At 73.9% G+C, this 54,086-nt stretch carries 55 protein-coding genes and 3 pseudogenes; 36 read left to right on the plus strand and 22 right to left on the minus strand.

What is annotated here, in order from left to right; all coding sequences use genetic code 11:
• Positions 1 to 445 precede the first annotated feature (445 nt).
• The gene (locus ACFVYK_RS12485) at positions 446 to 1,192 is read left to right on the plus strand and encodes a CPBP family intramembrane glutamic endopeptidase (RefSeq protein WP_389772331.1); all 747 of its coding nucleotides are present in this window, start codon (positions 446 to 448) and stop codon (positions 1,190 to 1,192) included.
• Positions 1,193 to 1,213: 21 nt separating this feature from the next.
• Here ACFVYK_RS12485 and ACFVYK_RS12490 read toward each other — a convergent pair whose 3' ends face one another.
• Positions 1,214 to 2,026: a PhzF family phenazine biosynthesis protein gene (locus ACFVYK_RS12490; protein WP_389772154.1), complete on the minus strand. Its 813-nt coding sequence runs from the start codon at positions 2,024 to 2,026 to the stop codon at positions 1,214 to 1,216.
• Between the two features lie 207 nt (positions 2,027 to 2,233).
• Here ACFVYK_RS12490 and ACFVYK_RS12495 point away from each other — a divergent pair, with 207 nt between their 5' ends.
• The 7 genes from ACFVYK_RS12495 to ACFVYK_RS12525 all read left to right on the plus strand — a co-directional run bounded on the left by ACFVYK_RS12495 (position 2,234) and on the right by ACFVYK_RS12525 (position 8,938).
• Positions 2,234 to 5,002 (plus strand): LuxR C-terminal-related transcriptional regulator, encoded by a 2,769-nt coding sequence (locus tag ACFVYK_RS12495; protein ID WP_389772156.1) that lies wholly within the window; start codon positions 2,234 to 2,236, stop codon positions 5,000 to 5,002.
• Between the two features lie 263 nt (positions 5,003 to 5,265).
• Positions 5,266 to 5,787: a hypothetical protein gene (locus tag ACFVYK_RS12500; RefSeq protein WP_389772159.1), complete on the plus strand. Its 522-nt coding sequence runs from the start codon at positions 5,266 to 5,268 to the stop codon at positions 5,785 to 5,787.
• A 170-nt stretch (positions 5,788 to 5,957) separates the two neighbouring features.
• Entirely contained in the window at positions 5,958 to 6,155 is a 198-nt protein-coding gene (locus ACFVYK_RS12505) for a hypothetical protein (RefSeq protein WP_389772161.1), read from the plus strand.
• A 62-nt stretch (positions 6,156 to 6,217) separates the two neighbouring features.
• Positions 6,218 to 6,949 (plus strand): HdeD family acid-resistance protein, encoded by a 732-nt coding sequence (locus tag ACFVYK_RS12510; RefSeq protein ID WP_389772163.1) that lies wholly within the window; start codon positions 6,218 to 6,220, stop codon positions 6,947 to 6,949.
• A 160-nt stretch (positions 6,950 to 7,109) separates the two neighbouring features.
• Positions 7,110 to 7,541, plus strand: coding sequence for an SHOCT domain-containing protein (locus ACFVYK_RS12515; protein ID WP_389772165.1), 432 nt, complete (start codon positions 7,110 to 7,112; stop codon positions 7,539 to 7,541).
• Between the two features lie 72 nt (positions 7,542 to 7,613).
• Entirely contained in the window at positions 7,614 to 8,048 is a 435-nt protein-coding gene (locus ACFVYK_RS12520) for a hypothetical protein (RefSeq protein ID WP_389772168.1), read from the plus strand.
• 50 nt (positions 8,049 to 8,098) lie between these two features.
• Positions 8,099 to 8,938: a class II glutamine amidotransferase gene (locus ACFVYK_RS12525; protein WP_389772171.1), complete on the plus strand. Its 840-nt coding sequence runs from the start codon at positions 8,099 to 8,101 to the stop codon at positions 8,936 to 8,938.
• Between the two features lie 147 nt (positions 8,939 to 9,085).
• On the opposite strand, the gene ACFVYK_RS12530 is transcribed toward ACFVYK_RS12525, so the two are convergent.
• Positions 9,086 to 9,901: an SDR family NAD(P)-dependent oxidoreductase gene (locus ACFVYK_RS12530; RefSeq protein ID WP_389772173.1), complete on the minus strand. Its 816-nt coding sequence runs from the start codon at positions 9,899 to 9,901 to the stop codon at positions 9,086 to 9,088.
• Positions 9,902 to 10,000: 99 nt separating this feature from the next.
• Here ACFVYK_RS12530 and ACFVYK_RS12535 point away from each other — a divergent pair, with 99 nt between their 5' ends.
• Positions 10,001 to 10,615 (plus strand): PadR family transcriptional regulator, encoded by a 615-nt coding sequence (locus tag ACFVYK_RS12535; protein ID WP_389772175.1) that lies wholly within the window; start codon positions 10,001 to 10,003, stop codon positions 10,613 to 10,615.
• Between the two features lie 169 nt (positions 10,616 to 10,784).
• Here ACFVYK_RS12535 and ACFVYK_RS12540 read toward each other — a convergent pair whose 3' ends face one another.
• Positions 10,785 to 11,213: an SRPBCC family protein gene (locus ACFVYK_RS12540; RefSeq protein WP_389772177.1), complete on the minus strand. Its 429-nt coding sequence runs from the start codon at positions 11,211 to 11,213 to the stop codon at positions 10,785 to 10,787.
• Positions 11,214 to 11,543: 330 nt separating this feature from the next.
• Here ACFVYK_RS12540 and ACFVYK_RS12545 point away from each other — a divergent pair, with 330 nt between their 5' ends.
• Together ACFVYK_RS12545 and ACFVYK_RS12550 are read left to right on the plus strand one after the other, a co-directional pair.
• The gene (locus tag ACFVYK_RS12545) at positions 11,544 to 12,248 is read left to right on the plus strand and encodes a Clp protease N-terminal domain-containing protein (RefSeq protein WP_389772180.1); all 705 of its coding nucleotides are present in this window, start codon (positions 11,544 to 11,546) and stop codon (positions 12,246 to 12,248) included.
• Between the two features lie 80 nt (positions 12,249 to 12,328).
• The gene (locus ACFVYK_RS12550; RefSeq protein WP_389772182.1) at positions 12,329 to 13,333 is read left to right on the plus strand and encodes a DMT family transporter; all 1,005 of its coding nucleotides are present in this window, start codon (positions 12,329 to 12,331) and stop codon (positions 13,331 to 13,333) included.
• A 551-nt stretch (positions 13,334 to 13,884) separates the two neighbouring features.
• Here the strand turns inward: ACFVYK_RS12550 and ACFVYK_RS12555 are convergent.
• Positions 13,885 to 14,568 carry a pyridoxamine 5'-phosphate oxidase family protein gene (locus ACFVYK_RS12555; protein ID WP_389772334.1) on the minus strand — a complete coding sequence of 228 codons (684 nt, stop codon included), beginning with the start codon at positions 14,566 to 14,568 and terminating at the stop codon, positions 13,885 to 13,887.
• A 35-nt stretch (positions 14,569 to 14,603) separates the two neighbouring features.
• On the opposite strand from ACFVYK_RS12555, the gene ACFVYK_RS12560 reads away from it, so the two are divergent.
• Positions 14,604 to 15,935 carry an aminotransferase class I/II-fold pyridoxal phosphate-dependent enzyme gene (locus tag ACFVYK_RS12560; protein ID WP_389772184.1) on the plus strand — a complete coding sequence of 444 codons (1,332 nt, stop codon included), beginning with the start codon at positions 14,604 to 14,606 and terminating at the stop codon, positions 15,933 to 15,935.
• A 66-nt stretch (positions 15,936 to 16,001) separates the two neighbouring features.
• Here ACFVYK_RS12560 and ACFVYK_RS12565 read toward each other — a convergent pair whose 3' ends face one another.
• The gene (locus ACFVYK_RS12565; RefSeq protein WP_389772187.1) at positions 16,002 to 16,940 is read right to left on the minus strand and encodes a DMT family transporter; all 939 of its coding nucleotides are present in this window, start codon (positions 16,938 to 16,940) and stop codon (positions 16,002 to 16,004) included.
• Positions 16,941 to 17,014: 74 nt separating this feature from the next.
• On the opposite strand from ACFVYK_RS12565, the gene ACFVYK_RS12570 reads away from it, so the two are divergent.
• Positions 17,015 to 17,941, plus strand: coding sequence for a LysR family transcriptional regulator (locus ACFVYK_RS12570; protein WP_389772190.1), 927 nt, complete (start codon positions 17,015 to 17,017; stop codon positions 17,939 to 17,941).
• Between the two features lie 50 nt (positions 17,942 to 17,991).
• On the opposite strand, the gene ACFVYK_RS12575 is transcribed toward ACFVYK_RS12570, so the two are convergent.
• Complete coding sequence (locus ACFVYK_RS12575) at positions 17,992 to 18,459, minus strand: pyridoxamine 5'-phosphate oxidase family protein (protein WP_389772192.1); 468 nt, start codon at positions 18,457 to 18,459, stop codon at positions 17,992 to 17,994.
• A gap of 135 nt (positions 18,460 to 18,594) precedes the next feature.
• Between ACFVYK_RS12575 and ACFVYK_RS12580 the strand changes: the two genes are divergently transcribed.
• Positions 18,595 to 19,257, plus strand: coding sequence for a cysteine hydrolase (locus tag ACFVYK_RS12580; RefSeq protein WP_389772194.1), 663 nt, complete (start codon positions 18,595 to 18,597; stop codon positions 19,255 to 19,257).
• Here the strand turns inward: ACFVYK_RS12580 and ACFVYK_RS12585 are convergent.
• Positions 19,244 to 19,756 carry a Rieske (2Fe-2S) protein gene (locus tag ACFVYK_RS12585; RefSeq protein WP_389772196.1) on the minus strand — a complete coding sequence of 171 codons (513 nt, stop codon included), beginning with the start codon at positions 19,754 to 19,756 and terminating at the stop codon, positions 19,244 to 19,246. The genes ACFVYK_RS12580 and ACFVYK_RS12585 overlap by 14 nt on opposite strands.
• 192 nt (positions 19,757 to 19,948) lie before the next feature.
• Here ACFVYK_RS12585 and ACFVYK_RS12590 point away from each other — a divergent pair, with 192 nt between their 5' ends.
• The 7 genes from ACFVYK_RS12590 to ACFVYK_RS12620 all read left to right on the plus strand — a co-directional run bounded on the left by ACFVYK_RS12590 (position 19,949) and on the right by ACFVYK_RS12620 (position 26,120).
• Complete coding sequence (locus tag ACFVYK_RS12590) at positions 19,949 to 20,704, plus strand: HipA family kinase (protein ID WP_389772198.1); 756 nt, start codon at positions 19,949 to 19,951, stop codon at positions 20,702 to 20,704.
• A complete protein-coding gene (locus tag ACFVYK_RS12595) occupies positions 20,701 to 21,117 on the plus strand; it encodes a DUF3037 domain-containing protein (protein WP_389772200.1) in 417 nt (138 codons plus the stop codon). The genes ACFVYK_RS12590 and ACFVYK_RS12595 overlap by 4 nt, the downstream gene beginning before the upstream one ends.
• Positions 21,118 to 21,285: 168 nt before the next feature.
• Positions 21,286 to 22,047, plus strand: coding sequence for a 3-oxoacyl-ACP reductase FabG (gene fabG, locus ACFVYK_RS12600; protein ID WP_389772202.1), 762 nt, complete (start codon positions 21,286 to 21,288; stop codon positions 22,045 to 22,047).
• Between the two features lie 30 nt (positions 22,048 to 22,077).
• Positions 22,078 to 22,839, plus strand: coding sequence for an SDR family oxidoreductase (locus ACFVYK_RS12605; protein WP_389772204.1), 762 nt, complete (start codon positions 22,078 to 22,080; stop codon positions 22,837 to 22,839).
• Between the two features lie 244 nt (positions 22,840 to 23,083).
• The gene (locus tag ACFVYK_RS12610; protein ID WP_389772206.1) at positions 23,084 to 24,667 is read left to right on the plus strand and encodes an ABC transporter substrate-binding protein; all 1,584 of its coding nucleotides are present in this window, start codon (positions 23,084 to 23,086) and stop codon (positions 24,665 to 24,667) included.
• A gap of 90 nt (positions 24,668 to 24,757) precedes the next feature.
• A complete protein-coding gene (ung, locus tag ACFVYK_RS12615; protein ID WP_389772208.1) occupies positions 24,758 to 25,441 on the plus strand; it encodes a uracil-DNA glycosylase in 684 nt (227 codons plus the stop codon).
• A 169-nt stretch (positions 25,442 to 25,610) separates the two neighbouring features.
• The gene (locus tag ACFVYK_RS12620; protein WP_389772209.1) at positions 25,611 to 26,120 is read left to right on the plus strand and encodes a hypothetical protein; all 510 of its coding nucleotides are present in this window, start codon (positions 25,611 to 25,613) and stop codon (positions 26,118 to 26,120) included.
• Positions 26,121 to 26,171: 51 nt separating this feature from the next.
• On the opposite strand, the gene ACFVYK_RS12625 is transcribed toward ACFVYK_RS12620, so the two are convergent.
• On the minus strand, positions 26,172 to 26,642 hold the full coding sequence (locus ACFVYK_RS12625; protein WP_389772212.1) for a hypothetical protein: 471 nt from the start codon (positions 26,640 to 26,642) through the stop codon (positions 26,172 to 26,174).
• A 210-nt stretch (positions 26,643 to 26,852) separates the two neighbouring features.
• Positions 26,853 to 27,365 carry a DinB family protein gene (locus ACFVYK_RS12630; protein WP_389772214.1) on the minus strand — a complete coding sequence of 171 codons (513 nt, stop codon included), beginning with the start codon at positions 27,363 to 27,365 and terminating at the stop codon, positions 26,853 to 26,855.
• A gap of 168 nt (positions 27,366 to 27,533) precedes the next feature.
• On the opposite strand from ACFVYK_RS12630, the gene ACFVYK_RS12635 reads away from it, so the two are divergent.
• Positions 27,534 to 28,445 carry a Gfo/Idh/MocA family protein gene (locus ACFVYK_RS12635; RefSeq protein ID WP_389772216.1) on the plus strand — a complete coding sequence of 304 codons (912 nt, stop codon included), beginning with the start codon at positions 27,534 to 27,536 and terminating at the stop codon, positions 28,443 to 28,445.
• Here ACFVYK_RS12635 and lnt read toward each other — a convergent pair.
• From lnt to ACFVYK_RS12660, 5 genes are all read right to left on the minus strand, one after another.
• The gene (gene lnt / locus ACFVYK_RS12640; RefSeq protein ID WP_389772219.1) at positions 28,363 to 29,934 is read right to left on the minus strand and encodes an apolipoprotein N-acyltransferase; all 1,572 of its coding nucleotides are present in this window, start codon (positions 29,932 to 29,934) and stop codon (positions 28,363 to 28,365) included. The two genes, ACFVYK_RS12635 and lnt, sit on opposite strands and share 83 nt — an antisense overlap.
• A 96-nt stretch (positions 29,935 to 30,030) precedes the next feature.
• Positions 30,031 to 30,498, minus strand: coding sequence for a nuclear transport factor 2 family protein (locus tag ACFVYK_RS12645; protein WP_389772222.1), 468 nt, complete (start codon positions 30,496 to 30,498; stop codon positions 30,031 to 30,033).
• 218 nt (positions 30,499 to 30,716) lie between these two features.
• Positions 30,717 to 31,250, minus strand: a complete 534-nt coding sequence (gene cpt / locus ACFVYK_RS12650; RefSeq protein WP_389772225.1) for a chloramphenicol phosphotransferase CPT — start codon at positions 31,248 to 31,250, stop codon at positions 30,717 to 30,719.
• Positions 31,251 to 31,312: 62 nt separating this feature from the next.
• Positions 31,313 to 31,492: a hypothetical protein gene (locus ACFVYK_RS12655; RefSeq protein WP_389772227.1), complete on the minus strand. Its 180-nt coding sequence runs from the start codon at positions 31,490 to 31,492 to the stop codon at positions 31,313 to 31,315.
• Positions 31,493 to 31,802: 310 nt separating this feature from the next.
• Positions 31,803 to 32,678, minus strand: coding sequence for an undecaprenyl-diphosphate phosphatase (locus tag ACFVYK_RS12660; protein WP_389772230.1), 876 nt, complete (start codon positions 32,676 to 32,678; stop codon positions 31,803 to 31,805).
• Between the two features lie 336 nt (positions 32,679 to 33,014).
• Here ACFVYK_RS12660 and ACFVYK_RS12665 point away from each other — a divergent pair, with 336 nt between their 5' ends.
• The 4 genes and pseudogenes from ACFVYK_RS12665 to ACFVYK_RS12680 form a co-directional block, all read left to right on the plus strand.
• Positions 33,015 to 34,175 (plus strand): Gfo/Idh/MocA family protein, encoded by a 1,161-nt coding sequence (locus tag ACFVYK_RS12665; protein ID WP_389772232.1) that lies wholly within the window; start codon positions 33,015 to 33,017, stop codon positions 34,173 to 34,175.
• A complete protein-coding gene (locus ACFVYK_RS12670) occupies positions 34,172 to 35,101 on the plus strand; it encodes a PmoA family protein (RefSeq protein ID WP_389772235.1) in 930 nt (309 codons plus the stop codon). Before ACFVYK_RS12665 ends, ACFVYK_RS12670 begins: the two co-directional genes overlap by 4 nt.
• Positions 35,095 to 35,805 carry a cupin domain-containing protein gene (locus tag ACFVYK_RS12675; RefSeq protein ID WP_389772237.1) on the plus strand — a complete coding sequence of 237 codons (711 nt, stop codon included), beginning with the start codon at positions 35,095 to 35,097 and terminating at the stop codon, positions 35,803 to 35,805. The genes ACFVYK_RS12670 and ACFVYK_RS12675 overlap by 7 nt, the downstream gene beginning before the upstream one ends.
• Before the next feature lie 285 nt (positions 35,806 to 36,090).
• Positions 36,091 to 36,285, plus strand: a pseudogene (locus ACFVYK_RS12680) (steroid 3-ketoacyl-CoA thiolase); the annotation flags it as partial.
• A gap of 141 nt (positions 36,286 to 36,426) precedes the next feature.
• Here the strand turns inward: ACFVYK_RS12680 and ACFVYK_RS12685 are convergent.
• Complete coding sequence (locus ACFVYK_RS12685) at positions 36,427 to 37,278, minus strand: TVP38/TMEM64 family protein (protein WP_389772240.1); 852 nt, start codon at positions 37,276 to 37,278, stop codon at positions 36,427 to 36,429.
• Positions 37,279 to 37,327: 49 nt separating this feature from the next.
• Here ACFVYK_RS12685 and ACFVYK_RS12690 point away from each other — a divergent pair, with 49 nt between their 5' ends.
• From ACFVYK_RS12690 to ACFVYK_RS12700, 3 genes are all read left to right on the plus strand, one after another.
• Positions 37,328 to 38,065, plus strand: coding sequence for a DNA alkylation repair protein (locus ACFVYK_RS12690; RefSeq protein WP_389772243.1), 738 nt, complete (start codon positions 37,328 to 37,330; stop codon positions 38,063 to 38,065).
• 277 nt (positions 38,066 to 38,342) lie between these two features.
• On the plus strand, positions 38,343 to 39,512 hold the full coding sequence (gene tuf, locus ACFVYK_RS12695; RefSeq protein WP_389772246.1) for an elongation factor Tu: 1,170 nt from the start codon (positions 38,343 to 38,345) through the stop codon (positions 39,510 to 39,512).
• A 426-nt stretch (positions 39,513 to 39,938) separates the two neighbouring features.
• Complete coding sequence (locus ACFVYK_RS12700; RefSeq protein WP_389772336.1) at positions 39,939 to 40,730, plus strand: spermidine synthase; 792 nt, start codon at positions 39,939 to 39,941, stop codon at positions 40,728 to 40,730.
• A gap of 71 nt (positions 40,731 to 40,801) precedes the next feature.
• On the opposite strand, the gene ACFVYK_RS12705 is transcribed toward ACFVYK_RS12700, so the two are convergent.
• Together ACFVYK_RS12705 and ACFVYK_RS12710 are read right to left on the minus strand one after the other, a co-directional pair.
• Positions 40,802 to 42,145, minus strand: a complete 1,344-nt coding sequence (locus ACFVYK_RS12705) for an MFS transporter (protein WP_389772249.1) — start codon at positions 42,143 to 42,145, stop codon at positions 40,802 to 40,804.
• A 69-nt stretch (positions 42,146 to 42,214) separates the two neighbouring features.
• Positions 42,215 to 43,237: a hypothetical protein gene (locus ACFVYK_RS12710; RefSeq protein ID WP_389772252.1), complete on the minus strand. Its 1,023-nt coding sequence runs from the start codon at positions 43,235 to 43,237 to the stop codon at positions 42,215 to 42,217.
• Between the two features lie 254 nt (positions 43,238 to 43,491).
• Between ACFVYK_RS12710 and ACFVYK_RS12715 the strand changes: the two genes are divergently transcribed.
• Positions 43,492 to 43,929 carry a DUF4442 domain-containing protein gene (locus ACFVYK_RS12715; RefSeq protein ID WP_389772339.1) on the plus strand — a complete coding sequence of 146 codons (438 nt, stop codon included), beginning with the start codon at positions 43,492 to 43,494 and terminating at the stop codon, positions 43,927 to 43,929.
• Between the two features lie 277 nt (positions 43,930 to 44,206).
• On the opposite strand, the gene galU is transcribed toward ACFVYK_RS12715, so the two are convergent.
• Positions 44,207 to 45,172, minus strand: coding sequence for a UTP--glucose-1-phosphate uridylyltransferase GalU (gene galU / locus ACFVYK_RS12720; RefSeq protein ID WP_389772254.1), 966 nt, complete (start codon positions 45,170 to 45,172; stop codon positions 44,207 to 44,209).
• A 407-nt stretch (positions 45,173 to 45,579) separates the two neighbouring features.
• On the opposite strand from galU, the gene ACFVYK_RS12725 reads away from it, so the two are divergent.
• Positions 45,580 to 47,520: a ricin-type beta-trefoil lectin domain protein gene (locus tag ACFVYK_RS12725; protein WP_389772257.1), complete on the plus strand. Its 1,941-nt coding sequence runs from the start codon at positions 45,580 to 45,582 to the stop codon at positions 47,518 to 47,520.
• Between the two features lie 378 nt (positions 47,521 to 47,898).
• Positions 47,899 to 48,564, plus strand: coding sequence for a DedA family protein (locus ACFVYK_RS12730; RefSeq protein ID WP_389772259.1), 666 nt, complete (start codon positions 47,899 to 47,901; stop codon positions 48,562 to 48,564).
• A gap of 232 nt (positions 48,565 to 48,796) precedes the next feature.
• On the opposite strand, the gene ACFVYK_RS12735 is transcribed toward ACFVYK_RS12730, so the two are convergent.
• A complete protein-coding gene (locus tag ACFVYK_RS12735) occupies positions 48,797 to 49,324 on the minus strand; it encodes a gamma carbonic anhydrase family protein (RefSeq protein ID WP_389772262.1) in 528 nt (175 codons plus the stop codon).
• 108 nt (positions 49,325 to 49,432) lie between these two features.
• Here ACFVYK_RS12735 and ACFVYK_RS12740 point away from each other — a divergent pair, with 108 nt between their 5' ends.
• On the plus strand, positions 49,433 to 50,197 hold the full coding sequence (locus tag ACFVYK_RS12740; RefSeq protein WP_389772265.1) for an acyltransferase: 765 nt from the start codon (positions 49,433 to 49,435) through the stop codon (positions 50,195 to 50,197).
• A gap of 23 nt (positions 50,198 to 50,220) precedes the next feature.
• Here ACFVYK_RS12740 and ACFVYK_RS12745 read toward each other — a convergent pair.
• Positions 50,221 to 50,919, minus strand: a pseudogene (locus tag ACFVYK_RS12745) (EamA family transporter).
• 135 nt (positions 50,920 to 51,054) lie between these two features.
• Here ACFVYK_RS12745 and ACFVYK_RS12750 point away from each other — a divergent pair.
• Entirely contained in the window at positions 51,055 to 51,636 is a 582-nt protein-coding gene (locus tag ACFVYK_RS12750; protein WP_389772267.1) for a helix-turn-helix domain-containing protein, read from the plus strand.
• 37 nt (positions 51,637 to 51,673) lie between these two features.
• On the opposite strand, the pseudogene ACFVYK_RS12755 reads toward ACFVYK_RS12750, so the two are convergent.
• Positions 51,674 to 52,198: pseudogene (locus ACFVYK_RS12755) on the minus strand (cation diffusion facilitator family transporter); the annotation flags it as partial.
• Between the two features lie 52 nt (positions 52,199 to 52,250).
• A complete protein-coding gene (locus tag ACFVYK_RS12760; RefSeq protein ID WP_389772270.1) occupies positions 52,251 to 52,658 on the minus strand; it encodes a CoA-binding protein in 408 nt (135 codons plus the stop codon).
• A gap of 131 nt (positions 52,659 to 52,789) precedes the next feature.
• On the opposite strand from ACFVYK_RS12760, the gene ACFVYK_RS12765 reads away from it, so the two are divergent.
• Positions 52,790 to 53,539 (plus strand): hypothetical protein, encoded by a 750-nt coding sequence (locus ACFVYK_RS12765; RefSeq protein ID WP_389772272.1) that lies wholly within the window; start codon positions 52,790 to 52,792, stop codon positions 53,537 to 53,539.
• Entirely contained in the window at positions 53,536 to 54,069 is a 534-nt protein-coding gene (locus tag ACFVYK_RS12770) for a SixA phosphatase family protein (protein WP_389772274.1), read from the plus strand. Before ACFVYK_RS12765 ends, ACFVYK_RS12770 begins: the two co-directional genes overlap by 4 nt.
• Positions 54,070 to 54,086 lie beyond the last annotated feature (17 nt).

The raw sequence follows: 54,086 nt of genomic DNA on the forward strand, positions 1-54,086 counted from the left end.
CCGCGTTCGCCGCCGCCGCGTTCCGTCTCCGGGGACACCGCCGCGTTCGCCGCCGCCGCGTTCCGTCTCCGGGGACACCGCCGCGTTCGCCGCCGTCTCAGACCGTCGCCGCCCCCCGATGCGTGGGGACCACGCCGCCCACGGGCGAGGGGGTGGGGGTCGCCGCCGTCCGTGCCGCAGTGATCGGGCAAGCTGTGACGTCCCATGACGGTGGTGACCGTCCCTGTCGGCGTCCGCGGTGGATTCTCCACCACGGCGCGCGAAAGGGAGGCCGCCCCGCAGGGCGCCCGTTCCCCGGCGGCCTGTCGCGCACACATGTCGCTGCTCCCTCCGCGACCGCGGCCAGGCGGCGGGGGTGCGGTGCGTTACGCGACCGGAGGCAAGTGTGCAGGTGGAGGCGTGACAGGTGGCTGATTCCTTTCCGCGGGACGGGCTTTCGCGGCGGATGCTCCGGGACGAGACGCTGCTCGTCCTGGCGCTCTCGCTCGGCGCGAGCGGTGTGTCCGCGCTGATCAGTTTCGTCGGCTCCGTCACCAAGCCGGGAGGCCTGAAGGACCAGGCCGCGACGCTCAACGCCTCGGCCGCGCCGGGCCGGCCCTGGCTCGACCTCGCCTGGCAGCTCTTCGGGATCGCCACCGCGCTCGTGCCCGTCGCCCTCGTCGCGCACTTCCTGCTGCGCGAGCGTGAGGGGCGCGGACTGCGGACCCTGGGCTTCGACCGCACCCGGCCCTGGTCGGACCTCGGCCGCGGCGCGGCGATCGCGGCGGTGATCGGCAGCACCGGCATCGCCTTCTACCTGGCGGCGCGCGGCCTCGGGTTCAACCTCACGGTGGTGCCGGAGGCCCTGCCGGACGTGTGGTGGAAGTACCCGGTGCTGGTGATGTCCGCGTTGCAGAACGCGATCCTCGAAGAGGTCATCGTCGTCGGTTATCTGCTGCGCCGGCTCGGCCGGTTGGGCTGGACGCCGGGGACCGCGCTGGTGGCCAGCGCCGTGCTGCGCGGCTCGTACCACCTCTACCAGGGCGTCGGCGGTTTCATCGGCAACCTGGTGATGGGCGTCGTCTTCGTGTGGCTCTACCGCCGCTGGGGCCGGGTCGGGCCGCTCGTGGTGGCGCACTCCCTGCTCGACATCGGGGCGTTCGTGGGGTACGCGCTGCTCGCGGGAAGGGTGGGGTGGCTGCCGACGGCGTGAGCCACCCCCGGGCCGTCAGCGTCACCAGGCGAGCAGTTCCCCCTCGATGACGGTGACCGCCCGGCCGGTCAGCAGCGTGCGCTCGCCGCGCAGTTCGGTGCGGACGCGGCCCGAGCGGGGGGATGCCTGCAGCCCCGTGAGATGGGGGCGGCCGAGCCGCTCGGACCAGAAGGGGGCCAGCGCGGTGTGGGCGCTGCCCGTCACCGGGTCCTCGTCGATGCCGACGTTGGGGAAGAAGCAGCGGGAGACGAAGTCGTATCCCAGGTCCGGGTTCTCGGCGCGGGCGGTGACGATGACGCCGCGGCTGGAGTAGGCGGCCAAGGCCTTGTGGTGCGGGCGCAGCGCGTGGACGGTCTTCTCGTCGGCGACCTCGATCAGCAGATCGCCGACCTGCGGGCCGGTGTCGAAGCAGGCCAGTGGCTCGGCGCCCAGGGCCTCGGCGACACCGGCCGGGATCTCGGCCCCCGTCAGCCGGGCGGTCGGGAAGTCCAGGGTGATCGAGCCGTCCTCGGCGGGCGTGGCGACCAGGACGCCGCTGCGGGTGGCGAAGCGCACCGGCCCGTGGTGCGCGCCGGTCGTGCGCAGGACGTGGGCCGCGGCGAGCGTGGCGTGGCCGCACAGGGCGACCTCGGCGACCGGCGTGAACCAGCGCAGGGCCCAGTCGGCCTCGCCGCCCGCGGGAAGCGGGTGGGCGAACGCCGTCTCGGCGTGGTTGACCTCCAGGGCCACGTTCTGGAGTCGGCCGTCGTCCGGGAAGGCGTCCAGGAGCAGCACCCCGGCCGGGTTTCCGGCGAAGGGACGGTCGGTGAAGGCGTCGACGATGTGAATGCGCATGCCGTCGACGCTAGGGGGCGGCGAAGCCCTCGGCCAAGGCCAATCCGCGAGTCCTGGCCCGGTTTCCGCCGCCGCGACCACGTCCGCCCGACCTGGCCTCTGCTGGTCCCGCCGGGCCCGCGGGTCGCTCGCAGCGCGGGGCCGGGGGAAGGCTGGGATGCTGGGGAAGCGCTACCCATGACCTGACGACCAGGGGCGGTGGGCGCCATGAGCGGCCCTGAGGAGAGCGGCGCCGAACCGACGGCGCCGGACGCGGATCCCCAGGGGGATCCCTTTCTGCGCACGCGGTTCGTCGTACCGGCCCGGCCGGTGGCGTTCCTGCGGCGCGAACGTCTGGTCAGTCATCTCGACCAGGCCCTGCGCACCCCGTTGACCATGGTCAACGGGCCCGCGGGGGCGGGCAAGACGCTGCTGACGGCCGACTGGGCCGCGGCGCGCGGGACGCCCGTGGCCTGGCTCACCACCGACGCGGCCGGCCAGAAGCCGGGCATGTTCTGGGCGTACCTGCTCCAGGCCCTGCGCGGATCCGGCACGCCGCTGCCCGCGGGGATCGGCTGCCCGGCGGACGCGGGCCAGGCGCCCCCGAAGCTCCTCGCACGGCTGGCCGCGGAACTGAGCGCCCTGGACCGGCCGGTCGTCGTGGTCCTCGACGAGTACGACCGGGTGACCGCCCCGGAGATCGCCGAGCAGCTGCAGTTCGTGCTGCACCACGCCGGCGACGGGCTGCGCCTGATCCTCGTCACCCGTACCGAACCGCTGCTGCCGCTGCACCGCTACCGGGCGGCCGGCGAGCTGACGGAGATCCGCGGCGCGGAACTCGCGTTCACCGTCGAGGAGGCGGCCGAACTGCTGGACCTGCACGGACTGCGGCTTCCGCAGGACGCCACGCGGCGGCTCGTGGAACGCACCCGGGGCTGGGCCGCCGGTGTGCGGCTGTGCGCGCTCGCCGCGCGCGAGAGCCCGGATCCGCAGACGTATCTCAAGGAGTTCGAGGCCGACCGCACCTCGGTCGCCGACTTCCTGCTGGCGGAGGTGCTCGGACAGCAGCCCGCCGCGACCCAGGACCTGCTGCTGCGGGTCAGCGTCCTCGACCGCTTCCGTCCCGACCTGGTGAACGCGCTGACCGGCCGGACCGACGCCGAGCCCATTCTGGCGGGCCTGTGCCGCGCGAACGCCTTCGTCGAGCACCTGGAGCGGGACTGGTACCGCCTGCATCCGCTGTTCGGCGAGATACTCCGGGCGCATCTGCGGGTGCGCTCGCCGGGACTGGAGGCCGAACTGCACCGGCGGGCCGCGCGGTGGCTGCGGGGCTCAGGCTCGCTCACGGAGACGCTGGAGCACGGCGCCGCCGCGGGCGACTGGCAGTTCACCGCGGGCGCGCTGGTCGACGACCTCGCCATCGGCTGGCTCTTCACCGGACTGCGTTCGCACGAACTCGGCGAGCTGTTCTCGCGGATGGCGCCGCAGGCCGCGGGCCCCGCCGCGGAGCTGGTCCGCGCGGCCCGTGAGCTGTCCCGCCACGAGGTCGACCGCGGTCTGAGCCACCTGCGTCGCGCTCGGCAAGGCCTGGCCGCCGAACTCGGCCGGACGGCCGCCGGAGCCGGCCCCACCGCGCCGCCGGGAGACCTCCTGCCGGACGGAGAAGCGTCGACGACCGAGTGGGATGCGGCCGATCCGGCCGAGTGGGGTCGGCCCGGCGCGCCGCCCGCACTGGCGGAGGCCCGGCTGAGCTGTGCGCTGCTGGAAGCGCTCGCGGCCCGGATGACCGGCGCGCCGGCCCGGGCGGAGCTGGCCGCGACGGCGGCGGAGACGCTGCGCTTCGAGGTCCCCGCCCACCTGCTGGAGCGGCACCCCGAACTCCTCGCCCTCCTTCTCACCCACCTGGGTTCCACACGCCTGTGGGCCGGACGGTTCGAGGAGGCGTACACCGCCCTGACGGGCGCGGCCGGGTCCGTCGCGGGGGCTTCGACGGCCCTCGCCCGCGAGGACTCGCTGGGCCGGCTGGCGTTGATCGACTACCTGAACGGCCGGCTCGCCGGGGCGGAACGCACCGCGCGGGCCGCGCTGACCGAGATGGAGCGCTACGGCCTGCCCCAGCCGTCCGCCTCCGGCATGGGGCGGCTGGTGCTGGCCGCCGTCGCCGTGGAGCGCGACGACCTGGGCGGGGCACAGACCCTCCTGGACGAGGCCGTCGAGCCCCACCCCGCGGTGCGCGACCCGGTCATGGAGGCCGGCCGGACCATCGCCACCGCCCGGCTGCACCTGGCCCGCGGCGACATCCGGGCCGCGCTCGCGACGGCCGAGCGGACCGTCCCGGCCGCGGTGGCCTCGCCCTGGGCGGAAGGCCAGACGGCGCTCGTCGTCTCCGCCGCCCATCTGGCCGACGGCCGGCCCGAGACGGCCGTCAGGGTGCTCCGGGCGCTGTCCGACGAGACCCCCGCGTGCACGGTCGCCTCGGCCCGCGCCGAACTCGCCGCCGGCCGGCCCCTGATCGCGCTCGACCTGCTGGAACGGCTGCGCGCCGACGACCGCTGCGGGCCCGCCGTGACGGTGCGCGCCCTGCTGGTGCGGGCGCAGGCGGCCGACGGGGCGGGCGACACGGCCGTCGCGCGCCGACTCGTCGCGCTGGCGCTGCGCGAGGCCCGGCGCGAGGGTCTGCGGCGCCCCTTCGCCGAAGCCGGACCGTGGATCCGTCCCTTCCTGGACACGGCCGCCCCGCGCGGACCGGCGAGGGACGCGCCCGCCGCCGGCGCCCGGAGCACCGGCGGTGCGCCGCCGGTCGTCGAGGAGCTGACCGGGCGCGAACGCGACGTGCTGCGCAGGCTGGCCCTGACCATGTCGACGGAGGAGATCGCCGCCGATCTGTACCTGTCCGTGAACACGGTCAAGACCCATCTCAAGAGCGCCTACCGCAAGCTCTCCGTCAACCGCCGCGGCGAGGCGGTGCGCCGCGCCCGTGATCTGGGGCTGCTGTGAACAGCCGGCCTCGCCCGTGGCGGGTGAGGCGGGAACGCCGTCTCCCGGGTGGGATGGGGAGACGAGGCCTGCCGAGAGGCTGGCGCTTCCGGGTGACGTCCCGGGCCCGACCGGGAGGCGGAGGCCGGCCGGGGCCGGGACACGGTTGACGCGTCGTGCCGCCTCGACCGGTCCGCTCGGCCGACGGTTCCGAACTCGTCAGACGCCTGTCTCGTTGCCTCGCCCGCCTCGCCCGCCTCGTTCGCTCGTCGACGGAGGTCACGATGTCCAGGACCGACCGCGGCGCGGAGCGCCGGGCGCACGCCGCCGAGCACCGGGCCACAGCCGACTCCACCGGCGCCGTCTACGGGTCCATGCTCGCGGCCTCCGTGGTGGTCGGCGCGGGCGCCCTGGGCTCGCGTCCGCGGGTGGAGCTCGTACTGCTGCTGTTGCTCACGGGCGTCGTGTTCTGGGCGGGCCATGTGCACGCGCAGCTGTTCGGGGCGCGGCTGGCGCAGCGGCGCCCGGACCGGCGGGTCGTGGCGCATGCGTGCCGCGAGGAGTGGCCGATCGTCAAGGCGGCGGTTCCGCCGGCCGTGGCCGTGGCCGTCAGCCCCGTGCTCGGCCTGGACCTGGAGGGCACCCTCTGGTTCGCGCTAGCGGTCGCCGTCGCGGGCCAGGTGGGCTGGTCGGCGGCGGCGGCACGTCGCGCCGGCGCCTCCTGGCGTCTGGTCACCGTCAGCGCCTCGGTGAACCTCGTGCTCGGTCTGCTGATCATCGTCTTCAAGCTCGTCGTCACCCACTGACGGCCTCACTCCCGGACGCTTCGGCGTCCTGCCGCCGTGACGTCCTGACGTGCGCCGATCCATCGGCGGGCGGCTATCACCTCCAGAGGGTGAGGACGGACGGCGCCGGGGGACGGAGGATCGCGGTGAGGGCGCAGTCCGCCTGTCCCAGGCCGTCCCGGGAGCAGCTCATGCGCTACGAGATCCGCGTCGAAGGACAGCTTTCGGAGGCGCTGAGCGAGGCCTTCCCGGAGCTGGACCATGTGGTCATGTCCGGCCAGACCGTGCTGTTCGGACAAGTCGTCGACGAGGCGCACCTGTACGGGCTGCTGGCCCGCTGCCAGTCCCTGGGGCTGCGGGTCCTGGAGATGCGCCAACTGCCGGAGTGACGTTCCGGGAAGCTTCCGTGAACCGTCGTCTCCGGCCGGGCGCGAGGACACGAGGAGGAGTCATGAGCGTGTCACCTGGTCCGGCACCGCACACCGGCCCCGAACCCGCACCGCCCCCCGGCCCCGGCCCCCGACGACCGCAGGCCGAGCCCGGCGCCCGACCGCCCGGCGGGCCGGGCCCCGCGCCGACGGCCGGCGATCCGGCCGCCGCGCTGGCGGTGGTCGGGCGGTCCTGGACCTGGATCCTCGGTTCGGCGGTCGTGACGTTCGTGCCGGGCATCCTGATCCTGGTCTGGCCGGACGAGACCCTGCACGTGCTCGCCGTCCTCATCGGCCTGTACCTGCTGGCGACCGGGCTGTTCCGGTTCGTGGCGTCCTTCGCCGGCGAGGACGGCGGCTCCCGGGTGACCGGGCTGCTGCTGGCGGTGCTGTACGTGGTGGCCGGGGTGCTGTGCCTGCGGCACCCCCTGCAGACCATCGCCGCGCTGTCGCTGATCGTCGGCACGCTGTGGCTGGTGTCCGGCGTCGTCACGCTCTTCACGGCCCTCGCCGCCAAGGAGCTGCCCCACCGGGGCGTCGTCATCGGCGCGGCGCTGCTGGCGATCGTCGCGGGGATCGTGGTGCTCGCCCTGCCCACCGAGTCGGCCCGGGCGCTGACCCGGCTGCTCGGCCTGTGGCTGGTCCTGCTCGCCCTGGTCGAGGCGGCCGTCGCCTTCGCCTGGCGGGCCGCGCTCCGCAGGACCGGCACGGCCCGGGACCGGGACCTGGACGCCGACCGCGCCGGGACCCTCTGATGCGCTCGCGCGCCGCCGGGGCCGTCGTGACCCGCCCGGCCCGCCCGATCCTGGCTCACCCGTCCCGGGTGAGGCCGGCGGGCTCGGGCCGACGCAGTCTGGGAACGGCATGCGACGCCATGCCGGGTTGTCGGGCGAGAGCCCGGAACGGAGGAGAGAGATGAGTGGGGACACGTACCTCGCGTACGACTATCCGCTGCTGAGCGCCTTCTGGACCATGCTGGTGTTCTTCCTGTGGATCATGTGGTTCGTCCTGCTGTTCCGGGTCGTCGTCGACGTCCTGCGCGACGACCGTCTCAGCGGCTGGGCCAAGGCCGGCTGGCTGGTCTTCTGCGTGCTCCTGCCCTTCCTCGGCGTGTTCGTCTACGTGATCGCGCGCGGCAAGGACATGGGGCACCGGGAGGCCAGGCAGGCACGGGATCAGCAGAAGGCCTTCGACAGCTACATCCGCGATGCCGCCAAGGGCCCGGGCGGCCCCTCCAGCAGCGTCGACGAGCTCGCCCGGCTCTCCGAGATCCGTGCCCGCGGCGACATCACGGACGAGGAGTTCGCCAAGGCGAAGCAGATGGTCCTGAGCGGTTCCGGCCGCTGAGCCGTGGACTCCGGGCGGCTGCCGCCGCCCGGGTCCCGGGCCCGCCGAACGACACCGAATCGAGGCATCCACATGACCGAGACACGCGCCGGCGACTCCGCCACCAGCGAGCGGCACTCGGCCAAGCAGACCTGGGCCCAGGGCCTGATGGCCTTCGCGGCCGTCACGCTCCTGCTCGCCGGAGTGCTCGACGTCTTCCGGGGCATCATGGGCATCGCCGAGGACGACATCTTCGTATCCACCCGCAGCTACGTCTTCCGCTTCGACCTCACCGGCTGGGGCTGGATCCATCTCGCCCTGGGCGCGGTGGCCGTGATCGTCAGCCTGGGCCTGTTCCAGGCGGCGCTGTGGGCGCGGGTGGCGGGCGTGGCCGTGGCGGCACTCATCGTCATCGCCAACTTCCTCTCCCTGCCGTACTACCCGGTGTGGTCCGTCGTGATGATCGCGTTCTCCGCCTTCGTCATCTGGGCGCTGTGCGTGGTGAAGCCGGACAGGTCCGCGTACTGAACGCGGCCGCCGACCGGCCGTCCCAGCACCTTCAGGAAAGGCGGTAGACGATGTGCCGATGGCTCGCCTACTCGGGCACCCCGGTCCTGCTCGAAACGATTCTCTACCGGCCGGCGCACTCGCTGATCGACCAGAGCCTGCACTCCAGGATGGGGGTGGAGACGACGAACGGCGACGGCTTCGGCGTCGGCTGGTACGCGTCCGACGGGGCGGCCGGGACCCCCGCGGTGGTGCGGGAGATCGGCCCGGCCTGGAGCAACCGCAATCTGCGGGAGATCGCCGGGCACGTCCGCTCCCCGCTGTTCTTCGCACACATCCGGGCGTCGACCGGCACGGCGGTGCAGCAGACCAACTCCCATCCGTTCCGGCACGGCCGCTGGATGTGGATGCACAACGGCGCGATCGCCGACTTCCACCGCATCCGGCGCGACCTCGCCCTCGCCGTCGATCCGGCGCTCTTCCCGGACATCGAGGGCTCCACCGACTCCGAGATGATGTTCTTCCTGGCCCTCACCCTCGGCCTGGAGGAGGATCCGCCGGGCGCGGTCGCCCGGATGGTGGGCCTGGTGGAGCGCGTCGGGCACGCGCACGGCGTGGAGTTCCCGCTGCAGATGACGGTCGCCGTGACCGAGGGACTGCGGCTGTGGGCGTTCCGCTACTCCAGCCAGGGCGCCTCGCGCTCGCTCTTCTACAGCACCCGGGTGGAGACGCTGCGGGCGCTCCATCCCGACATGGAGTTCCTGCGGGAGGTCTCCGACGAGACCCGCCTCATCGTCTCCGAGCCGCTGGGCGATCTGCCGGGCGCCTGGAACAAGGTCCCCGAGAGCACCTACGGCGTGGTCCAGCCGGGCGGGGACGAGATCCTGCAGTTCACCCCGCAGGCCGCGTAGCCCCGCAGGCCGCGTAGCCCCACGGGCCGCGTAGCCCCACCCACGGGCCCCGGGTAGCGCAGCGGCGCCCGCACGCCGTCCAGCGGCGCCCACGAGTCGTCCACGCGTCGTCTCGTAAAGCGCCGGGGGCGCGCCGCCGGGGCCGGCTCAGTGGACGGAGAACCCTCCGTCCACGAAGATCGCCTGTCCGGTGACATAGCCGGAGGCGCGGCTCGCCAGGAACACCGCCGCGCCGGCGAAGTCCTCGGCGAGGCCGTTGCGGCCGATCATCGTGCGCGCGGCCAGTGCCGCCACCTTCTCGGGGTCGGACGACAGCCGCGTGTTCAGCGGCGTCATGACGAAGCCGGGCACCAGGGTGTTGCAGGTGACGCCGTGGGGCGACCACGCCTCGGCCTGGGAACGGGCCAGCGATTCCAGCGCGCCCTTGGAGACGCCGTAGGCGCCACTGCGGACGAACGCGCGGTGCGCCTGCTGCGAGGTGATGTGGATGATCCGCCCGAAGCCCCGCTCGGCCATGCCCGGCCCGAACCGCCGGCCCAGCAGATAGGGCGCCTCCAGGTTGACGCTCATGGTGGCGTCCCACACCGTCTCGTCCAGCTCGTCCATCGGCGGGCGCAGGTTGATCCCGGCGCAGTTGACCAGGATGTCGGGCTCACCGTGGACCTCGGCCGCCCGCTCCGCCGCGGCGCGCACCCCGTCGCGGGTGCTCAGGTCGCCACTCACCCAGGCGGCCCGGCAGCCGTCCGCCGTCAGCTCGTCGACCGTCGCGGCCAGCTCCGCCTCCCGGCGCGCCACGATCACGACGCTCGCCCCGGCCCGCGCGAGGGCGCCCGCGATGCTCCGGCCGATGCCGGAACTGCCGCCGGTCACCAGGGCGACCCGCCCGTCGAGCGAGAACAGCTCGGAGAGGTAGGAGGCCGAAGGACTGTGACCTGGGACGGCCGAGGCGTTCTGGGATGTCATGTCCGCACTCTAAGCGGCGAGGCCTTGCCAAGCGAAGTTCATCGATATATCGTTGACGCATCGCGACAGATCAACGATGGAATGAAGGAGTGGTTGACGATGCGTACCCACGGATTCGAGCGTGGACATGGACAGGACGGCCCCCGCCGCGGCCGCGGCGGCTTCGACGGCCGGCGTGCGGCCTTCGGGCCCTTCGGCCCGGGCGGCCCCGGCTTCGGTCCGGGCTTCGGTCCCGGCCCCTGGGGTGGACGAGGGCGTGGCGGACCCAGGGGGAGGGCGCGGCGCGGTGACGTACGGCTTTCGATCCTGGCTCTGCTCAAGGTCCGGCCCATGCACGGCTACGAGATGATCCAGGAGATCGCCGAGCGCAGCGGCGGGGCGTGGAAGCCCAGCCCGGGCTCGGTCTACCCGACGCTCCAGCTTCTGGAGGACGAGGGCCTGATCAGCAGCGAGAGCGACGGCGGCAAGAAGCTGTTCTCGCTCACCGAGGAGGGCCGCGCGGCCGCCGAGGAGGGTCCGGAAGCCCCCTGGGAGGAGGCCGCGCGCGGGGTCGACTGGGAGGCTCTCGGCGAGATCCGCCAGGCCGGCGTCGGTCTCATGGAGGCCTTCGGGCAGGTCTGGAAGACCGGCAGCAAGGAGCAGCGCGAGAAGGCCCTGGCGGTGATCAACGAGTCGCGCAAGAAGCTGTACCTCATCCTCGCCGACGAGGACTGAGCCGGCGGGCTGGAGACACAACGGCACGACGGGGAAGGCGCTCCGCGGAACCGACCGCGGGTCGCCTTCTGGTGTCCGGCCCCCGCGGTCCGTCGTCATGTCCGTCGTCGGCCCCGGCCCGGGCTTTGGCTCGGTCGGGGTCACGCTCGGGCTCCGCTCCTGGATCCTCTCAGCTCACCAAGGCGCCCAGCTTGCGCAGCGACTCGTTCAGCGCGGCCGTCCCCGAGTCCTTCAGCCTGCCCGCCATCAGGGACACGGCCGCGCCCGTGAACTCGCCGTCGATGCGGACCGTGGTGGCGTCCCCGTCGGGGGTCAGGGTGTAGCGGGTGGCCACGGACACGGCCATCGGCCCCTTGCCGCGGATCGCGAGCACCCGGGCCGGCTCCAGTTCCGCCACCGTCCACCGGACCTCGGCCGGGAAGCCCATCAGCTTCATGTTCTCCTGGAAGGTCGCGCCCAGTTCGAGGCTCTCGGGACCGCCCTCGGGGAAGTTGGTGTGGGTCGCGTTCCATGCCCCGTACGCCGGCCAGTCGGTGAGCTGGGCCCACACCTTCTCGGCCGGCGCCTTGATGCGTGCCTCCGCGCTGACTTCGGCCATGCGACCACCTCTTCGTGTCGGGCAGCTCCGGCTGCGGTGCCGCGGAACGTAACCCCAGGGGCGCGAACATTCAATACTGACGAACCGTCAGGAAGTGCGGGCGAGGGAACGTGGACACCGCCGCTCTCCATGGCATCGGCGGACGTACGGGTCCGGCCCGCCGCTCGCCCGGGAGGCGTGCGGCAAGGCGGCGCGCGTGCCGTCCGTGGAAACGGCCTGATCTCATCCGTGAGGAGGAGACTCCGGCGGCCTCGCTCCACTCTGCGTGGGACGTGAAGATGCTTCCTGCCGGGGACGACCGCACCCGGCCCGCACTGATGGGATGGGTGGGTGCAACCCCGTATTCCCCGGCAGTCGCCCCGCCGCCCGGCGGCGCACGGCACGGACGACATCCCCGGGCTCGCCGCCGAGGCCGCGACGGCGCTCGCCGCCGCGCGCCGACGGGCGGTGCTGGACGGCGACCGGCAGGTCGACACCGCTCATCTGCTGCACTCGCTCCTGGAACACGACCCTCGGGTCCGCGCCGCCTTCGGCGGCGGCCCTCAGCTCGCCCGGCTGCTGGGCTATCTCGTCCAGCGCAGCATCGGCTACGGGCTGCGCTGGCAGAGCGGCGTCGAGGACTCCGTCGCCCTGCCCGCCGTGACGACCGTCGAGGACCTGGGTCCGCAGCCCCGCGTGACGGCCGTCGAGTCCCCGGGCCGGACCTCCGGGACGGCGGGCGCCGCGGACGGGAGCCTCCCGGACGCGGGCGTCACGGGCGTCGGCGCGACGCCGGTCGTGACGTCCGTCGAGGGTGTTTCCCCGCTGGCCGCGGCCTTGTTGGAGCAGGTGTGCGGGCGGGCCGCCCGGCGCGCCGGCGCGGCGGCCCGGGGCCTCGACCTGCTCGCGGCGATCGTCGCGGAGCCGAGCGCCCGGGCGGTCGAGGTGCTCGCCCACGCCGGCGTCGACGTGCACGAGCTGCGGGCCCGGATCGAGGACCCCTCCGAGAAGGGGGAGGGCGAGGTGTGCCTGGGCGGCGGCGGGCCCGTCCGCTGACGGCCGCGCTCGCGCCCGGGTGTCCAGCCGCTGAGACAGGTGTCAACGGGGGTGACGCTCATGTCATCCCCTGGCATCATGTGGCGGTGCGTACCTCTGTGAGCAGTCAGGGCAACCGCGGGAAGGGCATCGGGCTCTCTCTCGCGGTCGGGTCGGCGATCGCCTTCGGCGGATCCGGGGTGGCGGCCAAGCCGTTGATCGAGGCGGGCCTCGACCCGCTGCACGTGGTGTGGTTGCGGGTGACCGGGGCGGCGCTGGTGATGCTGCCGCTCGCCGTGCGCCACCGTGCGCTGGTGCGCAGCCGGCCCGCGCTGCTCGCCGGGTTCGGTCTGCTGGGCGTGGCCGGCGTGCAGGCCTTCTATTTCGGCGCGATCTCCCGGATCCCCGTGGGCGTGGCCCTGCTCGTGGAGTACCTCGCGCCCGCGCTGGTGCTGGGCTGGGTGCGCTTCGTGCAGCGGCGGCCGGTGGCCCGGGCCGCGGCACTCGGCGTGGTCCTGGCGGTGGGCGGGCTGGCCTGTGTCGTCGAGATCTGGGCGGGACTGGGCTTCGACGCCCTCGGTCTGCTGCTCGCGCTGGCGGCCGCCTGCTGCCAGGTCGGCTACTTCGTCCTGTCCGACCAGGGCAGCGACTCGGGCGACGACGTCCCCGATCCGCTCGGCGTCATCGCCTACGGCCTCCTCGTGGGCGCCGTCGTGCTGACCGTCGTCGCCCGCCCCTGGCGGATGGACTGGTCCGTGCTCGCGCACACCGCCGGCATGAACGGCGCGCAGGTCCCCGCCTGGCTGCTGCTCGCCTGGATCGTGCTGCTCGCGACGGTCGTCGCCTACGTCACCGGCGTGGTCTCCGTGCGCCGGCTCTCCCCGCAGGTCGCCGGAGTGGTGGCCTGTCTGGAGGCGGTCATCGCGACCGTGCTCGCCTGGGTGCTGCTCGGCGAGCACCTCTCGGCGCCGCAGATCGTCGGCGGGGCGGTGGTGCTCCTCGGCGCGTTCATCGCTCAGTCGTCCACGCACGCCAAGGGCTCCGCCGGGCCGGTGGCGGCCGGCAGCCCCGAACGGGAGCTGTCCGCTCGCGGAACGTCCGCCTAGCGGGCAGCCCCGAACGACAGCTGTCCGCTCGCGGAACGTCCGCCTAGCGCGGGGAGGCGCCGCGTGCTCGGCGGACGCGTTCCACCCTCTCCGGCCTTCCGACCCATCCGCCCTCTCGGGCCTTCCGGGAGCCGGGGTCCGGCCCTCGGTCACGTTCGCGCGGGGCGTCGGCGCGGCAGGCGCTCGCGAGCCGCCGCGTCCACCGGCCCGCCGTGTGCGGCGAGGCCTGCGGCGATGCGGTCCCGGGTTTCGGCCGGCCGAGGGACCGAGCACTGCCCGATGGTGGACGGCCCGGCCGCCCGGGCCGCCAGGCTCGTCTGCCGACCGGCCCGCTTCCGGCCGGACGGCGGCTCCGCGCTCCCCGCGGCCGGCGAGGCCCCGTGCCCGCCTGCATCAGGGGCGTCCGGCTCGGCGGGACGTCCGTACCGGCGGCGTTCACGAGCGGCGGCGCTCCCGCCAGCCCGCTGACGGCAGGCCGACCGAGCTCGCGCCCGGCCGGCCGGTCCCGCCGCTCGGCGTCGTCGTGCGGGGCGTCCCGGGGTGGAGCGGCGTCACAGGGCCGTGAGGTAGCCGGGGAGCGCGACGCCGGGCGCGAGGTCGGCCTCCGGGACGGGGACTCCGTAGCCCTTGCGCAAGGGGAGCACGCCGGCCCAGTGGGGGAGGGTCAGGTCCTCCGGCTCGTCGTTGACGCCTCCGGTGCGGGCCTTGGCCGAGACCTCGCCCAGGTCGAGGCGGATCACCGCGGTCGCCGCCAGCTCCTTCCGGTTGGCGGGGCGCGAGTCGGCGGACCGGCCCGGGACGACGTGGTCGACGAGGGCGTCGAGCGCGGTGCGCTTCTCCTGGGGGTCCGTCACGTCGTACGCGGTGCCGTGCACCACCACCGAGCGGTAGTTGATCGAGTGGTGGAAGGCCGAGCGGGCCAGCACCAGGCCGTCGACGTGCGTCACCGTCAGGCAGACCGGCAGCCCCGCGTCCGCCTGTCCCGTCATCCGCAGCGGGCGCGAGCCGGTGGAGCCGTGCACGTAGAGCGTCTCGCCGACCCGGGCGTACAGCGTCGGCAGCACGACCGGCGCGCCGTCGCGGACGAAACCGAGGTGGCAGACGTAGCCCTCGTCGAGTATCGAGTGCACCGACTCCCTGTCGTAGGACGCCTTCTGGGCCGCCCGGGTGGGGACGGTGCGATCGGTGGGGGTGTAGGCGGGGCGCGGTGTCGTCGGCTGCTGGGTCCCCGGCATGGTGCTCTCCATTGTACTAGTGCATAATAGGCTTTGTGCTAGGAGACTATCCGATCAAAGGCCGAAGGGCGGCGGACATTTCCGCGAGCGTGGAGGCGGCGGTCAGCGCGGGCGAGCTGGGCCCGGGACAACTGCTGCCTCCGATGCGGGAGTTGGCGACCGTGCTCGGGGTGAATCCGAACACCGTCGCCGCGGCCTACCGCACCCTGCGCGAGCGGGGGGTGATCGAGACCGACGGCCGCCGCGGCAGCCGGGTGCGCGCGAAGCCCGCCACGACCGGGCGCGAGTTCATCGGGGTGGAGGTGCCGGACGGCGTGCGGGACGTGTCCGCCGGCAACCCGGACACGGCGCTGCTGCCGCCGCTGGCCCCGGCGTTCGCGTGGGCGGCCGCGCAGGGGGACCGGGACCCGGTCCTGTACGGGCACGCGCCGGTGGAGCCCGGGCTGGCCGAGCTGGCCCGCGCCGACCTGGACGCGGACGGCGTCCCGGCCGGCCCCGTCGCCGTCGCGTCCGGATCGCTGGACGCGATCGAACGCGTCCTCGCGGCGCACGTCAGACCGGGCGACACCGTGGCCGTCGAGGATCCCGGCTGGGGCTCCCTGCTGGACCTGGTGCCGGCGCTCGGGCTGCGCACCGCGCCGGTCGGTCTCGACGACGAGGGGCCCCTGCCCCAGGAGGTGCGCCGGGCGCTGGAGGCCGGGGCGCGCGCCCTGGTCGTCACCGACCGGGCGCAGAACCCGACCGGCGCGGCGGTGAGCGCCCCGCGCGCCCGTGACCTGCGCGCCGTGCTGCGGGAGCATCCGCAGACCCTGCTCGTCGAGGACGACCACGGGCACCGGATCGTCGACCTGCCCCTGCACCCCCTCGCGGGCGTCACCGAGCACTGGGCCTTCGTGCGCTCGGCCGCCAAGGCCTACGGCCCCGACCTGCGGTTCGCCGTCCTCACCGGCGACGAGGTCACCCTCGACCGGGTGAGCGGACGCCAGCGGCTCGGCCCCGGCTGGGTCAGCCGCATCACCCAGCGGGCCGTGCTGCGGCTCTGGACCGACGACGCGGTGGACCCGCGATCGGCGGCCCGTGCGTACGGCGGCCGGCGGGACGCGCTGATCGCCGCGCTGGCCGCCCGCGGGGTCGGGGCGCGCGGACGCAGCGGACTGAACGTGTGGGTGCCCGTGCCGGACGAGACGGGGGCCGTCGCCCGCCTGCTGCACGCGGGCTGGGCGGTGGCTCCCGGGGCCCGGTTCCGCATGGAGGCTCCGCCCGGCGTCCGGATCACCGTGTCGACCCTGGAACGGGACGAGATCGACGTGCTGGCCGACGCGGTCGCGGCCGCGGTGCGGCTGGGAGGCGTGCGCGGATACGTCTGAGCGCACCGGAGCTCCAGCACGCAGCCCGCGTGGCGGCCGCCGCCGGGGCGCGTGCCGGAACTCCGCTCAGGACCGGCCGCGCACCTGGGTCAGCGCCGCCCCCGCCAGGACGACCGCCGCGCCCACCGGTGTCGACCAGCTCAGCGGCTCGTCCAGCAGGGCGACGCCCGCCGCCGTCGCGATGACGGGGATGAAGTACGTGACCATCTGGGCCGTGGTCGGACCGACCTCCGCGACCAGGCCGTACTGGATCAGCAGGGCCAGGCCCGTGCCGAGCGCCCCCAGGGCGGCCGTCGCGAGCAGCGGGAGCAGCGGGAAGCGGGTCGGCAACGTGGTGAACAGCGGGGTGACCACGGCGAGTTGCAGGGTCGCCAGGAACAATTGCGCGCCGGTCATCGACAGGGCGGAGGAGCCGGTGGCCGCCAGGGTCCGCCGGAGGTAGATCCAGCCCACCGGATAGCTGAGGGAGGCCAGCAGGGCCAGCGTCGTGCCCCGGGCGTCCAGGCCGTGGAAGCCCTGCCAGGCGCCGAGCACGGTCAGCACGCCCAGGAACCCGAGGCCCAGGCCCGCGACGCGCAGCCGGGTCGGCCGGTCCTCCGAGAGCGCCACCAGGGACAGGGCCATGCCCCACAGCGGCGAGGTCGCGTTGCAGATGCCGGCCAGGGTGGACGGGATCGTCAGCTCCGCGTAGGCGAAGAGGGAGAAGGGCAGGGCGTTGAGCAGGAACGCGGACACGGTCAGATGCGCCCAGGTGCGCGCCCCGCGCGGGAGCCGCTCCCGCTTCACCGCCATCGCCACCGCCAGGACGGCCGTGCCGAACGCCAGCCTGCCGAACGTGACCTGGAAGGGCGCGTAGCCGCCGGTGCCCACCTTGATGAGCAGGAAGCTGAAGCCCCAGATGAGCGACAGCGCGCCGAAGCGCAGGCGCCAGTCGAGGGCGCGGTGTCGGGGGCCGGTGGAACGGGAGGAGGGCCGGGTGGGAGCGGGTGCGGTCGCCGTGGTCATGGCCCCAACGATGCGGGAGGCGATCTCGTAGCACAATCGAGAATTGTCGAGGAGTACCTTTTAGCATTGCTTACATGATGAACCTGGAGCGCCTGCGCACTCTCGACGCCCTCGCCCGGCACCGATCGGTCAGCGGGGCGGCCCTGGGCCTGCACATCACCACCTCGGCCGTCTCGCAGCAGATGGCGAAGCTGGAACGGGAGGTCGGCCAGCGGCTGCTCGCCAAGCACGGGCGGGGGGTGCGGCTGACGGACGCGGGGCGGCTGCTCGCCGAGCACGCGTCCCGGATCCTGTCCCAGGTCGAGCTCGCCCAGGCCGACCTGGAGGCCCAACGCGGACAGGTGGCGGGGGAGTTGAGGCTGTCGGCGTTCCCGACCGCGGCACGCGGGCTGTTCCCCGTCGCGCTCGCCGAGCTGCGCAAGGCGCACCCGGGGCTGCGGCTGCGCTCGTCCGAGCTGGAGCCGGAGCGCGGCATCGCCGACGTCGTGCGCGGCGACCTCGACCTCGCCGTCGTCCTGGACTGGTACAACAAGCCGATGCCCGTGCCGGACGGCCTGGTGAAGGCGCCCATCCTCGACGACCCGGCCGATGTCGCGATGCCGGCCGGCCATCCCCTCGCCCACCGCGACGAGGTGGACCTCGCGGAGTTCGCCGAGGACGAGTGGATCACCTGGGGCGAGGGCGAGTTCTGCCACGAGTGGCTGATGTTCACGCTGCGCTCACGCGGCGTCGAGCCGATCGTCGGCCACCGCGCCGCCGAGACCCACACCCAGCTCGGGCTCGTGGCGGCCGGGCTGGGCGTGTGCATCGCGCCGCTGCTCGGACGGCACCCGGTGCCCGACGGGGTCGTGACGGTCCCGTTGCGGCAGCGGGTGCGCCGCCATGTGTACGTGGTGTGGCGGGCGGACGCCGACCGCCGCCCGTCCATCCGGGCGGCGGTGGAGGCGCTCAAGGCGGCGGGCCGGGCGCTGGGGCGGACGGCGGACGGGGCCACGGGCTGAGCCGGCGGCCGGGCGACGCCGGAACGGCGCCCGCGGGCGGGCAGGCGGCGTCAGGCCCCGCCGAGTTTGCGGAAGTCCCAGGAGACGATCTTCTCCGGCTTCAGGCGCACCCAAGCGTGCCGCCCGTCGTGCGGCATCGCGTCCAGGCCGAAGTTCTTGCGCGCGAACCGCGTCTCCACCGCGTCGAGTTCGGCGCACAGCTCCCCGGTGCGCGGGGCCTCGCCGACGAACTCCACGGCGCCGGACAGTTCGACGCCGCGCAGCGTGTCGTACTCCTCGCCCGTGTCGATCACGATCGCGACCCGCGGGTCGCGGCGCAGGTCGGCCCAGCGCCTGCTGCGCACGACCGAGTACAGCCAGAGCGCGTTGCCGTCCCAGAGGAACCACAGGGCGCTGACGTGCGGTGCGCCGTCGGTGGACACGGTGGCGACCCGGCAGGTGCGCTGGACGGTGAGGAACGCGTCCAGTTCGCCCGAGGTCATCATGATCTTCCGGCCCCGGCGCTGAGTGACGGTCATCCGGCCACCTCATTCTTCTCTTGTGTCGTCCTGTGCTGATTTTCTGACGCGGCGTCAGAAAATGATGGGTCTTCTTCCCTCTCCGCGCAATGGCGGCTACTGTCGCCCGGCCCGCACCGACGTCAGGGGGAGCCCATGCCGTCGCACCAAGAGCTCGGGGACCTTCTGGACCCCGCCCACACCGTCCTGATCACGGTGGAGTGCCAGCAGGGCGTCGTCGGACCGGCCGCCGCGCTGCCCCAACTGGCGCTCGCGGCCCGGGAGTCAGGGGCTCTCGCCAACATCGCCCGGCTGGTGGCGGCCGCCCACGCCCACCGCGTCCAGGTCGTGCACGCCGTGGCCGAGCGCCGGCCCGACGGCCGGGGCGCCAACCGCAACGCCCGGCTGTTCCGCGCCGCCGGGCGCCTGCCGGTCCAGCAGCTCGCCGGAACCGACGCGACCCGCGTCGCGCCGCCCATCGAGGTCGCCGAGCAGGATCTCGTCGTCCGCCGGCTGCACGGGCTGTCGCCCGTCCAGGGCACCGACGTCGACCCTCTGCTGCGCAACCTCGGCTGCCGCACCCTGGTCGTGACCGGCGTCTCGGCCAACGTGGCGATCCCCAACACCGTCTTCGACGCCGTCAACCGGGGCTACACGGTCGTCGTGCCGTCGGACGCCGTCGCGGGAGTGCCCGCGGAGTACACCACCGCGATGATCCGCCACACCCTCGCGCTGGTCGCCACGGTCACGACCACCGACGAGGTGCTGGACCGCCTCGGGCGGACCGCCCGAACGGGAGCCGAGGTCAGGCCAGAGTGATCGAGTCCCCGCTGACCTTGATCGACACCTCGGGCAGCGGCTTGCGCGCGGGACCGCTCTTCACACTGCCGTCCGTGATCGAGAAGTTGCTGTTGTGACACGGGCAGTTGATCACGCCGTCGCTGATGGACTTCACCGCGCAGCCCGCGTGGGTGCAGACCGCGGAGAACGCCTTGTACGTGCCCGCCGTCGGCTGGGTGACGACCACCTTCTCGGAGTCGAAGACCTTGCCGCCGCCCTCGGGTATGTCGGCCGTCGCGGCGAGCGCGGCGCCGGCCGCCGCGTTGTCCCCGCCGCCCGTGCCGCCCGTGCTCCCGGCCGGCGAGCTGCCGGTGGATCCGGTGGAACCCGCGGCGCCGGCCGACGGCGACGAGCTCGACGAGTCGTCGTCGGAGCCTCCGCACGCGGTCAGCGCGACGGAGAGCCCCGCGGCTCCCGCGGCTGCCACGACGGTACGGCGGGCAGGCCCCGACGCGGACTTGATCGATGCGCTGGTCATGCTGGGGGGTTCCCTTCCAGAGGGGTGCGTGGATCTGCCGTGAGGTACGAGCCGCGGGCGTGGCTTGTTCAACGCCCCCGCCACGGTCGGACGGTGTCGAGATATTGACCGGTTCGACGTGAGAGCGGCGTAAGCCGGAGCTGTCGCCGGGCTGTCGGCCGCGCATCGCCCCAGGCCCAGTAGCCTGGGGCGATGCTCAAGGAAGTCACCGCGACCCGTTACGTCACGCCCCTGCGTGAGGGCGGATCCCTGCCGGGACTCGTCGAGGCCGACGACCTCGGCCTGTACGTCCTGAAGTTCACCGGCGCCGGACAGGGCCGCAAGACGCTCGTCGCCGAGGTGGTCTGCGGCGAACTGGCCCGCCGGCTCGGCCTGCGGGTGCCCCGGCTGGCGGCCGTGCGGCTCGACGTCCTGCTGGGCCTCGGCGAACCCGACCAGCAGGTGCAGGGGTTGCTGAAGGCGAGCGGCGGCACCAACCTCGGCATGGACTTCCTCTCCGGGGCCCTCGGCTTCGACCCGCTCGCCTTCCCGGTGAGCCCCGGGGAGGCCGGCCGGATCGTCTGGTTCGACGCACTCGTGAACAACGTCGACCGCTCCTGGCGCAACCCCAACCTGCTGATGCACCGCGGCGACCTGTGGCTCGTCGACCACGGCGCCACCATGATCTGGCAGCACAACTGGCCCACGGCCCAAGCCTCGGCGGCCCGCCCCTACGACGCCCGCGACCACGTCCTCGCGCCCTTCGGGCCGGACGTCGCGGCCGCGGCGGCGGAGCTGGCGCCGCTGGTCACCGCCGACCTGCTCGCCGAGGTCACCGCCGAGATCCCCGACGTGTGGCTGGCGGACGAACCCGGCTTCGACACCCCGGACGCGCTCCGGCAGGCCTACGCGGCGCCCCTCCTGGCACGCGCCGCCGTCATCCACGACCGCATCGAGGGGACCGAGTGAACGACCGCCACATCATCAGGCCGGGACAGGGCGGCGACCGGGACGTCTTCGAGTACGCGCTGCTGCGCGTCGTCCCGCGCGTCGAGCGCGGCGAGTGCATGAACGCGGGCGTGCTGGTCTACTGCCGGGGCCAGGACTACGTCGGCGCCCGCACCCACCTCGACGAGACGAAGCTGCTGGCGCTGGACCCGGAGGCGGACGTGGCGGGGGTGCGCGCCGCCCTGCGCGCGGTCGAGGGCGTGTGCGCGGGCGGCGCGGCGGCCGGTCAGGCGGCGCACGACGACGCCGGCCGGCGCTTTCGCTGGCTGATCGCGCCCCGTTCGACGATCGTCCAGCCGGGCCCGGTGCACACCGGGCTGACCGCCGATCCGGCGGCCGAGACGGACCGGTTGCTCGAACTGCTGGTGAGGTAATGGATCACACCGGCGACGTGTGGCGTTGACACCGGGTGCCAGGGCTTCTAGCGTCACGTCTGCCGAAGGTACTAAGCGGTCGCTCACCAGTCGGGCGCACCAGCGTCCACCGGGCGGAACAGCGCCCCCGGGCGCATCAGGCTTTCTCAAGGGCGAGGAGAACCAGCAATGTCCACCACTGAGCAGCGGGTCGCGGTAGTCACGGGCGCGGCGCGGGGCATCGGAGCCGCCACCGCCGTACGGCTGGCCGCCGAGGGCCGCGCGGTCGCGGTCGTCGACCTCGACGAGGCCGCCTGCAAGGACACCGTCGAGAAGATCACCGCGGCCGGCGGCAAGGCCGTCGCCATCGGCGCCGACGTCTCCGACGAGGCCCAGGTCGAGGCGGCGATCGCCCGGGTCGTCGAGGAGCTCGGCGCGCCGACGATCCTCGTGAACAACGCGGGCGTGCTCCGCGACAACCTGCTGTTCAAGATGAGCGCCGCCGACTGGGACACCGTCCTGAACGTGCACCTGCGCGGGTCGTTCCTCATGACCAAGGCCGTCCAGAAGCACATGGTCGACGCCGGCTTCGGCCGTGTCGTCAACCTGTCGTCCTCCTCGGCGCTCGGCAACCGCGGCCAGGCCAACTACTCGGCGGCCAAGGCCGGTCTGCAGGGCTTCACCAAGACCCTCGCCATCGAGCTCGGCAAGTTCGGCATCACCGCCAACGCCGTCGCCCCCGGCTTCATCGCCACGGACATGACCGCCGCCACCGCCGCCCGCGTCGGCATGGGCTTCGAGGAGTTCAAGGCCGCGGCCGCGACCCAGATCCCGGTCGCGCGCGTCGGCGAGCCCGACGACATCGCCAACGCGATCGCCTTCTTCACGAACGAGGCCGCCGGCTTCGTCTCCGGCCAGGTGCTGTACGTCGCCGGCGGACCGCTCGACTAACCGCCGCCAAGGACCCTGGGGATCACGAACATGACTGAACTGCCCGAACTCTCCGGCAAGGTCGCCCTCGTCACGGGCGCCAGCCGAGGCATCGGCTACGGCGTCGCCGAGGCGCTCGTCGCCCGCGGCGACCGGGTGTGCATCACCGGCCGGGGCGAGGACGCCCTGAAGGAGGCCGTCGAGCAGCTCGGCGCCGACCGGGTCATCGGCGTCGCCGGCAAGGCGCACGACGAGGAGCACCAGGCCGCCGCCGTGCAGCGCACGATGGAGGCCTTCGGCCGCGTCGACTTCCTGGTCAACAACGCCGGCACCAACCCGGTGTTCGGGCCGATCGCCGACCTGGACCTGAACGTGGCGCGCAAGGTCTTCGAGACCAACGTGGTCTCCGCGCTCGGCTTCGCGCAGCGGACCTGGCACGCCTGGCAGAAGGAGAACGGCGGAGCGATCGTCAACATCGCCTCCGTCGCGGGCCTGTCGGCCTCGCCGTTCATCGGCGCGTACGGCATCAGCAAGGCCGCGATGATCAACCTGACCGTGCAACTGGCGCACGAGTACGCGCCGCGCGTGCGGGTCAACGCCATCGCCCCGGCCGTGGTGAAGACCAAGTTCGCCCAGGCCCTGTACGAGGGCCGGGAGGAGGAGGCGGCCGCGGCCTACCCGCTGGCCCGGCTCGGCGTGCCCTCCGACATCGGCGGCACGGCCGCCTTCCTGACCTCGGAGCAGTCGGACTGGATCACCGGCCAGACGCTCGTCGTCGACGGAGGCATCTTCCTCAACGCGGGCGTGGGCTGAGTCCGGCCGGCCCGGGCCGAACCGGCCCGGGCCGCTGTGCGACGACCGCTTCCACGAGCGCCGTTTCCCTGACGGAAACGGCGCTCATGTCGTCGCATGAGGGGACATGTCCACCTCGGACACAGGGATGACAACGTCGTCATACCCAGAGTGATCAAGAACGCCCTACGGGCGCGGGTTCAGGCCGCCTGGCGCTGCGGTATGGTCTGCCAACCCTTGGCATGGCAGATCGAGGAGCGTGCGCGTGTTCAACCGGAACCGATCCTTGCAGCGGATGGCGGCGATCGTGTCCATATCCCTGGTGGCCGGGTGCGGCCTCCTCGGGGAGGAGGGCTCCGACGACGCCGGGCCGATCGTCGTGGGCACCACCAGCGCTCCCAGCACACTGGATCCCGCGGCCGCCTGGGACGGCTCCTGGGAACTGTTCCGCAACATCTACCAGACGCTGCTGAGCTACCCGAACGGCACGACGGCCCCGCAGCCGGACGCCGCCGAGTCCTGTGAGTTCACGGACGGCACGAGCCGCACCTACACGTGCGAGCTGCGCGACGGACTCACGTTCTCCAACGGCGACGCGCTCGACGCGAAGGCCGTGAAGTACTCGATCGACCGGATCCGCACGATCAACGCCCCCACCGGCCCCAACGGACTGCTCGGCAGCCTGGACAGCGTCGAGACGAAGGGCGACCACGAGGTGGTCTTCCGGCTGAACAAGGCCGACGCCACCTTCCCGTTCGTGCTCGCCACCCCCGGCCTGTCGGTCGTCGACCCCGACGACTACCCCGCGAAGTCCCTGCGCAAGGACGACGGCATCGTCGGCTCCGGGCCCTACCGGCTCCAGTCCTACCAGCAGGGCAAGCAGTCCGTCCTCGTGCGCAACGACCACTACAAGGGCCTGGCCGAGCGCAAGAACGACGCGGTGACCATCCGCTACTTCCAGGACTCCGGCGCCATGGTCAAGGCCCTGCGCGCCAAGGACATCGACATCACCTACCAGGGCCTGGCCGCCGACGACATCGTCGAGCTGGAGGGCAAGGGCGCCGCGAACGAGGACCTGCAGCTCGTCGAGGGCGCCGCCACCAACATCAACTACCTGGTCTTCAACCCCAAGGACCCCTGGTCGGACAAGCTGCCCGTGCGCCGGGCCGTGGCCCAGATCATCGACCGGGCCGCGATCGCCCACAAGGTCTACAAGGACACCGTCGACCCCCTGTACTCGATGGTCCCGACCGGGCTGACCGGCCACACCACCGGCTTCTTCGACTCCTTCGGCGACCCCGACACCGCCAAGGCCCGCAAGATCCTCACCGAGGGCGGCATCACCGAGACCGTGCCGCTCACCCTCTGGTACACCACCGACCGCTACGGCTCCGACACCGCGCTGGAGTTCAAGGAGATCAAGAGCCAGCTGGAGGCGTCGGGCCTGTTCTCGGTCACGCTGAAGAGCCGCCCCTGGAACGACTACGTGGTCGGCTACCAGAAGGGGGAGTACCCGGTGTTCGGGCGCGGCTGGGCCCCCGACTTCCCCGACCCCGACAACTTCGTCGCCCCGTTCGTCGGCGAGCAGAACGCGCTGGGCACGCCCTACCCGGAGAAGAAGATCACGCAGGTGCTGCTGCCCCACTCCCGCCGGGAGAGCGACCGCGCCGACGTGGCGAAGGACTTCGAGGCGGCCCAGCAGATCCTCGTCCGGGACGCCCGGCTGCTGCCGCTGTGGCAGGGCAAGCAGTACATCGCCTCGTCCGAGGACGTCTCGGGCGGAGAGCGCGCCCTGGACCCCTCGACGATCATGATGGTGTGGGAGCTGTCGCGGAAGACCAGCTGGTAGGGCAGCCCGGGGACGGTCCGCCGGACGGGTTGTCAGTGGTCGCCTGTAGGTTCTGTGATCTGAAGCGACCGCACATCGGAGGACGTTGACGTGACCGACATCGCCATGCTGCCCGAGTCCTGGCGCGGGGTTCTGGGCGACGAACTGCAGCAGCCCTACTTCAAGGAGCTGACGGAGTTCGTCGAGGAGGAGCGGGCGAGGGGCCCCGTCTATCCTCCGCGCGAGGAGGTGTTCGCCGCGCTCGACGCGACGCCGTACGAGCGGGTGAAGGTGCTCGTCCTCGGCCAGGACCCGTACCACGGCGAAGGCCAGGGGCACGGCCTGTGCTTCTCGGTGCGGCCCGGGGTGAAGATTCCGCCGTCCCTGCGCAACATCTACAAGGAGATGCACGCGGAGCTGGGCACGCCCGTCCCGGACAACGGCTACCTGATGCCGTGGGCGCAGCAGGGCGTCCTGCTGCTCAACGCGGTCCTCACGGTCCGCTCCGGCGAGGCCAACTCGCACAAGGGCAAGGGCTGGGAGAAGTTCACCGACGCGGTGATCCGCGCGGTGGCCGACCGGCCCGACCCGGCGGTCTTCGTGCTGTGGGGCAACTACGCGCAGAAGAAGCTGCCGCTCATCGACGAGTCGCGGCACATCGTGGTCAAGGGCGCGCACCCTTCGCCGCTCTCGGCGAAGAAGTTCTTCGGCTCCCGCCCCTTCACCCAGATCGACGCGGCGGTGGCCCAGCAGGGCCACGAGCCGATCGACTGGACCATCCCGAACCTGGCCTGACCCGCCCCGGGCCGCCCGGTCCGGCGCGCCCGACCGGCCCGGTCCGGCCCGGCGGCTCGACCGCGGTCTGCCGCCGGGCCGGTTCCCGCGGGGACCGGCCCGGTGCCGCCTGACCGTGATCACCCGCCTCTGCCGCTAGCGTCGTCGCAACGACGCAAGGAGGCCGAGGGTGGCGGAGCGACAGGGCCGGACGACGCCGGACACCCTGCTGACGCGGATCGGGCAGGTCGTGATGCTGCACCACGGGGGAGACCGCGAAGAGGCCCGCCGCCGGCTCCTCGACCTGTGGACGGAGATCGGCGAGGAGGGCGACCCGCTGCACCGCTGCACCCTCGCCCACTATCTCGCCGACACCCACGACGACCCCTCGGACGAACTGGCGTGGGACCTGCGCGCCCTGACGGCGGCGCAGGAGCACGACGGCCGGGCTCAGGCGCACGAGGGAGCCGCGCAGCGCGAGGGGTCGGCCGAGGCGAGGGCGCTCTTCCCGTCCCTCCACCTCAACCTCGCGGCCGACTACGTCAAGCTCGGGCGAGCCGACGCCGCCCGCTCCCAGGTGCGCCGGGCACGCAGAGCGGCCGCCGCACTGGGCGACGACAGCTACGGGGACACGGTGCGGGCGGCGATCAGCAGGATGGAGCTGCGCCTCGGCGAGGGGGAGTGGAGGCGGGAGCGGTGAGAGCGGGCAGCGGCACGGCGGGCCGGCGTCCTCGTACGGACCGGGTCACGATCAGCGCCCGTAGGCCTGCTCGCAGACGGCCGCCTCCGGGCTGTCCCCCTGCCAGGCGCCGTACTTCCTGCCGAGAGCGCACACGTCGGCCTTGCCGCGCACCGCGTCCTGAACGTCCTGGATGTCCACGCGCGGCTGCGCGTCCCCCCGCCCCTGTGGGCGGGCCGGCCGGCCCTGCGGACGCGAACCGGACGACGGCGGCCCTCCGGCCGGCGGTTCCTCCGCCGTCCCGCGCCGCCGCACCGCCCCCGGCCGCTTCCCCTCCCGGGACGGCTCGGCCATCTCCAGCGCCTCCCGGACCGGGGCCTGCACGATCTGCGTCCCGGCCCGCCCGTCCGGCTGCGGCACGGACGCCTCGGAGGGCGCGGCGGCCGGACCGGGCACGGGCGGACGCTGGACGGTCACGCAGCCGGACAGGGCCGTAAAGGCCACGGTGACCAGGAGCGTCGCGGTAGTCGTCGTTCGATGCACCCGCGCCACTCTGGTGGTTGCGGCCGCCCGCGCGACAGCTCACGGGCGGAGGTTGCCCCGCACGGGTGATCCCGTACCCCCTACGGAGGGCGGGAGCCCGTCCATGCTGACGGCAGGCCCGCCCCGGTCGCCGCCCCGGCCCCCGTCGCAGGCCCGGGGCCGTCCAGGGGTCCGGGCCGGCAGGCGGCCGTCCCCGGCGGTCGCGCGCCGTCAGTCCCCGGTGGAACCGTCGATCCGCTCGCGGATCAGGTCGGCGTGGCCGTTGTGGCGGGCGTACTCCTCGATCATGTGCGTGTAGATCCAGCGCAGGCTGAACGGCTCGTCGGTGAACTTGCTCGTGCCGCGCGACAGGTCGTCCAGGGCCAAGCCGGCCGCGTACCGCCGGGCCACCTCGATCTCGCCCTGCCACGTGGCGTACGCCTGCGCCCAGGTGTCCTCGTCGGTGAGGTGGAACTCGCCGTCCGGGTCCGCGTCGCTGTAGTAGAGGGGCCCGGCGCCGTCGCCGACGAGAACCCTGCGGAACCAGCTGCGCTCCACGTCGGCCATATGCCGCACCAGCCCCATCAGGGACAGGTCGGAGGGCGGTACGGAGGCGGTGCGCAGCTGGGCGTCGGTGAGGCCCTCGCACTTGTGCGCCAGCGTCTGCCGGTGGTGGTCCAGCCAGCCTTCCAGCATCGTGCGTTCGTCGGCGTTCTGGGCGGGTTCGGTGCGCGGTGTCGTCATGTCCGCATGGTGACGTCTCGTCGCCCCGCCCACCACGGGTTTTCCGCCGGGCGGGACGGCCTGGGCCGGGCCGCGGTGCGCGGCGCCGCGCGCCAGGGGCGGCCGGCCGCCGCCCGGCGGCGGGGCCGTATGCTGCGGAGCAGGCAGGCAAGCAGTGAGGGAGCGCCCGTGAAGGTCGGCTGCGTCGGACTCGGCGACATCGCACAGAAGGCGTACCTGCCCGTGCTGGGCGCGCTGCCAGGCGTCGAGCTCCACCTGCAGACCCGCACCCCGGCCACCCTCGACCGGGTCGCCGACGGCCTGCGGCTGCCCCGCGAGCAGCGCCACCGCGACCTCGACGCCCTCCTCGCCGCCGGTGTGGACGCCGTCTTCGTGCACGCGCCCACCGCCGTCCACCCCGAGATCGTGACCCGGCTGCTGGAGGCGGGCGTCCCGACGTACGTGGACAAGCCCCTCGCCTACGAACTCGCCGACTCCGAGCGGCTGGTGACGCTCGCGGAGGCCCGCGGCACCTCGCTGGCGGTGGGCTTCAACCGGCGTCTCGCGCCCGGCTACGCGCAGTGCGCCGACCATCCGCGCGAACTGATCCTCCTGCAGAAGAACCGGATCGGACTGCCCGAGGAACCGCGCACGATGATCCTCGACGACTTCATCCACGTCGTGGACACGCTGCGCTTCCTGGCGCCCGGTCCGGTCGACGACGTGACCGTCCGCGCCCGCGTCGAGGACGGCCTGCTGCACCATGTGGTGCTCCAGCTCGCCGGCGACGGCTTCACCGCGCTCGGCGTGATGAACCGGCTCAGCGGTTCGAACGAGGAGATCCTGGAGGTGTCCGGGCAGGACACCAAGCGCCAGGTGATCAACCTCGCCGAGATCGTCGACCACAAGGGGCAGCCGACGGTGCGGCGGCGCGGCGACTGGGTGCCGGTGGCCCGCCAGCGCGGCATCGAGCAGGCCGTCCTCGTCTTCCTCGACGCCGTGCGGGCGGGCAGGGTGCTCAGCGCCCGGGACGCGCTGGCGACTCACGAACTGTGCGAGCGGGTGGTCCGAGCGGTGCTGGAGCGGTCCGCCGCAGCCTGACCGCCCGCGCGCCCTCGGTGAGCCCCAGGGCCACGAGCACCAGCAGCGCCGCGTGGACGACCCAGTCGCCGTAGCGGACGTACAGGGTGACGCCGTCGGCGAGCGGCACGTCGTAGACGGCCGCCGTGCTCGCGTCGGCCCCCAGCCACGAGCCGAGCCGTCGGCCGCTCGCGTCGTACACCGCGGACTCGCCGGTGAGCGTGGCGTGGACGAAGGGCCGGCCGGTCTCCGCGGCGCGCAGCGCGCCCAGCGAGGCGTGCTGCGCCGGCGCCCAGCTCCGCTGGAAGGACGAGGTCGACGACTGGCCGACCAGCAGGTCGGCGCCGTCCTCGACGAGATGCCGGCTCATGTCCGGGAAGGCCGTCTCGAAGCACACCATGGGCCCGAACCGCTCCCCGTGACCGGCGTCCATCAGCACCTGTTCCGTGCCGCGCCGCCGGTCCTCGCCGGCCGCCCTGCCGACCGACGTGGCCCAGCCGAGCAGCGAACGGGCCGGTATGTACTCGCCGAACGGCACCAGCCGCATCTTGTCGTACCGATCGCCGGTCGGGCCGCCGGCGCCGACGAGGATCGAACTCTTGTAGATGCCGGGCCGGTCGGAGCGCCGGGCGTCGACGTTGACGAGGATGTCGGCGCCCGTCGCCCTCGCCGACTCGGCGATGCGCCGGGCGAGGTCGGGTCGCTCGGCGAGGTCGTAGCCGACGCTGCTCTCGCCCCACACGATCAGATCGACGTTCTGCCCGACCAGGCGCCGGGTCAGCTCCTCCTCGCGGTCGAAGCGCAGGTCGGGTCCGTCGATCACGCCGGGCTGGACCACGGCGATCCGGGTCTGCCCGTCGGCGTCGGGACGCGGCGCCCACGCCCACGCGGCCGAGGCCGTGGCGGCGGTCGCGACCAGCCCGGCGACGGCGGGCGCCCGGGAGGCGGGAAGCGCGACCAGGACGGCGGCGGCCACGTTGACCGCCACCACCAGGAAGCTGAGCAGCCACACCCCGCCGACGGAGGCGAGCCGCAGAGCGGGCTCCACCTGCCACTGACTGGCTCCCAGCACGCCCCACGGCCCGCCCAACCCCTGCCAGGACCGGACGAGTTCGACGGCGAGCCAGGCCGAGGGCAGGACCAGGAGCGCGGCGAGGACCCGGCCCCGGGTGGGGGCCTCGGCCGCGGCGAGGAAGCGGCGCACCAGCCACGCCCACGGCGCCCACAGCCCGCCCAGCAGCGCGGCCAGGACGAGGGTGAACACATGCAGGTCCGGCAGCAGCCAGTGGTGCATGGCCAGCATGAAGCCGAACCCGCCGGCCCAGCCGTCGTACGCGGCCCGTCGCCCGGTGGGAGCGGAGCGGGCCAGCAGGATCCAGGGGACGAGCGCGAGATAGGCCCACCACCACAGGGCGGGGGCCGGGAAGGCGAGCACGGGCAGCGCGCCCGCGAGAGCCGCGACGGTCGTACGCCGCCAGGGGGAGGTGAGCCAGAGTCCGAACCTCTTCATACGGCTCCTCCCTACCCGGGTTGGGTCGCTTCAGTGTGCGCGCCGCCGACGATCTCCGACAGGGCGTGTCCCGCCCGGCTCCCGACGGCGTCCGCGTCAGCCGGGCAGCCGCCGCCACTTCTCGCGCACGACGACCTCGCGCACGCGCCAGCCGTCGTGCGTCCGCAGCAGATCGAAGGAGTACCGGCCGCCGCAGACGAAGTCGGGCGCGTCGGCCGTGTCGCCGTCCCGCCCGGCGGCCAGGCGCATCGGGTTGACGTAGTCGGCCTGCACCCGGGCGGTGTCGCCCGTGTCCTGGTCCAGGACGCCGAACCGCACCCGGCGGTTGACGATGAGGTGCTGCCGCATCGCGAACGACTGCAGGGAGTCCGCGAGCCACGAGGCGACGTTCACCGCCTCGCCCTCGATGCCGCCGGCGGACCGGTAGTCGGCGCGTCCGTCGTCCGTGAACAGGCGCCGGTAGGCCGGCCAGTCGCCGTCGTCGACCGCCACGGCGTAATCGGTGATCAACTCGTCCACGGCCAGCCGGTCCATCACGGCGGCGAGCTCCACACGCTGCGTCATGGCCCGAGTGTTGGGCATGGCGGGTGCAGAGCCAAGCTCCGTGCGGCGATCGGCGTCCAGGGCGGCGTCGGAGGCGGGGCTGACACGGGAGCTCCACGGCCTCACGCGTGGCCGGCCCGCCGCCGTCCTGCCCGCCGCCGTCCTGCCCGCCGCCGTCCGGGCTGCCGCCGTCCGGGCTGCCGCGGTCCGGGCTGCCGCGGTCCGGGCCGGGCGGGCGGTCAGCCGACGTGGGCCGCGACGGCCCGCGCACACACCAGGGACTCGGTCCGGGTGGTGTCCACCTCCAGGTCGTAGACGACCCCCTCGTGCACCGCGTGCGCCTGTGCGGCGGCCGTCCCCGGGACCCGGTCCCCGCGGGCGATCTCACGGCCCGCGGCGACCGCCTCGTCACACCTGACGCCGACCCACAGCACCCGCAGCCCGTCCAGGGCGTCCCGCCACCGCCGCTGGGAGGCCGGTCCGCCGAGGAACACGTCGTCGACGACGATCCTGGCGCCGGCCCGGGCCATCGCGGCGACCCCCTGCGCCCAGGCCGCGTCCAGCGCCCGGAACTCCGCTCCGACGCTCACCCCGCCGTCCGCCGCGAACGTGATCCCCTCGTCCGACCCCCGCATCTTCGCGGGCAGCGCGTCGACGAACGCGTCGACCCCGAGAGCCAGCCACGTACCCGGCAGGACCGCCTGCAGGCATCGCACGATGCCGGACTTCCCCGAGCTGGAACCACCGTTGAGAACGATCACCTGAACAGTCACGGCGCCACGGTAGGACGGCTCGCGCCCGGCGCGAAAGGCATGTCGGCGCCTCGCGCGCGGCGTCAGGCCGCCGCGACCACCTCACCGCGCATCGCCGCGGCCCACGCCACCACCAGCAGTTCGTACTCGGCCCGCTCCTGGGCCGACAGCGACCCGCCCGCGCGCAGCCAGAGCGCGCGGATCCGCTCGTTCAACTCGGCAGCGGACCGCACGGAACCAGAGGCGACAGAGGAGGGGGACATGCGCCAAGCCTAGGCGCACGCACTGACACTGCGCTACCGGACGGCTACGCGCGCCGCTATGGGGTTGGTCACGGCTGATCGATCAACCGCGCGTTCCCCGCGGCGGGTTGGGCCCGGCGCCGGCCGTGCGGGGCGGCGCGGGCATCGAGCGGGCCAAGCCCCGGGAGACGGCCTCGTCGACAGCGGCCGCCAGCCGATGCGCCTGTGGCAGCCCCTGGTCGGTGAGGAGTGGCCGGTTCCCACGGTCGTCACCGGCCCCGCAGCGCCCCTCACGGCCTCGCCCGGCCGCCACGTCGCCGCAGGGGCCGGCTCAGCCGGCCGACTCCGCCGCGTGCGGGCTCAGGGCCCCGGTCACGACCAGGGCGATGATCACGACGCCTAGGGCGACCCGGTAGTAGACGAACGGCATGAAGGACTTGGTGCTGATGAACTTCATGAACCAGGCGATGACCGCATAGCCCGTGGCGAAGGCGATCACGGTCGCGAACAGCGTCGGACCCCACGCCACATGACCGCCCTCCAGCGCGTCCTTCGTCTCGAAGACCCCGGAGGCCAGCACGGCCGGGACGGCCAGCAGGAACGAGTAACGGGCCGCCGCCTCGCGCTTGTAGCCCATGAACAGACCGCCGCTGATGGTCGCGCCGGAGCGCGAGACGCCGGGGACGAGCGCACAGGCCTGGCAGAGACCGAAGATCAGGCCGTCCTTGACGCCCAGGTTCTCCAGGGTCTTGCGCTGCTTGGGCGCGCGGTGCTTCCCGCCCGTCTCGTCGCGGGCCGCGAGCCGGTCGGCGACGCCGATCACCACCCCGACGACGACGAGCATCGTGGCCGTGATCCGCAGGTCGCGGAAGGGGCCCTCGATCTGGTCCTTGAGGGTCACGCCCAGCAGGCCGATCGGGATCGAGCCGACGATCACCAGCCAGCCCATCTGGGCGTCGTGGTCCTTGCGCATCGTCTTGTCGAACAGCGACCGGCTCCAGGCCGCGATGATCCGCCCGATGTCCTTGCGGAAGTAGATCAGCACCGCGGCCTCCGTGCCGATCTGGGTGATCGCCGTGAAGGCCGCGCCCGGGTCCTCCCAGCCCGAGAAGGCGGCGGTCAGCCGCAGATGCGCGCTGGAGGAGACGGGGAGGAACTCGGTCAGCCCCTGGACGAGTCCGAGGACGAGGGATTCAAACCAAGACATGGGGTTACGGAGTCCAAGTGCCGATCGGAGAGGTGCCACGGCGACGGCAGGCGGCCGCGCCCAATGATCAAGGGTGTGCAAAGGAAGCGTAGCGGTCCGGTGTGTCAGGTCCCGCACAGGGGTTTGGCGGGGGCCCGGCGGGCGGCGCGACCTGGCGTCTTCCCGGGCGCACGCGAGGACGACGGGACGGTTGACCGGCTGCCTGGCCGCCGCATACGTTGCTGCCGACGGGAAAGCGCTTGCTGTACGGTGCGGCAGACACGCCGCGCGCTTCCCGCACGCTTGCCGGACCCGCCCGGTCCACGGCCGTACGTCGGAGGAGTGCTGATCACGCCCATGTCCCCATCCACTCCGCCGCCCGCTCCGCTCGACGGCCGCCGGATCCGGGCCGCCGTCGTCGGAGCGGGCGCCATCGCCCGCGGCTCCCATCTGCCGGCCCTGCGGCAGCTCGCCGCCGAGGGCGAGACCGAGGTCGTGGCAGCCGTCGACATCGATGCCGACGCCGTCGCGGCGATCTGCGCGGAAGGCGGAGTGCTGCACGCCTACACCGACCTGGAGCGGATGCTGGCGGAGCAGCGACCCGACCTGGTGACCATCTGCACACCGCCCACGCTGCACCGCGAACAGAGCGTGGCCGCGCTGCGGGCCGGGGCGTGGGTGTGGTGCGAGAAACCGCCCGTGCCCACCCTGGCCGACTACGACGCCGTGGCGTCCGAGGAGGGGACGCCGAACGGCCCCTACTCCTCGATCGTCTTCCAGCACCGCTTCGGATCGGGAGCCGGGCACGTGCGCCGGCTGCTCGCCGAACAGGCCCTCGGCCGGCCTCTGGTCGCGCACTGCCAGACCACCTGGTACCGCGACACGGCCTACTACGCCGTGCCCTGGCGCGGTCGCTGGCAGACCGAGGGCGGCGGTCCCGCGATGGGCCACGGCATCCACCAGATGGACCTGCTGCTCGATCTCCTCGGCCCGTGGAGCGAGGTGCGCGCGATGGCCGGCCGGCTCGTGCACGACGTCGAGACGGAGGACGTGTCCACCGCGCTGCTCCGCTTCGAGAGCGGCGCCCTGGCCACGATCGTCAACAGCGTCCTGAGCCCCGACGAGGTCAGCCGCATCCGTGTCGACTGCGAACGGGCCACCGTCGAACTCACCCACCTGTACGGCCACTCCAACGCCGACTGGAGCCTCACCCCCGCCCCGGGCGTTCCGGACGACGAGGCGGCGCGCTGGCGGGACTTCGGCGCGGACGTCCCCAGTTCGCACCTGGCCCAGCTGCGCGAGCTGATCGCGAGCATGCGCGCGGGCCGACGGCCGCGCAGCAGCGGCGCGGACGGGCGCACCAGCCTGGAACTGATCACCGCGCTGTACAAGTCGGCGTTCACGGACGCCACGGTGCGGCGGGGCGAGATCGGTCCCGGCGACCCCTACTACACGGCCCTGCACGGCGGCGCCCCCGGCTGGGCGCCGGCGACCGGGTCCGTGGAGGTCCCGGCATGAGCGGCGAACTGCGTCTGGTCCACGCCCACGGCGACCGCGTCACGGTGACCGACGCGGCCACCGGCGTGGAACTGCTCGCCTACGTGTACCGGCCCGAGGCGGCCTGGGAGGCGCCCAAGCCGTACATCCACCCGCTGCGGACCCTCGCCGGGAACGTGGTCACCGACTACCGGCCCAACGACCACCGCTGGCACAAGGGACTGTCGCTGACCGCCTCCCACCTCTCGGGCGCCAATCTGTGGGGCGGCAACTCCTATGTCCACGGCGAGGGTTATCGGGAACTCCCCGAGCGGGTCGGTTCGATGGCGCACGCCGGCTTCGACGAGGTCGCGGCGGGCGCCGGCCGTGCCGTCATCGCGGAACGCCTGACCTGGCATCCGTCCGGCGGCGAGCTGTGGGCCGAGGAGACGCGGCGCATCGAGGTGCGCGACGTCGAACCCGACTCCGGTTCCTGGGCGCTGACCTGGACCAGCGCCGTCACCAACCGCCGGGACGAACCGCTGCGCTTCGGCAGCCCGACCACCGCCGGGCGGGAGATGGCCGGCTACACGGGCCTGTTCTGGCGCGGCCCGCGCGCCTTCCGGGACGGCCGGATCATCGGCCCCGAAGGCGAGGGGCCCGGACTGATGGCCTCGCAGAGCTCCTGGCTCGCCCTCGCCGGCGAACACGACGGCTCCGACGGCCATGCCACCGTCGTCTTCGCGCACGCCCCCGAGAACGACCACGCCGGCGCCCGAGGGGCCCACCCGGCCCACTGGTTCGTGCGCAACGAGCCCTTCGCGGGGATCGCCCCGTCCTGGGCCTTCTTCGACGAACTGGAGCTCGCTCCCGGCGACACGCTGACCCGTCGCTACCGGGTGGTCGTGGCCGACGGCGCCTGGGGACGCGGCGAGATCGCCGAATACCTGCGGACGCACCCGTGGTGAGCGCCTACGGGGGACTGCCCGGCGGGGTCGCCGTCTCGCACCTGTGCGTGTACGACTGGCCCGCCGCCGACGGACTGCACGGCGGAACCCCCCATGTGCACCTGGCCTGTTCGGAGGGGTACGTGGTCACCCATGGACGCGGAGCGGTGCACACCCTGACGGCCGCCGGCCACCGGGTCACGCCCCTCGCGCCCGGCACCGTCGCCTGGTTCACGCCGGGCGCCGTCCACCGGCTGGTCAACGAGGGCGATCTGCGCATCACCGTCCTGATGCAGAACGGCGGGCTGCCGGAGGCGGGCGACGCGGTGCTCACCCTGCCGCCGGAGCACCTCGCCGACCCCGACGCGTACGCCGCCGCGACCGCTATCCCCGCCGACGCCCCCCGCGAGGAGCAGGAGCGCGTCGCCCGCGCCCGGCGCGACCTCGCGCTGGAGGGCTGTCGGGCGCTGCGCGAGGCGCCCGACCCCGGAGCGGCCCTGGCCGCCTTCCACCGGGCCGCCGCCGCGTTGGTGCGGCCCCGGCTGGCCGAGTGGCGCGAGCGTTGGGCGCAGGGCGCGCGCGCGGCCGCGGAGGCCACCGGGGAGCAGCTCGACCGGCTCGCGGACGGGGATGTCTCCCACCTCGCCGAGGCCGTCGTGCGGGCCGAGGAGCCGTCCGTCCACGGGAAATTCGGCATGTGCGGGCGGCTGGACGTGTACGCGTGAGCCGAGGTGTGCGCGTGAGCCCAGGTGTGGGCGCGACCGCAGGCGTGTGCGCGACGGCCTGCGCGCGTGTGACGCCAGGACCGGTTCATCATCACCCGCCGGGTCGGTTGTCGTAGTTCCGGTCGAATCCCTGCGGTTCGTCCTGCCGGCTGATCCAATCGACCGACGTCGAGAGCGTCGGGATCGGGGAGTCAGCGAGTGCGGATCAGGGACACGGCGGCGGCGCTGTGCGCGGCGGTTCTGGTGGCCGGGTGCGGCGGCGGGGGCGGTTCCGGCGGAAAGGGATGGCGGCAGGAGACCGGGGCCGACCTCGCCAAGGTCAATGTGCACGGCGGCGCGATCGCGCTCGGACACCCCCTCGGCGCGAGCGGCACCCGTCTGACGACGACGCTGGTCCACGCGATGCGGGCCCGCGGCGCCCTGCAGACCATGTGCGAGGCGGGCGGGCTCGCCAACGCGATGGTGCTGGAGTCCGTGTAGCGGCACCAGGGCGTGGGAGGCCCGTCAACCGGCCGCGGTCGCAGGACAGGTGACGGGCAGGGTGAGCGCTGATCACCGTCAGGGCCGCGCACGGGCGACGCTCAGCGCTGGCACGACGTCGCGAACGGGTGACGGCGCGGGCTACGGACGGCGCAGGTGGTGGCGCTTGCGCCAGGCCACCGCCGCGCCGACCACCGCGGGCAGGGCGATGCAGACCATGGCGATCAGGAAGGCCGGCGACGTCGGGGAGGAGGCCCGGGCCCCGGCGACGACGTAGGCGGCGGTGTTGGGGATCGATCCCAGCGCGGTCGCCACCAGGAACGACGGCCAGCTCATGCGCGACACGGCGGCGCAGTAGTTCGCGGCCCAGAACGGCACCCCCGGGAACAGCCGGGCCGCCAGCATCGAGCGCAGGCCGTGCCGGCTCAGCTGACCGTCCGCCGCCTCGAGCAGGCGGCCGCGCAGCAGCGGACGCAACGCGTCCTGCCCCAGGACGCGCCCCAGCCCGAAGGAGATCCCGGCCCCCAGCACCGTGCCCGCCAGCGCCGCGCCGACGCCCCACTGCGAGCCGAACAGCGCGCCGGCGCCCAGGTTCAGCAGCGGTCTCGGCACGAACGCCACCGTGCACAGCCCGTACGCCACCGCGAAGACCGCGGCCGCCGAGGCGCCGCCCAACTGGGGCGGCCAGCCGTCCGCGAGGAGCTTCTGCGGCTCGAAGAGCAGCACGCTCGCCGCGGCCCCGGCCAGCAGCACGATCAGGAGCGCCAGGCGGGACCAGGGCGACAGGAGCACTCTGCGGCAGCGCGCGGCGATCCCGCCGGGAGCGGTCGCCGAGGACGGGACGGGCGCGACGACGGAGGGGACTGCCGGCGGGACCACGGGGGTGATGACGGGCAGGGGGGCAGGCGCGAGCAACGGAATGACGAAGTCCGTGCCGGTGGCCCGGGGAGAGGCCGTGGCGGTGCCCCCAGAGCGGGTGGTGGCATCGAGCATCCCGTGACACTAACGGACGGACATGTGTGATCGCCGTATGGTTCGTCTCATGACCGTCACAGGTGCGGACCCGGCCGACGGGCCGCACAGCGCTCTCGCCGACACCGTGCTGGAGCGCCTGACGGCCGCGTACGGCGGCGCGGCCGACGCCCGCCGGGCGGCGGCCATGCGCGCCTACATGAAGGACGTGGCCCCCTTCCTCGGCCTGCCCACCCCCGACCGCCGGGCCCTGTCCCGCGCCGTCCTGGCCGGCACGCCCCGCCCGGTCGAGGACGACTGCACGGCGATCGCCCTGCGCTGCTGGGCGTTGCCGCACCGCGAGTACCACTACTTCGCCGTGGACTACCTGCGCCGGCACGCGGAACGTCTGTCGTCGGGGTTCCTGCCGGTGGCCCGCCGGCTCGTCACCACCACCTCCTGGTGGGACACGGTCGACCTGCTCGCCGCGCACGTGGTCGGCGCCCTGGTCGCGGCCGACCCCGGTCTCGCGGCCGACCTGGACGACTGGATCGTCGACGAGGACCTGTGGGTGGTGCGCACCGCCCTGCTGCACCAGCTGCGCCACAAGGAACGCACCGACGCCGACCGGCTGTTCGCGTACTGCCTGCGCCAGTCCGGCCATCCCGCCTTCTTCGTCCGCAAGGCCATCGGCTGGTGCCTGCGCGAGTACGCCAAGACCGACCCGGATGCCGTCCGCGCCTTCCTCGCCCGCGAGCGGGGCCGGTTCGCGCCGCTGACGGTCCGCGAAGCCCTGAAGAACATCGACGCCGTGCGAGGGCCGTCCTAGCCGATTGCGGTCATACGGCCCCCCTCCGCCGATCCGCGGAAAACCATTCGACACCCGACGAACCGTCGGCGAGGATCAGCCTCATGTTCCGGCACGCCTTCCTCCTCGCAGCATCCGCAGTCGCGGATGCGCCGAAGGCTGCCGTCCCGATCCTCGCGGCCGCTGTCGACGGCGCCCGAAGCTGACCCTCTCCGGACTGTCCGGCGGACCCCCCAGGGGGAGGGTCGGCCGATTCCTCGGGGTCCCCCTTCCTACGGACACGCTTCGAGGTACAGCCATGCCCAAGACCGCGTACGTGCGGACCAAGCCCCATCTCAACATCGGCACCATGGGTCACGTCGACCACGGCAAGACCACGCTGACCGCCGCCATCACCAAGGTTCTCGCCGACCGCGGAACCGGCTCCTTCGTGCCGTTCGACCGCATCGACCGCGCCCCGGAGGAGGCCGCGCGCGGGATCACCATCAACATCGCGCACGTCGAGTACGAGACCGACACCCGGCACTACGCGCACGTCGACATGCCGGGTCACGCCGACTACGTCAAGAACATGGTCACCGGCGCCGCGCAGCTCGACGGGGCGATCCTCGTCGTCTCCGCGCTCGACGGGATCATGCCGCAGACCGCCGAACACGTCCTGCTGGCCCGGCAGGTGGGGGTGGACCACATCGTGGTCGCCCTCAACAAGGCCGACGCGGGCGACGAGGAGCTCATCGACCTCGTCGAACTGGAGGTCCGCGACCTGCTCACCGAGCATGGGTACGGCGGCGACGCCGCGCCCGTCGTCCGGGTGTCGGGGCTGAGGGCCCTGGAGGGCGACCCGCGCTGGACGCGCGCCGTCGACGCGCTGCTCGACGCGGTGGACACCTACGTGCCCGTCCCCGAGCGCTATCTGGACGCGCCGTTCCTGCTGCCGGTGGAGAACGTGCTCACCATCACCGGCCGGGGGACCGTGGTCACCGGCGCGGTCGAACGGGGCACGGTGCGGGTGGGCGACCGGGTCGACGTGCTCGGCGCGGGTCTGGAGAGCGTGGTCACCGGCCTGGAGACCTTCGGCAAGCCGATGACGGAGGCTCAGGCCGGCGACAACGTGGCCCTGCTGCTGCGCGGGGTGGCGCGCGACGCCGTCCGCCGGGGGCACGTCCTGGCCGCGCCGGGGAGCGTGACGCCGCGGCGGCGGTTCTCGGCGCAGGTGTACGTGCTGTCGGCGCGTGAGGGCGGTCGTACGACGCCCGTCTCCACCGGGTACCGGCCGCAGTTCTACATCCGGACGGCGGACGTCGTCGGAGACGTGGACCTGGGCGCCGTCGCGGTCGCGCGGCCCGGGGACACGGTCGACATGACCGTCGAACTGGGCCACGAGATCGCGCTGGAGCCCGGCCTCGGCTTCGCCGTCCGGGAGGGCGGGCGGACCGTGGGGGCGGGAACCGTGACGTCGGTCCTCTGAGCTGAGACCGGCCGGCACGGGCTGAGCGCGGACCGCGCGCCGGTGACCGTGGGCCGCCGACCCCGGTCTCCGGTCCACGGGCCGGCACACGCGTCTGCGGCCGGGACCGACGGCCGTGCCCCGCCGTGGGGTCCGCGTCCCTGCGCCGGGGTCCGTGTCCCTGCGCCGGGGTCCGCGGGCCCTCACCGGGGTCCGCTGACCCCGGCGCAGGGTTCGCGGCCTCGGCCCCGGTCCGCGCCCCTGGCGCCGGCATCTGCCCTCTCGGGTACCGGGCCCGGCGGCCTCACCTCCCGCACCCGGTGTCCGGCGGCCCCGCACGCGGCCCGGGGTGGGTCCAGGTCGGCGGGGCCTCACCGGCACAATGAACGGGTGAACGACGAGCCCGTACCCGTCACCCGAGCCGTCGACCACGGCATCGCCAAGCTGATGCCCGACGTCGACCGGGACCGGGCCTGGCTGCTGACGGTCGACGGGGCGCCGCAGTCGTACGTCGACCTCGACGAGCCCACGCACCTGGAGTTCGAGTACGCGCGGCGCCTCGGGCACGTCCTGGACACCGCCGCGGAGCCGGGACGCCCCCTGGACGTGCTCCACCTCGGCGGCGGCGCGCTCACCCTGCCCCGGTACGTGGCCGCGACCCGGCCGGGCTCCCGCCAGGACGTCGTCGAGTTCGACCGCGCGCTGCTGGACCTGGTCGCCGAGCACCTGCCCGTCCCGCCCCGGGCCGGCATCGCGCTGCACGCGGCCGACGCGCGGGCCTGGCTGGAGGCGGCCCCGGACGGCTCCGCAGACGTGCTCGTCGCCGACGTCTTCGGCGGCTCCCGGATCCCCGCCCAGCTGACCTCCCTCGCCTACGCCGAGGAGGCGGCACGGGTCCTGCGCGCCGACGGCGTCTATCTGGCGAACCTCGCCGACGCCGCGCCGTTCGCCTTCCTGAGGTCCCAACTGGCCGCTCTGGCCGAGGTGTTCGAGGAGCTGGTGCTGGTCGCGGAGCCGGCCGTGCTGCGCGGCCGCCGCTTCGGCAACGCGGTGCTGGCCGCCGCGCACCGCCCGCTCGACGTGCCCGCCCTGGCCCGCCGCACCGCCGCCGACCCGTTCCCCGCCCGGGTGGAGCACGGCCCCGGCCTGCGCCGTCTCATCGGCGACGCCCGACCGGTCCGCGACGAGGACGCCGTACCGTCACCCGAACCGCCCGAGGGGGCGTTCGGCATCGGCTGAGGCGTGGCGGGCGCGCGCTCGGCCCCCGGGCCCGGCCGTTCGACCGGCGCGCATGCGGGCGTGAAGCGGGCCTAACCGATCAGACGCCGGTCCGTGTCCTCCGCTCCCGGCCGCGCGTCCGCCCTCGGCGTCCCGCCCGACACCGGCCCGGTGCGCCGGGTGAGGTTGCGCACGTCCGGCACGCACAGGACCGCCGCCGTCACCACGACGACGAGGGCGGCGCAGCCCCACAGCGACGTGCCGCGGCCGAACGCGGCCTCCGCGGGCCCCGCCGACGCCATGGCCAACGGCACCAGGGCCACCGAGCCGAACCAGTCGTAGGCGGAGACACGCGAGAGTTTCTCCTCGGGGATCTCCTGGTGCAGCGCGGTCATCCAGGAGACGCCGAACACCTCCAGGGTGACGCCGGTCAGGAACATCGCCGTGCACAGGACGCCGATCGGCACCGGCACGGCGAGCGCGGCGGCGGGCAGGGCCAGGGGAAAGACACAGAGCGTGCCGGCCAGGAGCAGACGGCGCGGCTTCCACCGGGTCATCAGCAGCGCCCCCGTCACGGTGCCGCCGCCGAAGAGGGCCAGGGCGAGGCCCCAGGGCCCGGCCCCGCCGAGGTGGTCGCGGGCGACGAGCGGCCCGTACACCGCGTCGGCGGCGCCGACGACGGCGTTGGCGACGGAGAACTGCAGCACGACGCCCCACAGCCAGGGCCGACCGCTGAACTCCCGCCAGCCCTCGCGGAGGTCGGACAGCAGACCGCCGCCGGGCGCGCGCTTCGGGATGCGTCGCACGTCGAGGAACGCGCGCAGCGAGCCGGCCACCGCGAACGCGGCGGCGTCCGCGGCCAGCACCCAGCCCGGGCCGATCACCGCGACCATCGCGCCGCCGAGGGCCGCGCCGCCCAGTCCCGCGCCCTGCATCGCCATCCGGAAGACGGCGAAGGCCCGGCCGGCCTGCTCGCCCTGGACCGAGGACATCAGCATCCCCTCGGCCGCGGGGGAGAAGAACGCCTGGCCCGCCCCGCCGAGCCCGGTCAGCAGCATCATCTGCCACAACTGAGGCTCGCCCAGCAGGACGAGCGCGGCGAAGACGGCCTGGGACGCGAAGTTGAGGGCGTTGGCCGCGACCATCACCCGGTGCCGCGGCAGCCGGTCCGCGACGGCGCCGCCGATCAGCAGGAAGAGCACCAGCGGAAGGGTGCGGGCCGCCGCCACCAGGCCCACGTCGCCGCCGTCGCCGCCCGACTCCAGGACGGCGAACGCGGCGGCGATGAGAGCTCCCTGGCTGCCGAGGCTCGTCACGAACGCGGCGGCGGTCAGCAGGCTGTAGTTGCGGCTCGCCCAGGAGGGCCCGCGCGGGCGGCGGGCGCCCGCGGGTCCGCTGGCTTCGACGGTCTCGGCGGTGTCGGCGGGTGGGGTCACCGGCCGACTATCGCCGCCGGGGTCCCGCCGCGCCAAACCGGTCACGGACCGCCGGTGCGCCGGCCACGCTCAGTTGTGGGTGGGCGTTCCGTGGAGCCGTACGGTGCTCAGGATCTGCATGATGGTGGCCTTCGGGAGCTCGTCCTTCACGCCCTTGGCCCCGTACAGGTTCCACGACACGTAGTCGTCGTTGGAGTTCTTGAAACCGAAGGTGATCGCCTTGCCGTCGCTGTCGCACTTGCCCTTCTGGGGCGTGTTCGTGGACTGCGCCCAGGCGTAGCTGCCCTTGACGCCGGAGGCGGTCGTGAAGGGGGTGGCCTTCTTGTCGGTGGTGATGCTCTTCTTGTCCGGTTCGGTGTAGCCGCCGAAGACCCACCACGCGGGCGTGTTGATCGCGATCTCGTCGGTGTTCTTGGCGCCCTCCGCGCCCTTGCTGCCGACCATGGCCAGGGCGGTGTCCTCGATCTTGCCGTCCTTGTCGGAGTCGACCGAGCACCACTTCGACTTGAACTCGGCCGTGCCCCCTTGCAGGATCCGGTCGTAGCCGTCGGACTTCTTCTTGTCCTCCCACTCGAACCCCTGGCTGAGTCCCGGCGACTGGACCTCCCAGTCCGCCGGCACGTCGAAGGCGATGCCCCACTTGGGGTTCACGACGACCTTCCAGCCGGGGACGGTCGGCTTCTCCGACTCGTTGCTGCGCGGGTTGTCGTCCGTGCCGTCGGACGAGGACGCGGACGCCGAGGCGGAGACGGAGGGACTCTCGCTGCCCTTGCTCACGGGAGCCGGTTCGTCGTCGCCGCCCAGCACCAGGAATCCGGTGACTGCGGCGGCGACCACGACGGCGGAGGCCGCGATGATCGCGACCAGCTTCGTCCGGTTGCCGTCGCCGCCGCCGCTGCCGTTCGGCGGCGGGGTGGGCATGCCGACGGGCGCCGGGGCGCCCCATTGCGGCTGCGTCGGGTAGGGGTTGGGCTGCTGCTGGTACCCGGGTTGCTGATACGGGTTCGGCTGCTGGTATCCCGGCTGCTGGTACGGATTGTTCTGCGCCTGCGGGTTCTGCTCTCCCCCGGGCGGCTGCTGTCCTGGCCACATGGCCAGAAACACTAGTGCCGCCCGGGACACGGTTCGGTCACCGCCCCTTGTCAGGGACGTACCGAATCGGGGCCGGACGGGGGCGACCCGCGCACAGTGCCCCGGTACCTCCGGATTGTGAGGTCCGGGTCCCGGTCTCCACGCCCCGCCCTCCCCGGCGAGGCGAGCCCGGACCGCCGCCATGGGGCGAGCGTCACATGGGCTGGTCACCTGAAGCTACTCGTAGGTAACATCTCGGCATGAGCGCAGACCAGATGTCCATCGGCGAGATGCTCGCCGCCACGGTGCCCATGGCCAGGACCCTGAACCTCGAATTCATCGAGGCCGGTCCGGAGAGGGCCGTGGTCGCGCTGCCGGACCAGGGCGAGTTCCACAACCATGTGGGCGGCCCGCACGCCGGCGCGATGTTCACGCTCGGCGAGTCCGCCAGCGGCGCGATCGTCCTCGCGGCGTTCGGCGACCAGCTCTCCCGTGCCGTGCCGCTCGCCGTCGGCGCGCAGATCGCCTACCGCAAGCTGGCGATGGGCGCCGTCACCGCCACCGCGACCCTGGGGCGGCCGGCCGCCGAGGTCGTCGCCCAGCTCGACGCGGGGGAGCGCCCCGAGTTCCCGGTCGCCATCGAGATCCGCCGCGCCGACGGAGCCGTCACCGGCGAGATGACGGTGACCTGGACCCTGCGTCCCAACGGCTGACGCCCCCGTCCCAACGGCTGACGCCCCCGTCCCAACGGCTGACGCCCCCGTCCCCACGGCCGACGCCTCCGACTCCGGACGTTCCGACGCCCGACGCCTCCGACTCCGGACGCCTCCGACTCCCGACGCCTCCGACGCCCGACGCCTCCGACGCCCGACGCCTCCGACTCCGGACGTTCCGACGCCCGACGCCCCGGCGGCGGACGGCCCGCAGGATCCGCCTGGTGCGCACATCGCCACCAGGCCCGTCGTCGCCGGTGCCGTCGGGGTCACCGGGTCAGGCGGCGGGCCGGTCCCGCTCGGCGCCGCCGTCCTCGCCGTCCCCGCCGCCCTCGCCGCCCTCGCCGTCCTTCAGGGCCGCCACGAAGTCCTTGAGCCAGGCGACGAACTCCGGCCCCAGGTCGGGCCGGTCGCAGGCGAGGCGGACGACCGTGCGCAGGTAGTCGGTCTTGTCGCCGGTGTCGTACCGGCGGCCGGAGAAGACCACGCCGTGCACCGTGCCGGCCGCCGCCAGCTCCTGGAGGGCGTCGGTGAGCTGGATCTCGCCGCCGCGGCCGGGCCCGGTGCGCTCCAGCACGTCGAAGACGGCCGGGTCCAGGACGTACCGTCCGATGACCGCGTACCGGCTCGGCGCGTCCTCGCGCGCGGGTTTCTCCACGAGCCCGGTGACGCGCACGACGCCGTCCTCCCCGGACGGTTCCACGGCCGCGCAGCCGTAGCGGTGGATCTGCTCCGGCGCCACCTCCATCAGGGCGACCACGCTGCCGGCGTACCGCTCGCGGACGTCCAGCATCCGGCTGAGCAGCGTCTCGCGCGCGTCGATGAGGTCGTCCCCGAGCAGGACGGCGAACGGCTGGTCGCCCACGTGGTGGCGGGCGCAGAGCACGGCGTGACCGAGGCCGAGCGGGTCGCCCTGCCTGATGTGGTGGATGTCGGCGAGCCGGGCCGGGTCGCGCACCGCGTCCAGCCGCACGGTGTCGCCCTTGGCGGCCAGCGCCTGCTCCAGTTCGAAGGCGTGGTCGAAGTGGTCCTCGATGGCCCGCTTGTGCCGGCCGGTCACCATCAGCACGTCGTCCAGGCCGGCGGCGGCCGCCTCCTCGACGACGTACTGGATGGCCGGCTTGTCGACGACGGGCAGCATCTCCTTCGGCGTCGCCTTGGTGGCGGGCAGGAAGCGGGTGCCGAGACCGGCGGCCGGGACGACCGCTTTGCGGACCCGGGGTGCGGAGTGGGGGGTGCTCATGGCGACGATGCTGGCCCATCCGGATAGGAGCGCACCGGGAGTCACCTCGGAGATTGCTGTGCGCCACCGGTCCACCGTGAAGCGGCCGTCCTGACCGGGCCGGAAGTTGGAGATTCCGTGTCTCATCCGGCTTTCCGTGGGCGCAAGTTGAGCCCGCCCGTCCGGGGCATTTTCGAAAACGGGTGCGGCTACCGCCGGTAACTTATCTGAAATTCCCTCGCTTTGAACCTGGGTCACTCGAACTCCTTGTTTACTGTGAGGAGCGTGTGCGAAGGTGAGCCTCCCCTTACGGATGGGTCCGATCGGGCCAACGTGCCTGGTCAGGCCAAAGGTACGCACCAATCAGGCACCTGCTTTCCGACGGCGTGTTTTCCGTGCCGTTCGTCGGCTTGGAAGGAAATGGTTCCGTGCAATCCCCCAACCCCCCACGCCCGCCCCACCCGCCCCGCCCCGGTTGGACCCCCGGGGAATCCGATCCCGAACTCGTCGCCCGGCTGGCCGACCCCCACGGCCGCGCCCACGCGATAGCCCTGCTGTTCGCCCGTCACTGGCGGGCCGCCCTCGACTACGCCACGGTCTGCCTGGCCGGCACCGAGGACACGGCTCGACTCGTGGCCGCCGCGGCCTTCCACGACGTCCTCGGCCGGCTGGCCGACGGGCGCACCGACGGCGCACTGCGCCCCCAACTCCTCGTCGCCGTACGGGAGACGGTCAGGGAATGGGCCGGCGCCGACAAGGTCGCGGACGTTCTGCCGGAACTGCGGAAAACCGTCGGCGGCCGCGGACTGCGCGCCGCGCGCCCCGGGACCGCCGAAAGGCGGCAACTGGCCGAGCGCTCTTTCCAGTTGCTCCCGGCCGCCTCGCAATGCCTCCTGTGGCACACCGAGGTGGAGGCGGAACCCATATCCGTACCGGCCGGTCTGTCGGGGATGGACGACAGTGCGGCGAACGGCGTTCTGGAACAGGCGCGGGAACAATTGCGGGCGGGTTGTGTACGCGCCCACCGGGAACTCGCGCCGACCAGTGAATGCGGCTTCTACAACCGTCTCCTCGACGTTCCCCTGCAGCGCGGCGGAACACTGCTGCCCGACGTCCGCCGGCATCTGGCGCACTGCCGCTTCTGCCGGCACGCCGCCGAACAGCTCAGCCATTTCGACGGCGCACTGGACGTGCTGCTCGCCGAGACCGTGCTCGGATGGGGCGCCCGCCGCTATCTCGACTCCCGCCCCGGCCGCGTGCGCGCCGCGTCCCCCGACGCGCCGGCCCGCCCGGTCGGGGTGCGTCCGCCCGCCGGCGGCGGCCGGCACCGCACCACCTCCGCGGGCCTGCTCGACCTTCCGGGCCGGCGCCCCAAGGCCGTGCTCGTCGGCGTGGGACTGACCTCCCTGGCCCTGGTCGCGACCGTCCTCGCGGCCAAGGGGTGGTCCGACGACGGCGCGCCCGCTCCCGGGGCCACCTGGGGCGCGCCCGTCGGCAGGACCAGCACCCCGGCCGTCGACGGCCGACGCTTCCCGGGCGTCTCCCGCAACCCCTCGCCCGTCGGCTCCCCGTCGAACGCCTCAGCCTCCCGCGACGCCGAGGTCGCGCTCGGCAGACTGCGCGGACCGGACACCGGGCTCTGTCTCGACGTCTCGGGCGGCCGGGCGGAGGTCGGTGTCGGCATCGTCCTGGCCGACTGCTCGGCGGCCGCGTCCCAGCAGTGGTCCTATCAGCAGGACGGTCTGCTGCGCAGCTCCGCCGACCCCACGCTGTGCCTGGCCGCCGACCCCGGCCACCGGACGACCGCCCTGGCGCGGTGCCTGGTGCACGCGGGGGAGACGTTCTTCGATCTCACCGTCCGCGGTGAGCTGCTGCTGCGCCGCGACGACGAACTCGCGGTCGCCCGGGACGCCGACGGCGAGGGGGCGTCCGTCGTCGTCTTCGAGCGGGACGGCTCGACCGGGCAGCGGTGGGTCTTCGACACGGCCGCGACGGCGCCCGGTGCGCCCGGCCCGCAGGCGCGCAAGCAGACGGAGCCGCCCGCGGCGCGGGCGCCCGGCACGCCCGGCGCCCCGGCCCTCCCGGCGTCCCCCGCGCCGGGCAGCGGCCCGCCCCTCGCCCCCGACGGCGTCCCCACACCCGCCGCGACGGTCCCCGGGCCGCAGTTCGAGACCCGGATCGCCCAGGTGAGCTGCTGCGCCGCCCCGGCAGGCCCGGCGACTTCGGCAGCCCGGCCGGACCCGGCCGGTCCCGTCGGTGCGGCCGCCGCGCCCGTCGTGGACGCGCTCCCCGCACAGGCCGCCGTGTCGGAGGTCTCCGGCGTGCTCGGCACAGTCGTCGCGGAAACGGCCGCCTCCCTGGGGCACTGAGCCGGCGCCGGCCCGCGAAGCCGAAGGAGGGGCCGCACGAGGGGAGCCGCCCCTCCTTCGTCGCGCCGCCGCCCGCCGCCCGCCGTGCGGTCGACGGCGGCGGTGCACGGCCGCGGCGGGCCTTCGGCCATCAGGGCGGACCGGGAACACGGCGGACCGGGAACACGGCGGACCGGGAACACGGCGGACCGGGAACACGGCGGGACCGGTGGGCGTTTGGTCATCGAGGAGTGTCCGGCGGGCCGCGCCGTCCCGAGGGATCGCGGGTCCGCATCCGTGGTGGGGCGGGCTGCCTCACCGGCCGGACCGGCCGGGGCCGACCCGGTAGGGTTCCGGGGAGCGTCGACAGACCAGGGACGTCAAACGGGAGGAACCGCGGTGCACGTGCAGGAATGGCTCGACACGGTGCCCGCGGCCGCCGTCTACGCCGTGGTCGCCCTGGTCATCGGCCTGGAGAGCCTCGGCATCCCGCTGCCCGGCGAGATCGTCCTCGTCTCGGCCGCGCTGCTGTCCTCCCAGCACGGCGGCGTGAACCCCTTCGTCCTGGGCGCGTGCGCCACCGCGGGCGCCGTGATCGGCGACTCCATCGGCTACGCCATCGGCCGCAAGGGCGGACGCCCGCTGCTGGCCTGGCTCGGCAGGAAGTTCCCGAGTCACTTCAGCGAGGGGCATGTCGCCACCGCCGAGCGGTCCTTCGAGAAATGGGGCATGTGGGCCGTCTTCTTCGGCCGCTTCGTCGCCCTGCTGCGCATCTTCGCCGGACCGCTCGCGGGCGTCCTGCACATGCCGTACTGGAAGTTCCTCACCGCCAACCTGCTCGGCGGCATCGCCTGGGCGGGCGGCACGACGGCCGTCATCTACTACGTGGGCGTCGTGGCCGAGTCCTGGCTGAAGCGGTTCTCCTGGCTGGGACTGGTCCTGGCGGTGCTGATCGGCCTGACGTCGATGCTCGTCATCAAGCGCAAGGCGAAGCGCTCCGCGCAGGAGGCCGCCGAGGCCAGGACCGAGGCGCCGGCCGGGGCCGAGCCCGCCGTCGCCGAGTAGTCGGGGCACGGGGCCGCGGCGCGGGGCGGAAGCCCGCGCGCGCCCGGTCGGCCGAGGTCACCGCTCACCGGCGGTGAGCGCCTCCTTGGCGTCGGTCTTGCCCTCGCCCCGGTACCAGGTCTCGATCCGCTTGACGCCGGCGCGACGGATCGCGGCCGGGGCCCGCACCCGTGCACCCCGCCCACCCGTGCACCCCGCCCACCGGCGGGTCCGAGCCCCGAGGACGCCGCTCCTACGCGTGGATCTCGCCGTGAGCCTTGGCCAAGTCCGCGTACAGGGTGCCGTTCAGCGTCACGCCCTGCCGCTCCTCCTCGCTCAGCTCCCGCTTCACCTTGGCCGGCACGCCCGCCACCAGCGAACCCGGCGGGACCACCATCCCCTGCGGCACCAGCGCCTGCGCGGCGACCAGCGAACCCGCCCCGATCACCGCGCCGTTGAGCACGGTCGCCCCCATGCCGACGAGGCAGTCGTCCCCGACGGTCGCGCCGTGCACCACGGCGTTGTGGCCGACCGACACGCGCTCGCCGATCGTCACCGGGAAGCCGGGGTCGGCGTGAAGCGTCACGTTGTCCTGGACGTTGGCGTCCGCCCGGACCGTGATCCGCTCCACGTCCCCGCGCACCACCGCCCCGTACCAGACGCTGGCCCCCGCCTCCAGGGTGACGTCCCCGATCACCGACGCGGTCGGCGCCACGAACGCGTCCGTGTGGACCCGGGGTTCCCTGCCGCCGATCCCCACGATCAGCGCCTTGTGCGTCATCACCGTCTCCTCGTGTCCGTCGTTCCCCGCACCGTACGCCACCCGGTGGGGCGAAGATCACAGGGCCGGGGGCCGTTGGCCGCGGTGCGCGCTGAGTACGGTGAGCGGGTGCCGAAGCGCAAGAACACGTTCTCATCATGGCGGCGTCGACTGGCCCAGCGCGCCGTCCACGCGGGCTGGTCCTGGGTGCAGCGCACGGCCTCCGTCACCGCCGAGCGGCCCGGGCGCTTCCGCTTCGGCTCGATCGGCGACGGCACCCGGCTCGCCTTTCCGCTCGGCACGGTCTTCGGGGAGCCCTGGATCCATCTCGGCGCGCACTGCATCGTCGGGGAGCAGGTGACCCTGACCGCCGGTCTGATGCCCGACCTCGACCTCGGTCCGGACCCGATCCTGCGCCTCGGCGACGGCGTCGTCCTCGGCCGGGGCAGCCATGTCATCGCCGACACGACGGTCACCATCGGCAGCGACTGCTACTTCGGCCCGTACGTGTACGTCACGTCCACCAATCACTCCTACGACGATCCGCACGAGCCGATCGGCAAGCAGTGGCCCCGCATGGAGTCCGTGGAGATCGGCCCGGGGTGCTGGATCGGCACCGGTGCCGTGATCCTGCCGGGGGCGCGGATCGGACGGAACGTCGTCGTCGCAGCCGGGGCGGTGGTGCGCGGGGCCGTGCCCGACCATGCCGTCGTCGCGGGGGCTCCGGCCCGGGTCGTCCGACGCTGGACGCCCGCGGAGGGCTGGCAGCCGCCGCTGCGCAGCCCCGCGCCGGTGCCGATACCGGACGGCGTCACCCCGGACCAACTGGTCGCGCTGTCGGAGCTGGACGAGGAGACGGTGGCCGAGCTGGCCCGGCTGGAGCCCGGCAGCTGATCCGCGGGAACGGCGGGGGCGGGCTAGCCGGTGGCCGGCAGCAGTGTGCCGACCAGGGCCGGCCCCGCGCCCGCCGCCTGGACCGGGCGGAGCCGTTCGCGCAGGAATCCGCGCGCGGCGAGAGCCGTCACCACCGGGTACAGGCAGGCCGGCACGGCGGCCACCGTGACCGGGCCGTGCTGGGCGGCGACGGCGTAGCTGCCGTTCGCGGCGACGTCGGCAAGGCCGACGAACGCGTAGGCCGGCAGCGAGGCCCCGGCCAGACCCCCACGGGCAGCGCGGGCGCCCCGCGCCGGACGGCGACGTACAGCGCCGCGCCGCCCGTCGCCCCGGTGGCCCGCGAACTGCTGCGGCGCGGGCACACCGACGGGCAGGGCGAGCCCCGGGCGCTCGCCGAGGAGGAGCCCGACGGACACCGGCACCGCGACGCCGAGGTCGGCCGGCGGGGAGACGACCCCATGGGACCGAGCGCCAGCGCCTTGTAGGAGGAGAGGAGGGCGACCGGGCCCACCAGTCCGGCCACGACCGCGAACCGGAGGCGGGCGCCGGCCTCGCTCGCTCCAGCCGCCGGTGGCCGTCACCGTCACGCCGAGGGCGACCACGGCGATCGACTGCGAGACGACGACCACCGTGAGCGCCGGCGCGCGTCGGGTCAGCAGTCCGCCGCCGAAGTCGACCAGGCCCCTCAGGACTCTGGCGGACAGGGCGAAGACTGCTGTCACGGTCCCTCGCAGTACAGTTCGGTGCACGATCGGGTACACCGCACCGTAGTTCAGGGAAGTGAACCCTGTCATCCAGAATGTTGGACTCCGGGACGGGAACGGAACCGGATGGAATCGGGCGGAACAGGACGGAAAGTGTCGGACCTCGACCTGCTGACCCAGTCCCTGGCGCGGAACGTCAAACGGTGGCGCACCGAACGCGGCTTCACGCTCGACGCGCTCGCGGCGCGGGCCGGGGTCAGCCGCGGCATGCTGATCCAGATCGAGCAGGCCCGTACCAATCCCAGTCTCGGCACGGTCGTCAAGATCGGCGACGCGCTCGGCGTCAGCATCACCACCCTGCTCGACTACGAGCGCGGCCCGAAGGTCCGCATCGTCCCCGCCGAACAGGCGGTGCGCCTGTGGCACACCGACGCCGGCAGCTACAGCCGGCTCCTGGCGGGCACGGAGGCGCCCGGTCCGCTGGAGATGTGGGACTGGCTGCTGATGCCCGGCGAGAGCAGCGGTTCGGACCCGCACCCGCCCGGCACCGTCGAGATCGCCCACGTCACCGACGGCGAGCTGACCCTCACCGTCGACGGCGGCGAGCACCGCGTCCCGGCCGGCGCGAGCGTCACCTTCGAGGCCAACGCCGCGCATCGTTACGCCAACCTCGGCGAGGTCCCGACACGGATGGTGCTGACGGTGTCGGTGCCGCCTCCCGCGCCCGCGCACTGAGACCCGCCGGGGGGCTGCCCCGGGGGGCGTCGGGGACTCAGGCGGCCCTGGGCGGGGCGGACCGGGTCCGGCCCGGGCCGTGGTGCGCGAGGGGCAGGTGCGGGTCGTCCTCGCCGGGCGCCGGCGCCGGGTCCGCGTGGACCAGCGCGGCGGTCAGCCGCGGCAGGGTGTGCAGCAGCGCGTGTTCGGCCGCCACGGCGATGGCTTGCGCCTGACGTACCGTCGCCTCGCCGTCCACGACGACCGCCACCTCGGCCCGCGGCCGGTGGCCGATCCAGCGCAGCCGCAACTCGCCCACGCCGCGCACCCCTTCGACCTCGCGCACCGTCCGATCGGCCCGTTCCACCAGGGCCGGGTCGACGGCGTCCAGCACCCGGCGGAACACCTCCCTGCCCGCGTCCCGCAGCACCAGCGCGATCGCCGCCGTGATCGCGAGCCCCACCACCGGGTCCGCCAGCCGCAGGCCCAGCGCCGAGCCGCCCGCGCCCAGCAGCACCGCCAGCGAGGTGTACCCGTCGGTGCGCGCGTGCAGCCCGTCCGCGACCAGCGCGGCCGAGCCGAGGCGGGCGAGGACCGGGGGCGCGGGGGTTCGTCCCGCCCCGGGGAACGGGTCGTCAGGCCAGGCGGGGGATCTCGATCGCCGGGCAGCGGTCCATGACCATCTCCAGGCCCGCGGCGCGGGTGCGGTCGTAGGCCGCCTCGTCGACGACGCCGAGCTGGAACCACACCGCCTTCGCCCCCTTGGCCACCGCCTCGTCGGCGACGGCTCCCGCGAGCCCGCTGTTGACGAAGACGTCGACGACGTCCACCTCGAAGGGGATGTCCGCGAGGGAGGCGTACCCCCGCTCGCCGTGCACGGCCTCCGCCTTCGGATGGACGGGCACGACCCGCTTGCCGAAGCGCCGGAGCACCTCGGCGACGCCGTAGGCCGCGCGCCCGCGGTTCGTCGACAGGCCCACCACGGCCCAGGTGTCACCCGGTCCGGTGAGGATCCTGCGGATCGTCGCCTCGTCGCCGTACACCGGCGGCCTCCTTGACGGTCGGACGGAACTCGTGCGTCGGACGGCGTCCGACGCACGTGTCAACAGCGTGCGGTGGTCGCTGATTCCGGGCTGCGCCTGCGAACCCGCCCCCGGCCGCCTAGGCTCGGCACGTGCTGCGCATCATCGACGCCCGAACCGGCGGATCCGTCCTCGCCGCCCCGGTCCGACGGGGCCTGACCCGTGTCGAGGCGCATGCCTCGGGGTACGGGGCCGCGTCGCTCAGGGTGCTGCTCGTCGCCGATCTGCTCGTGCGCGCGCTGGAGCTGGGCGGCACGCCCGCCTGGCTGCTGCTCACCGGCGACCGCGACCAGGCGGAGCTCCGGGCCGGCGCCACCGCCCTCGGCATGCACCCCTTCGAGGACGGCCGGGGCCTCGGCGCCGGAGCCGGCGTGGGCGAGGCGCAGATCCTGCACGTGGTCGGCGAGGACAGCCGCGGCCCCGACGGGGTGCGGGTCGCCGTCGCCCCGGCCGAAGGCGCCCTGCCCGGGACGCCTGCCAGGGGAATCGCGGCCGACGCCGACCCGGCCGTCCTGCGACTCGCCCTCCTCTCCGTGCCCCGCACCGCGCCCGTCCGGCTCGACGCTGCGGCGCTGGGCGAGGCCCGTGACACCCTGGCGCGCTGGCGGCGGTCCGTCGCCGACTGGGCGCGGCAGCCCTCACGGCCGGTCCCCGAGGAACTGCGCGGACGGCTGCGCGCCGCCTGGGAGGACGACCTGGACGTGCCCGGCGTGCTGCGCGTGCTGCGGGAGGTGCGGGACGCCGGCCCCGAGGCGCCTGCGGGCGCCCGCTTCGAGACGTTCGCCTACGCCGACCGTCTGCTGGGCCTCGAACTCACCCGCGACCTCGGAGCGCCGGCGTGAGCGCGCCCGACGCCGGGACGCCACGCCGGCTGGTCGTGCTGCGCCACGCCAAGTCGGCCTGGCCGGACGGCGTCCCCGACCACGAGCGGCCGCTCGCCCCGCGCGGCCTCAGGGACGCGCCGGCCGCCGGCCGCGCGCTCGCCGACGCCGGCTTCCGCCCGGATCTGACCCTGTGCTCCACCGCCGTCCGCGCCCGCCGGACCTGGGAGCTGGCCGCCGCGCAGTGGGAGGCCCCGCCGCCCCCGGCGCGCTTCGACCCGCGGCTCTACGCGGCGGACGTGCCCGAGATCCTGGAGGTCGTCGGCGAGACGCCCGCAGAGGTCGGCGCCCTGCTGCTGGTCGGGCACAACCCCGGCCTGGAGGAACTCGTCCTCGACCTGGCGCGCGAGGGCCGCGACGGCGCCCTCGACCGGGTGCGGCTGAAGTTCCCGACGTCGGCGATCGCCGTCCTGACCTGGTACGGGCTGCACTGGCGGGCCCTTGCTCCCGGCACGGCCCTGCTCACCTCGACGACTGTGCCGAGAGGCTGACCCGCCGTCGCGCCAGC

The sequence above is a fragment of the Streptomyces sp. NPDC058291 genome, assembly GCF_042880855.1.
GTDB lineage: Bacteria > Actinomycetota > Actinomycetes > Streptomycetales > Streptomycetaceae > Streptomyces.

What these genes read in the sequence shown, in the direction of transcription:
- ACFVYK_RS12485 (WP_389772331.1), top strand. Translation starts at nt 446, where the DNA reads ATGCTCCGGGACGAGACGCTGCTCGTCCTGGCGCTCTCGCTCGGCGCG.
- ACFVYK_RS12490 (WP_389772154.1), bottom strand. Translation starts at nt 2,026, where the DNA reads ATGCGCATTCACATCGTCGACGCCTTCACCGACCGTCCCTTCGCCGGA.
- ACFVYK_RS12495 (WP_389772156.1), top strand. Translation starts at nt 2,234, where the DNA reads ATGAGCGGCCCTGAGGAGAGCGGCGCCGAACCGACGGCGCCGGACGCG.
- ACFVYK_RS12500 (WP_389772159.1), top strand. Translation starts at nt 5,266, where the DNA reads ATGTCCAGGACCGACCGCGGCGCGGAGCGCCGGGCGCACGCCGCCGAG.
- ACFVYK_RS12505 (WP_389772161.1), top strand. Translation starts at nt 5,958, where the DNA reads ATGCGCTACGAGATCCGCGTCGAAGGACAGCTTTCGGAGGCGCTGAGC.
- ACFVYK_RS12510 (WP_389772163.1), top strand. Translation starts at nt 6,218, where the DNA reads ATGAGCGTGTCACCTGGTCCGGCACCGCACACCGGCCCCGAACCCGCA.
- ACFVYK_RS12515 (WP_389772165.1), top strand. Translation starts at nt 7,110, where the DNA reads ATGAGTGGGGACACGTACCTCGCGTACGACTATCCGCTGCTGAGCGCC.
- ACFVYK_RS12520 (WP_389772168.1), top strand. Translation starts at nt 7,614, where the DNA reads ATGACCGAGACACGCGCCGGCGACTCCGCCACCAGCGAGCGGCACTCG.
- ACFVYK_RS12525 (WP_389772171.1), top strand. Translation starts at nt 8,099, where the DNA reads ATGTGCCGATGGCTCGCCTACTCGGGCACCCCGGTCCTGCTCGAAACG.
- ACFVYK_RS12530 (WP_389772173.1), bottom strand. Translation starts at nt 9,901, where the DNA reads ATGACATCCCAGAACGCCTCGGCCGTCCCAGGTCACAGTCCTTCGGCC.
- ACFVYK_RS12535 (WP_389772175.1), top strand. Translation starts at nt 10,001, where the DNA reads ATGCGTACCCACGGATTCGAGCGTGGACATGGACAGGACGGCCCCCGC.
- ACFVYK_RS12540 (WP_389772177.1), bottom strand. Translation starts at nt 11,213, where the DNA reads ATGGCCGAAGTCAGCGCGGAGGCACGCATCAAGGCGCCGGCCGAGAAG.
- ACFVYK_RS12555 (WP_389772334.1), bottom strand. Translation starts at nt 14,568, where the DNA reads ATGCCGGGGACCCAGCAGCCGACGACACCGCGCCCCGCCTACACCCCC.
- ACFVYK_RS12565 (WP_389772187.1), bottom strand. Translation starts at nt 16,940, where the DNA reads ATGACCACGGCGACCGCACCCGCTCCCACCCGGCCCTCCTCCCGTTCC.
- ACFVYK_RS12570 (WP_389772190.1), top strand. Translation starts at nt 17,015, where the DNA reads ATGATGAACCTGGAGCGCCTGCGCACTCTCGACGCCCTCGCCCGGCAC.
- ACFVYK_RS12575 (WP_389772192.1), bottom strand. Translation starts at nt 18,459, where the DNA reads ATGACCGTCACTCAGCGCCGGGGCCGGAAGATCATGATGACCTCGGGC.
- ACFVYK_RS12580 (WP_389772194.1), top strand. Translation starts at nt 18,595, where the DNA reads ATGCCGTCGCACCAAGAGCTCGGGGACCTTCTGGACCCCGCCCACACC.
- ACFVYK_RS12585 (WP_389772196.1), bottom strand. Translation starts at nt 19,756, where the DNA reads ATGACCAGCGCATCGATCAAGTCCGCGTCGGGGCCTGCCCGCCGTACC.
- ACFVYK_RS12590 (WP_389772198.1), top strand. Translation starts at nt 19,949, where the DNA reads ATGCTCAAGGAAGTCACCGCGACCCGTTACGTCACGCCCCTGCGTGAG.
- fabG (WP_389772202.1), top strand. Translation starts at nt 21,286, where the DNA reads ATGTCCACCACTGAGCAGCGGGTCGCGGTAGTCACGGGCGCGGCGCGG.
- ACFVYK_RS12605 (WP_389772204.1), top strand. Translation starts at nt 22,078, where the DNA reads ATGACTGAACTGCCCGAACTCTCCGGCAAGGTCGCCCTCGTCACGGGC.
- ACFVYK_RS12630 (WP_389772214.1), bottom strand. Translation starts at nt 27,365, where the DNA reads ATGACGACACCGCGCACCGAACCCGCCCAGAACGCCGACGAACGCACG.
- lnt (WP_389772219.1), bottom strand. Translation starts at nt 29,934, where the DNA reads ATGAAGAGGTTCGGACTCTGGCTCACCTCCCCCTGGCGGCGTACGACC.
- ACFVYK_RS12645 (WP_389772222.1), bottom strand. Translation starts at nt 30,498, where the DNA reads ATGACGCAGCGTGTGGAGCTCGCCGCCGTGATGGACCGGCTGGCCGTG.
- ACFVYK_RS12655 (WP_389772227.1), bottom strand. Translation starts at nt 31,492, where the DNA reads ATGTCCCCCTCCTCTGTCGCCTCTGGTTCCGTGCGGTCCGCTGCCGAG.
- ACFVYK_RS12660 (WP_389772230.1), bottom strand. Translation starts at nt 32,678, where the DNA reads ATGTCTTGGTTTGAATCCCTCGTCCTCGGACTCGTCCAGGGGCTGACC.
- ACFVYK_RS12665 (WP_389772232.1), top strand. Translation starts at nt 33,015, where the DNA reads ATGTCCCCATCCACTCCGCCGCCCGCTCCGCTCGACGGCCGCCGGATC.
- ACFVYK_RS12670 (WP_389772235.1), top strand. Translation starts at nt 34,172, where the DNA reads ATGAGCGGCGAACTGCGTCTGGTCCACGCCCACGGCGACCGCGTCACG.
- ACFVYK_RS12685 (WP_389772240.1), bottom strand. Translation starts at nt 37,278, where the DNA reads ATGCTCGATGCCACCACCCGCTCTGGGGGCACCGCCACGGCCTCTCCC.
- ACFVYK_RS12690 (WP_389772243.1), top strand. Translation starts at nt 37,328, where the DNA reads ATGACCGTCACAGGTGCGGACCCGGCCGACGGGCCGCACAGCGCTCTC.
- tuf (WP_389772246.1), top strand. Translation starts at nt 38,343, where the DNA reads ATGCCCAAGACCGCGTACGTGCGGACCAAGCCCCATCTCAACATCGGC.
- ACFVYK_RS12700 (WP_389772336.1), top strand. Translation starts at nt 39,939, where the DNA reads ATGCCCGACGTCGACCGGGACCGGGCCTGGCTGCTGACGGTCGACGGG.
- ACFVYK_RS12710 (WP_389772252.1), bottom strand. Translation starts at nt 43,237, where the DNA reads ATGTGGCCAGGACAGCAGCCGCCCGGGGGAGAGCAGAACCCGCAGGCG.
- ACFVYK_RS12715 (WP_389772339.1), top strand. Translation starts at nt 43,492, where the DNA reads ATGTCCATCGGCGAGATGCTCGCCGCCACGGTGCCCATGGCCAGGACC.
- galU (WP_389772254.1), bottom strand. Translation starts at nt 45,172, where the DNA reads ATGAGCACCCCCCACTCCGCACCCCGGGTCCGCAAAGCGGTCGTCCCG.
- ACFVYK_RS12735 (WP_389772262.1), bottom strand. Translation starts at nt 49,324, where the DNA reads ATGACGCACAAGGCGCTGATCGTGGGGATCGGCGGCAGGGAACCCCGG.